Origin of the sequence: Streptosporangium lutulentum (assembly GCF_030811455.1) — a bacterium.
Lineage (GTDB): Bacteria > Actinomycetota > Actinomycetes > Streptosporangiales > Streptosporangiaceae > Streptosporangium > Streptosporangium lutulentum.
The window spans coordinates 4,868,807-4,925,764 of sequence record NZ_JAUSQU010000001.1; the positions used below are offsets into that span (position 1 = coordinate 4,868,807).

Here is a 56,958-nt window from a genome sequence, read left to right on the forward strand (position 1 = left end):
GTGCCGCCGCCGGCCCCAATGCGACCGCTCCGGCTGAGGCGGTCATTGTGAGGACGAACCCGCCGACAGAAAGGCGGAAAAGGCGCGACAAACGGGGGTTGTGCAGGGTGGTAGACAGGATTTCTCCTTGGGACTTCCACTGATGCCTACCGGGTTAGCTGACGGATTCGGGCTGGGAAGATGCCCTACGGCAAAAGATGCCGATTCACCCCTGGCCACACGTTAAGGGCCCACTGGGTCCCCGGTTCCATGCCTCCTGGCTGCATGGATTCGGCGGGCCACCGCGATGGGGTCGAACCCCGATGGGGAGAAGCGGTGACCGGTTGGATTTCTATGAGGGACACCGGCCCTGGGGCCGACATTCGCCGCGACGGCATGGCTTGCACGTCGCGAGGCCAGAAACTACCTCGAACCTTCAGTGTTCGGCAAAGCAATCCCCATGTTTGAAGATCGAAAAACGTTGATCGCCTTTCCGGAGTCCCTGCATAAGGGCTATTTATGCTATTGAGATATGACCCTGGTCACATACGATGAACAACAACGGCAAATGCGCAATTTATGTCAGATGCGTCACACTTGCGTTGATCGCCAATGTGACCTCCGTCGCCAGGTGTGATCCTCGGCGCCATTCATGATCATTCATTTACGCGCACGACCATTCACTCCCGCCCGCGATCTCCATCGGCCTTCATCGGCGCGGGCGCCGAGCCCGCCGGGCGTTCGGCGGCATATGTCGTAACATTTATCATTACAACAAGCGGCGACGGCAGGAAGACCGGGCGCGAACGGCAGGCCGGCGATCGCGGCGCACCTCCTGGCACGGACGGAACCCCACCGGCGGACGAGGCGGGCGGCCCCGTCCTCCGGCTCTCAGCCCTTGGAGCCGGGACGGGATCGCGACGCCGTGAAGACCAGCGCGGGCGGGACGTTGAGCCAGACCGGGCCCATGGTGCCGACGCCGGTGAAGGTGTGCTCCAGGAGCCCGCGGAATCGCCGGAACCTCCGCGAGGGCATCGCGGACAGGGTGATGACGGTGCTGAACCTCCCGCCCTGGACGAGCGTGGCCGACACCTCGTCCAGAATGCTCTTCTGCCGCTGCTCGTCGAACAGGGTCCAGGGAAGCGAGGAGATGACCGCGTCGGCCTGCGCCACCCCGGCCCGCCCCAGCACCTTGCCCAGGTCGGCCGCGTCCCCGGCGGCCACCTCCAGCCAGGGACGGCTGTGCCGCAGATGGCGGACCATGTCGTCGTTGAGTTCGACGGCGAGCTGCCGCCCGCCCGGCGGCAGGCGTTCGCGGATCGCGTCGCTGATCACACCGCCGCCGGCGCCGAGCTCGACGACCACGGCATCGTGCGTGTCCGGGACGATCGACGCGGCCAGGCGGGCCACGGCCTTCGAGCTGGGCGCGATCGCTCCCAGCTCGAAGGGATTACGCATGATCGCGCCAAGGAAGGTGCGGGTGTCCCCGCCGGCGGAACGAGTTTCGGAAGGCATTCGCAGCTCATTCCCCCAGGTGAGGGCGTTATGCCAGGTTGGCAGGCTTCGGCAGCCGATGTCCGTTGCCGCGGCGCGGCCGAAGGAGCCTCCTCCGGCCCCGGCGGGGGACGCGGCCGGGCTCACGACCCAGCGGCGGCCGTAGCCCGTGACCAGGAGATCGTTCCTAGAACCACGCGCGCACCGGGCGGCGCTCCTCGTCCTGATCGCGGAGGTATTCGCGCTGCGAGAAGCCGCCCATACCCGCCACGATATCGGCCGGGCTCATCTGGATCGCGTTGTTGTAGATGAGAACGGCGTCGTTGTAGTGCCGCCGGGAGCGGGTGATCCGGTCCTCGGCGGCGGCCAGCTTCTCTCTCAGCTCGGCGAGGGTCCGGCCGGCCTTGAGGTCCGGGTGGGCCCCTGTCGCCGCGAACAGGCTTCGCAGCGCCCCGGAGAGCAGGTCCTCGGCGGCCATCCGGTCGGCGGGAGCCTGAGCCCCCGCCGCCCGGGAACGCGCGGCGGCCACCGCCTCCAGGGCCTGCCGATCGCGGGCGCCGTGGCCCCTCACGACCTCCACCAGTTCGGCGACGAGATCGTGACGGTGTTTGAGCCGTACCTCGATCCAGACCCAGGCGTCGTCCACCTCACCACGCCGGTGAACCAGGTCGCTGTACGTCGAGACGGCGAGCAGGACGAGAAGCAGGACGAGGAAGAAGGCGAGAAAAACGAGAACGGCCGTAGTGATCAAGGAAGCCTCCCGGTCGAGTGGCAGCCGTGTGGCCGACGGGTCTGGCCCGCCACGCCGTGGCCATCTGACCTCAGGCTCCTTGCATTCCGCCTACAGGGGCGTCACGCGCCGGAAAGACGACGGGTGACCCGGTGGTCACGCGGCGCCGTCCGGCCGACGCCCGCCCTTCCCCGGGGGTGTGCGCGCCGGTGCCCCCCGGCGGATCCCGGCCCGCCTCCGTCGCCCGCGAAACGGCGCGGGACGACCGGCGATCGGAGATCTCCGTCGAGAACCCGTGGCCCGGCGGGATCAGGGGCGGACGGCTCCGACGAAGTTACGGCCGTAGGAGGACAGGGGGACGACCTTGACGACGTCTCCGGTCTGGGGAGCGTGAACCATCTGGCCGTTGCCCGCGTATATCCCGACGTGACCCAACCCCTCGCTGAAGAGGAGGTCGCCGGGCTGGAGATCGCTCATCGAGACCTTGCGGCTCGCGCCCCAGCTCCACTGCTCCCAGGTCGTACGGGGAAGGCTGACCCCGCCGCTGTTCCAGGCGGCCTGGACGAGACCGGAGCAGTCCCAGCCGTTGGGGCCGGTGCCGCCGAACTGGTACGGCTTGCCGATCTGGGCGTAGGCGAAGGCCAGCACGGCTCGCGCGTTGCCGGAGGCCGAACCTGTGTACTGGGCTCCGGAGCCGTTGGGGTTGCCCACCTGGTAGGCGCCGAGTTCGCGCAGGAGCTTCGTCTGGGCCTTGACCATCTTGTCGGCCTTGGCCTTCTCGTCCGACAGTTCGTCACGCGTCTCGTCGGCCTCGGCCAGGGCCTTCTTGGCGCCGTCCCGGTTGGCCCGCAGTGTCTTGGTCGCCTCGTCGAAGGCGTTCAGCGCCTGGGCGCGGGAGGCGGAGAGCTGGTCGACGGCGGCCATGCCGTTCAGCAGGTCGCCGGGGTCGGCCTGGTTGACCAGGCCTTCCCAGCCGCTCACCGTGCCGACCTGGTAGGTGCTGACGGCCATCGTGACGAGTTCCTTGCGCAGCCCGGCGACCTTCTCCCCCTGGCGGGTGAGCTCGCCGTTCAGCGTCTCGTACTTCTTCCTGGCCTTCTTCCACTTCTCTGAGGCCTGGTTGTACTTCTCGACGACCAGGTCGGCCTGCTCGTTGAGCTTCTCCAGCTTCGCCTTGGCCTGAGGGATCGTCGGCTTCGGGTCGGCGGACGCACCGCCTACGGGCAACATCAGCAGCGCGAGGACAAGCCCCACGGCCAACGGAATCCGAACCAGTCTCACCGGCATACCCGCCACGGCCACGACAACGCCTCCCGAGTGCCAAGCCCTGGTCGGAATAGTACAGAGGAAGTAAGGTACAACTCACCTTTTCAGGCGTTTTGTTCGTTACTCACAGGTGGCTATAAGGCAGATCTTCGAGGTCATCGCTCTGGCGTCACGCAGTTGGTCGGTCCAGTCACGCGTGGCGGGCTTGAAGTACTCCCCCGCCCGGACGTAGACGAGCACGGCGTCGCCCTTCCTCACCAGCACGCTCCGCTCGCCTCCGACGCCGACGGCCTTGCCGTAGTAGACCTGCCCGGAGACCCTCAGCGCCTCGTCCCCGAGACCGGTCACGGGCGCGGAGACGTAGCGGTAGCCGGAGCCGGAGCCCGTCGTGGACCTGCACGCCGACAGGGCCGCGCGAAGCTGGGCGACGGCCTTCCGCGCGGCCGCCGGCGAGTTGTACAGGATCACCTGCTCGACCTTCATGAAGTCCGGCACCCCGATGAACCTCACCGTCCGTGCGACCGTCCGGCCCGCCCCGCCCGGAGCGGTCTTGCGGCACGGATTCACCTCAAGCGGGGTTTTCGGCGAATTGCTGATCTTCCAGTTGGTTTCAGGATCTTTGTCCTTCTTCGCCGCGTCCTTCTCGTAGAGAAGGAAACCCTTGGGGACGGCGGGGGCCGTGGCGGCCGCCGTACCGGCAAAGAGAGCGACGCAAACCAGCGCTATGATCTTTTTCATCGAATCAACCTCCGGGGGGATTCGATGAACCATAGAGCTAAAAAGTTCAGGCCCGCCCGAGACGCCGTAAAAGTAATACAGACGGCACCGGCCGGGCTCCCATCCGGCGGACCGACTCGGCCACCTCACGGTCGGAGGAGACCACCGCGACCGCGCGTCCCGTGGGCTCGGCGCGGACCAGCTGACGGATCAGGTCGTCGGCGATCTGGCCGGGAGCGCTGAACAGCACCCGGACACCCCTGGGGGCCGACATCGGAACGGGGCCGTTCAGCTCCGCGCCGTCGAAGACACACGTCAGCTCGGTGCGGGTCTGCGCGTACAGCGCGCCGAGACCGGTGAGCAGGCGGCTGCGCTGGTCGGCGAGGGTGAACGTCCCGTAACCGGTCTTGGTCACGTTGTAGCCGTCCACGATCAGATGGATCTGCGGCAGCGCGAGCAACTGGTCGAGCAGGGCGGGATCGTCGTCGGCGAGTGCCCGCGCGGGCACCGCCTGGACGCCCTGCCTGCCGGGCGCGACCGAGGCCACCGAGTCGGCGGGCCTGTGGATGCTGGAGGGCAGCGCCAGCTCCCTGCGCAGCCCGGCCGCGGCGTCCTGGAGCGCGTCGAGCAGCATGCGGACCTTGGTGTCCTCCACGCTGCGGCCCTCACGGGCCGCCCGGCGCGTGGACTCCAGCTGCCGCTCGGCGTCGGCCAGGCGCTCGCGGAGGCGTCGCAGCTCGCTCTCCCCCGCGCTTCCCGCCGAGATCGCGACGGCCATGGCCTCCTGCGCGGTCTCCTGCACCTCGGCGGCCCGCTTCTCCGCCGCCTTCGCCCGCTCGCGGGCGTCGTGCAGCTTGCGGCGCAGGTCGGAGATCTCCGACCGGGCGGTCTTGAGCTGTTCGCGCAGCCGGTCGGACTCCTCCTTGGTCGTGGTCTTCTGGGCGGCGAGCTGCTCGCGCAGCCGGTTGAGCGCCTGCTCCTGCGCGGACCCCTCGGCCGCGGCCGCCGACTGCTCCAGGTCCGCGCGGGCGGACTCCACCATCTCCGCCCAGCCGGGTGGCCGGGTCAGGTAGGCGGCCGCGGCGACCAGGACGGGCTCGGCGGCCGGGGGCACGACGCCCTCGGCGAGGCTCGCGATCAGCTCGGGCCAGCCCGCGATCAGCGTCTCGGCGACCAGCTCGCGGAACTTCTTGTCGGTCTCGAGCTGGGCGGCGATCGGCGCGCTGCCCAGTTTGGCCCGCTTACGCGGATCGAATTTGGCGATTCCCTTGAGAGGAAGGGGCGCCGTGGCAGCGGGCATCGACCCGAGGACCTGGGATGCCAGCTCCACGACATGTAAGCGAACCTGCTCAGGTAGCGGACGAGACAGGCCCTCTCCGGCTGAACTCATCACGGCCCCTACTCGGATTGGTCTTCCCGTCAAGGGTACGGCTACCGCACCCTGACCCCGACCTGACCGGAAATCGGGAAAGATCCACCTTAATGGTGAATTCTTTATGGACAAGCGCTTGCTTCCAGGTATACGACTGTGGCCATCGAGTTGTGACGCACGCCACCCGGGAGACAACGCGATGCCAGAAGAGCCTCAGCAGACCGCCCAGATGCGCACCTCCGTCCGCGACCTCGACGAGTTACGCGAGCGGCTGAGGTCCTGGCTGACCGGCCGTTTGGGCTGTCCCGTCACGGTGTCGCGACTGTCCCACCCCGCCGGCAACGGCATGTCCAGCGAGACACTGATCTTCGACGCCTCCTGGGACGCCCCCGAGGGCAGGCAGGACCTCCGGTGCGTCGCCCGGATGGAGCCGGCGAGCGAGGCGGTGCCGGTCTTCCCCACCTACGATCTCGGCAAGCAGTTCGACGTCATGCGGACGGTCAGGGAACGCGCCGGGGTGCTCGCGCCGCGCCCCCTGTGGTTCGAGCCGGACCCCGGGCCGATGGGCGCCCCGTTCTTCGTGATGGAGCGGCTCGTCGGCGACGTGCCGCCGGACATGCCGCCCTACACCTTCCAGAGCTGGCTGCTGAAGGCCCCTCCCGAGAGCAGGGAGCGGCTGCAACGGCAGAGCGTCGAGATCCTGGCCAGGCTGCACGACACCGCCTTCACCTCCGAGGAGCTGCGCCCGCTGGAGACCTCCGGGCCCGGCGGGACGGCCCTGCGCAGGCACGTCGACGAGCAGCGGGCCTACTACGACTGGGCGCACGGCTCGATGCGGATCCCGCTGCTGGAGCGGGGGTTCGACTGGCTGGAGGAACACTGGCCGGCCGACCCGGGGCCCGACGTGCTGAGCTGGGGGGACGCGCGCATCGGAAACGTGATGTATCGCGACTTCACCCCGGTGGCGGTGCTGGACTGGGAGATGGCCACCGTCGCCCCCCGCGAGCTGGACCTCGCCTGGATGATCTTCCTGCACCAGTTCTTCCAGGAGGTCGCCGGGGCCTTCGAGCTGCCCGGCCTGCCGGACTTCATGCAGCGCGAGGACGTTTGCCGGACATATCAGGAAATGACCGGCCATCAGCCACGCGACATGGAGTTCTATGAGATGTACGCCGCGCTCCGGCACGGCGTCATCATGGCCCGGGTCTGGCAGCGCCGGATCCACTTCGGCGAGCAGCCCATGCCCGAGAACCCCGAGGAGCTGATCCTGCACCGGGCCGCCATCGAGCGGATGCTGGACGGAAGCTACTGGCGTCCGGGGTCGTGACCGGTGCGCCCCGGCGGGACCCCGGGGCGGCAAATGTCGGTAGGGGCTTCTATGGTCGTGAGCCGTGGAGGTCATGAACTGTGGAGAACTCCGTACAGGGAACGCTGGACGAGCTGGGCGTGCCGCTCAGCCAGATCACGTTCGTCGTGTTCGACCTGGAGACGACCGGTGTCTCGTCCGACGAGCACGCGATCACGGAGATCGGGGCGGTCAAGGTCCGGGGCGGTGAGGTGCTCGGCGAGTTCTCGACCCTGGTCGACCCCGGCTCGCCGATCCCGCCGTTCATCTCGGTGCTGACCGGCATCACCGACGGCATGGTCGTGGCGGCGCCGAGGATCGAGGCGGTGCTGCCCTCGTTCCTGGAGTTCGCCCGCGGCACCACCCTCGTGGCGCACAACGCCGGATTCGATCTGGGCTTCGTCAAGGCGGCCTGCGCCGCTCACGGCTATCCCCCGCCCCGCCACCCGGTGGTCGACACCGTCGTTCTGGCCCGCAAGCTGCTGACCCGCGACGAGGCCCCCAACTGCAAGCTGTCCACGCTCGCCAAGATCTTCAGCAAAACAGAGCCCTGCCACCGCGCGCTCGCCGACGCGCGGGCCACCGTGGACGTGCTCCACGCGCTGCTGGAGCGGGCGGGTTCGTTCGGCGTGCACACCCTGGAGGAGCTGAAGGGCTTCGTCCGCGCGCCCACCCCTGAGCAGCGCCGCAAGCGGCACCTGGCCGACGCCGTGCCCGGCGGCCCCGGCGTCTACGTGTTCGAGGACTCCGGCGGCGACCCCCTCTACGTCGGCAAGAGCACCAACCTCCGCAACCGCGTGCGCAGTTACTTCACCGCCGGTGAGACGCGGCCCCGCATCCGGGAGATGGTCGGCATCGCCGAGCGGGTCCGGACCATCGTCTGCGCGACCCCCCTGGAGGCCGAGGTCAGGGAGCTCAGGCTGATCGGCTCGTCCAAACCGCGATACAACCGCAGGTCGCGCTTCCCGGAGAAGATGTTCTGGCTCAAACTCACCGACGAGCCGTTCCCCCGCCTGTCGATCGTCCGCGAGATCAAGGACGACAAGGCCGGCTACCTGGGCCCGTTCACCAGCGTCCGCGCCGCCGAAGACGCCCGCACCGCGCTGCACGAGACGATCCCCCTGCGGCAGTGCACCGAGAGGATGACCCCGCGGACCAGGCACTCCGCCTGCGCGCTCGCCGAGCTCGGCAGGTGCGGGGCGCCGTGCGAGGGCCGTCAGAGCGCCGAGGAGTACGGCCTGCACGTCGCGAGTGCCCGCCAGGCGATGGAGCTGGACGCCTCTCCCGTCTTCTCGGCGATCGAGCTCCGGATGGAGCGCCTCTCCCTCGACCAGCGTTACGAGGAGGCCGCGGCCGACCGTGACCGGCTCGCCTCCTACGTCCGCACCTCGGCGCGCATGCAGAGGCTGCGGGCGCTGACCGTGATCCCCCAGATGGTCGCGGCCGCCCCCTCGGCGAGCGGCGGCTGGGACATCCACGTCATCCGGTACGGCCGGCTGGCCTCGGCCGGGGTGATGCCCAAGGGAGCCCATCCCGGCCCGTTCGTGGACGCGCTGGTGGCCACGGCCGAAACCGTCGCCCCGGGACCGGGGCCCGTCCCCGCGGCCGGCACGGAGGAGACCGAGTGCATCCTGCGCTGGCTGGAGAGCCCGGGCGTGCGATTGGTGCAGGTCGAGGGCTCCTGGAGCCTGCCCACCCTCGGCGCGGGCAGGCTCCAGGCCCGCATCGACCGCGCCTACCAGGCCGTCGAGCCACGCCGCCCGCGCGAGGGCCGTCCGCAGCGCTGATAACTTCGAAGGCGGCAAGCCCCGCACTCAACGAGGAGGAAACTCGTGGTCACCGCGATCGTTCACATCAACGCCGAGGTGGACCGGATTCCCGAGGTCGCCCAGACGATCGCCGAGATCGACGGGGTGAGCGAGGTGTACTCCATCACCGGGGAGTACGACCTGATGGCCATGGTCCGCGTCTCCGCCTACGAGGAGATCGCCGAGGTCATCCCCGGGCGGCTGAACAAGGTGGCCGGGGTGCTGCACACCGAGACCCACATCGCCTTCCGCACCTACTCCAGGCACGACCTGGACGCCGCCTTCTCGATCGGCCTCGGCGAGTCCGACTGACGCCCGCACGGACGGGGCGGGCGTCGCCGCCCGCCTCGCCCGCCGTGGGCGTCCACGCCTCTCCTCAGCCGTGCCCGCGCCCCGAAACGATCCTCGATCGGGGCATGGGTCCACGGCGGCCCCGGTGGATCAGACCGGCGTCAGCGACCGGCTGAACCCGATCCAGTGCTCAAGGATGTTCGAGGCGGCGCCGGAGTCGACGGCCCGCGTGGCCCGCTCGTATCCGGCGGCCATCGCCGCGTTCAGGTCGTCGTCCGCGCCGTCCAGGGCGACCAGCGCGGCCGCCGCGTTGAGCAGCACCGCGTCACGGACCGGCCCGGTCTTGCCGTCGAGCAGCTCGTGCACGGCCCGCGCGTTGAACTCCACGTCCCCGCCGCGCAGCGCGTCGGCCGCCGACCGGGGAATGTCCAGTACGGCCGGATCGAAGATCGTCTGCCTGGCGGTCCCCTCGCGCACCACCCAGACCGTGGAGGTCGTCGCGGTGGTGAGCTCGTCCAGCCCGTCGTCGCCCCGGAAGACCAGGGCGGACACCCCGCGCTCGGCGAAGACCCCCGCGACCACGGGGAGCATGCCCGGGTCGAAGATGCCGATCGCCTGGGCGCTGGGCCTGGCCGGATTGGTCAGCGGCCCCAGGAAGTTGAAGATCGTCGGGATGCCGAGCTCCTTGCGCGGCGGACCGGCGAAACGCAGCGCCGGGTGGTAGACCGGCGCGAAACAGAAGGCGATCCCCACCTCGGTCGCGACCTTCGCGGTGTCGGCCGGGGACAGGTCGAGCCTGATCCCCAGATGCTCCAGCACGTCGGCGGCGCCGCAGGAGGAGGAGGCGGCGCGGTTGCCGTGCTTGACCACCCGGGCGCCCGCGGCGGCGGCCACGATCGCGGCCATGGTCGAGACGTTGACGGTGTGGGCCCGGTCGCCGCCGGTGCCGACGACGTCGACGACGGGCCCCTTCACCGACAACGGGGTGGCCCGCTCCAGCATGGTGCGCGCCAGGCCCGTCACCTCGGCGACCGTCTCCCCCTTCGCCCGCAGCGCCACCGCGAAGCCCGCGATCTGCGCGGACGTGGCGGAGCCGGACATGATCTCGTTCATCGCCCAGGCGGCCTCGTCGGCCGTCAGATTCTCACCGGCGAGCAGGGCCGACAACAGCGCGGGCCAGGTGGTGCGCGCGTCCATGGGGTCTCCAGGGGGGTTCTACCGGGTGGTCAGGTGGGTGGAGAGGCGGTGGCGCATCAGGTCGGCGACGGTCTCGGCAAGCACCACGGGGTCGATCGGCTGTGCCACGACGGCCTCCGCGCGTGACCACTCCGCCAGCCATCGATCGTCACGGCGGGCGATCAGCAGGCAGATCGGCGGGCAGTCGTGAACCTCGTCCTTGGCCTGGCGGGCCACGCCCATGCCGCCGGCCGGCTGGGCCTCGGCATCGAGCACCGCGACGTCGATCTCACCCGAGTCGAAATGCTGGATCACCTTGGCGTGGGTAGCGCACTCCACGATCTCCACAAGGGGCACGTCGGCGGCGGGGCGACGGCCGATCGCCTGCCGCACCTTCTCCCGGGTGCTCGCGTCGTCGCTGTAGACGAGGACCCTCATCTTGTCGTCGGTGCTCACGGTCGCACTCACTATCCCTCGTCGATATCCCTCGTCGATGTATGGTCACCTGGGATGCTACCGGTCAGCCCGCCTGGAGACCCAGGCCGGAGGCATCGGTGAGCGAATTGCCCCATACGTCCGCATTGGGGTTACGTTTGACCCCCCTATCGGGGGGTCGTGCGGCGACCCGAGCAGGGGAACCGCAATAATGCTGCCCGTGGCGACAGCATCCGCAATTTCAACGACGACGGCAGCGCATTCGTCCCGCAGACCCGATCTGGTCAGCGTGGGGACGATCGTCTGGCTGTCCTCCGAGCTCATGTTCTTCGCGGCGCTGTTCGCGATGTACTTCACCATCCGGTCAGTGAGCCTTGGCCAGGGTCTGCCCTGGCCGGAGGCCCACCTGAACGTCCCGTTCGCACTGGCCAACACGATCATCCTGGTCCTGTCGAGTGTGACCTGCCAGATGGGCGTGTGGGCGGCCGAGAAGGGCCAGGTCGCCAAGCTCCGCTTCTGGTACGTCATCAGCTTCCTGATGGGCGCCACGTTCGTGGGCGGCCAGCTGTACGAGTACCGCGAGTTGGTCCATGAAGGGCACACCCTGTCGCACTCCGCGTACGACTCGGTGTTCTATCTGGCCACGGGCTTCCACGGCCTCCATGTGACCGGTGGACTGATCGCGTTCCTCTTCATGCTGGGACGCACGTACGCCGCGAAGCGCTTCACCCGTGAGCAGGCGACCAGCGCGATCGTCGTGTCCTACTACTGGCACTTCGTCGACGTGGTCTGGATCGGCCTTTTCGTGACCATCTACGGTATTCAATAAGGAATCGGGGATCTCTGTGAATAGGATCACCGCTAGGCGGCGGCATCCCCTCGCGAGATACGCCGTCCTGCTCTTGGCCCTGGTGACGATCGGGGGGTTCTACACCCTCGTGATCTCCCAAACGAGCGAGCGGGCCGATGCGGCCATCGCGTCCGGCAGGGCCGACGACGTCGCGGAGGGCAAGAAGCTCTTCGAGCTGAGCTGCTCCAGCTGCCACGGGCTCAACGGCGAGGGCACGAAGCAGGGCCCGACACTCGTCGGCGTCGGCGCGGCCGCCGTGGACTTCCAGGTCAGCAGCGGCCGTATGCCCATGGCCGGCCCCGGCCCCCAGGCGCCTCGCAAGCAGCCGGCTCCGTGGGTCAATGAGACGACCATCAGTCAGCTCGCGGCCTACGTGGAGTCCCTCGGTGGCGGCCCGACCGTCCCCACGGACGAGCAGGTCGACGCCGCGAAGGGCGACAAGGCGAGGGGCGGGGAGCTCTTCCGCGCTAACTGCATCCAGTGCCACAACTTCGTCGGCGCGGGCGGCGCCCTGACCCAGGGCAAGCACGCCCCGCCGCTGCACCAGGCCACCGAGAGGCAGATCTACGAGGCCATGATCACCGGCCCGCAGGCGATGCCGGTGTTCAACGACAGCATCATCACCCCCCAGCAGAAGCGGGACATGATCGCCTACATCGTGGGCGTGCGCGACGAGCCCAACCCGGGCGGTGCGGGTCTCGGCCGCATAGGCCCGGTCACCGAGGGTCTGGTGGCCTGGATCGTGGGCATCAGCCTGCTCAGTCTGGCCGCCATCTGGATCACCGCGAAGAGGCGACAGGCCAAATGACTGACAACAATCACGATATCGATCAGCCCGAAGAACGCGTGCCAAGGCGCGTGATCGGCACCCCCTCGCCCGCCGCGGACACCTCCCTGCTCGGGGCCGAGGAGCCGGAGACCGGGGACGTCGTCGCCCCCGGCGTGAACCTTCAGGACGAGAAGACGGCGAAGAAGGGCGAGAAGATCGCCGCCCTCCTCTTCGTCGTCGCCTTCCTGTCGGCTCTCGGCTTCATCGTCTCCTACGTGGTGTTCCAGGTCGGTGACGTCGAGAAGACGCAGGTCTCCAACCTCGCCCTGGGCGGCACGCTCACGCTGACCCTGCTGGCGATGGCCTCGGGCATCGTGGTCTGGGTGCGGATGATCATGCCGAAGTACAGCCTGGTCCAGGAGCGCCACCCGATGGTCTCCGGCCCCGAGGCCCGCCAGTACGTCGGCGAGACCTTCCTGCAGGGTGCCGAGGAGAGCGGCATCACCAAGCGGCCGCTGCTCCGCCGCACGCTGCTGATGGCCGCCGCTCCGCTGGGCTTGGTGCCGCTGGTCGTTATGCGGGACCTCGCGCCCGGAGCCAACTACCCCAGCAAGCTCCGGCACACCGTCTGGGGAGAGAAGACCAAGGACGGCAAGCCCCTCAAGCTCCTCGTCGAGGGAACCGGCGCGCCCATCCGCGCGGCGGACTTCAACTCCCCCGGCGGCATCCTGTCGGTGGTGCCGGAGGGCTACGAGCACGACCTGAACGCCCTGGCCAAGGCCACCCTGATCCTGATCAAGTTCCGGCCGGAAGAGATCAAGTCGGGAACGAACAAGAACTGGACGCACGACGGGATCGTCGCGTACTCGAAGATCTGCACGCACGTCGGCTGCCCCGCGGCCCTCTACGAGCAGACCACGCACCACATCCTGTGCCCGTGCCACCAGTCGACCTTCGACGCCGCCGACGGCGCCAAGGTCATCTTTGGACCCGCGGCCCGGCCTTTGCCCCAGCTACCCATCGCCGTAGACGACCAGGGATTCCTCGTCGCCACGGCAGACTTCGCCGTTCCCGTCGGTCCCAGCTTCTGGGAGCGCGGCGACGCCGAGGCCGAGGTCCGTGAAAACGGAGGCCACGCGTGAGCACCGGAACCGTCCCGAAGCCCATTGTGGGCCCGAGTAACTTCATCGACGAACGCATCGGCGCGGGAAACTTCCTCAAGCGCAACCTGCGGAAGGTCTTCCCTGACCACTGGTCGTTCCTGCTGGGCGAGATCGCGCTCTACTCGTTCATCATCCTGCTGCTGACCGGCACGTTCCTGACGTTCTTCTTCAAGCCCAGCATGGGCCACACTGTTTACGAGGGCTCGTACGACGCGCTCAAGGGCGTCACGATGTCCGAGGCGTACGCGTCGTCGCTGCACATCAGCTTCGACGTCCGTGGCGGCCTGCTGATGCGGCAGATGCACCACTGGGCCGCGCTGCTGTTCGTCGCGGGCATGATGGTGCACGCGCTGCGGGTGTTCTTCACCGGCGCCTACCGCAAGCCGCGCGAGCTGAACTGGCTGATCGGCGTCCTGCTGCTCACGCTGGCGCTGCTCGAAGGCCTGACCGGCTACTCCCTGCCCGACGACCTGCTCTCCGGCGCCGGTCTGCGGATCACCGAGGGCGTGGCGATCTCGCTGCCGCTGGTCGGCACGTGGATCACGTTCTTCCTCTTCGGCGGCGAGTATCCCGGCGAGGATGTGATCTCCCGGTTCTACTCGCTTCACATCCTGCTCATCCCGGGCATCCTGCTGGCGCTCATCACGGCTCACATGATCTTGATGTGGGTGCAGAAGCACACGCAGATGCCGGGCAAGGACCGCACGAACACCAACGTGGTGGGCGCCCCGTTCTACCCGGCCTTCATGGCCAAGGCCGGCGCCTACTTCATGTTCACCTTCGGCACGATCGCACTGCTGGGCACCTTCGCCCAGATCAACCCGATCTGGCTGTTCGGTCCCTACACGCCGTCGGACATCTCGGCGGGTTCGCAGCCCGACTTCTACATGGGCTTCCTCGAAGGCGCGCTCCGCCTGATGCCCGCCTGGGAGATAAACCTCTTCGGGACGGCGGGGGGCACGTTACCGCTGAACGTGCTGATCCCGGCGCTGGTCCCGATGGGCATCATCATGACGGGCCTGGCCCTGTATCCGTTCATCGAACAGTGGGTCACCGGGGACCGCCGCGAGCACCACGTCGTGGACCGCCCCCGCAACAACCCGCACCGCACCTCGATCGGCATGAGCGCGGTCACCTTCTACGGTGTGCTGTGGCTGCTGGGCGCCAACGACGAGATCGCCGCGTTCTTCTCGGTCTCGCTGAACTGGACGACCTACGTCGGCCGGGTCCTGGTCTTCGTGGGCCCGGCGGTGGTGTACGCCATCACCTACCGGGTCTGCCTGGGCCTGCAGCGCAGTGACGCGGCCATCATCGGCCACGGCGTGGAATCCGGTGTGATCAAGCGTCTGCCCAGCGGCGAGTACATCGAGGTGCACGTCCCGCCGAACCCGGGCATCGAGGCCCACATGCGGGGCAAGGAGTCGATCCCGATCATCGCCGGAGCCGACGGCGACAGCGACGGCGACGACATCCCCTCGAAGGAGATGCGCCACCCGCTCGGCAAGGTCCGCGCCAAGCTGAGCAAGGCCTACGGCGGCGAGAAGATCGCGCTCGTCGACGACCACGGCCATGGTCACGAGGAGCACGCGGCCGTGGGCCCGGGCGAAGACGAAAAGTCTCACCTGACCCACTGACCGATCACCGCTGACGCCACAGTCGAGGCCCGGACACCGCACGGTGTCCGGGCCTCGATGCTTTCCGGGGCCGGGCTCCTCCACCCGGTCTCGCCCCTGACGCCCTCCCGGGGCCGGGCGCCCCGCCCGGCCCACCCGACGCGGGTTCCGCCCGGTCCCGGCCCCGCGGGGCTTCCCGTCCGTCCGGCGGAGCGACACCGTGATCGACCCCGGCCCGACACCCCCCCGTTTGGCATGGCTACTCACCGTCATGGATAATTGGGACATACCGCGTAGTCACGGCAGACATACGGCGTTGCCAGGACAAACTTCGCCGCGATTGTCAGCCCCAGCCACTGGGAGCGTGGCGACACCGAGGCCGAGGTCCGCGAGAACGGAGGCCGCGCATGAGCGTCGGACCCGTCCCGAAGCCCGTTGCGGGCGTGAGCAACTTCGTCGACGAACGCATCGGCGCCGCGAACTTCTTCAAACGCAACCTGCGGAAGATCTTCCCTGACCACTGGTCGTTCCTGCTGGGCGAGATCGCGCTCTACTCGTTCATCATCCTGCTGCTGACCGGCACGTTCCTGACGTTCTTCTTCAAGCCCAGCATGGGTGAGGTCGTCTACAACGGCTCCTACCAGCCGCTCCAGGGCGTCACGATGTCCGAGGCGTACGCGTCGTCGCTGAACATCAGCTTCGACGTCCGCGGTGGCCTGCTGATGCGGCAGATGCACCACTGGGCCGCGCTGCTGTTCGTCGCCGGCCTCATGGTGCACGCGCTGCGGGTGTTCTTCACCGGCGCCTACCGCAAGCCGCGCGAGCTGAACTGGCTGATCGGCGTCGCCCTGTTCACGCTGGCCCTGTTCGAGGGCCTGACCGGCTACTCCCTGCCCGACGACCTGCTCTCCGGCGCCGGCCTGCGGATCACCGAGGGCGTGGCGATCTCGCTGCCGCTGGTCGGCACGTGGATCACGTTCTTCCTGTTCGGCGGCCAGTATCCCGGCGAGGACGTGGTCTCCCGGTTCTACTCGATCCACATCCTGCTCATCCCGGGCATCCTGCTGGCGCTCATCACGGCTCACCTCATCTTGATGTGGGTGCAGAAGCACACGCAGATGCCGGGCAAGGGCCGCACGAACACGAACGTGGTGGGCGCCCCGTTCTACCCGGCCTTCATGGCCAAGTCCGGGGCCTACTTCATGTTCACCTTCGGTGTGATCGCGTTGCTGGGCACCTTCGCCCAGATCAACCCGATCTGGCTGTTCGGTCCCTACACGCCGTCGGACATCTCGGCGGGTTCGCAGCCCGACTTCTACATGGGCTTCCTCGAGGGTTCGCTCCGCCTGATGCCCGCCTGGGAGATCAACTTCCTGGGCTTCACCCTGCCGATGAGTGTGCTGATCCCGGCACTCGTGCCGCTGGGCATCGTCATCACGGGCATGGTCATGTATCCGTTCGCCGAGCAGTGGATCACCGGGGACCGCCGCGAGCACCATGTCGCGGACCGCCCCCGCAACAACCCGCACCGCACCGCGATCGGCATGACCGCCGTCACGTTCTACGGCCTGCTGTGGCTGATGGGCGCCAACGACGAGATCGCCGCGTTCTTCGAGGTCTCGCTGAACCTGACGACCTACGTCGGCCGAGTCCTGATCTTCCTGGGCCCGGCGCTGGCGTACTTCATCACCTACCGGTTCTGCCTGGGTCTGCAGCGCAGAGACGCGGCCACCGTCGGCCACGGCGTGGAGACAGGTGTGATCAAGCGTCTGCCCAACGGCAAGTACATCGAGGTGCACGCCTCGCCGAACCCGGACATCGAGGCTCACATACGGGACAAGAAGCCGGTTCCGATCATCGCCGGAGCCGACGGCGAAACCGACGGCGACGGCATCCCCTCGAAGGAGATGCGCCGCCCGCTCGGCAAGCTTCACCACAAGATTCACCTCAAGCTGAGCAGGGCATACGGCGGCGAGAAGGTCGCGCTCGTCGAGAGCCACGGCGAGGACCGGGAGGAGCACGCGGCGGTCGGCCCCGGCGAGGACGACAAGCCCTCACCGGCCCGCTGACCGATCACCGCCGAATCCGACGGATCACCGCCGAATCGCGGCCGGGTCACCGGCACCACGGTCAGACCCGGCCGCTCGGAGAACACCCCGGCCGGACCCGACGACTCGGGGAAAACCCCGGCCGGACCCCGCCGCTCGGAGAACACCCCAGCCGGACCCGACGACTCAGGGAACACGGCCGGCCCCCGCCGCTCACAGAGCAATCCCGGCCGGACCCGACGACTCAGAGAACACCCCGGCCGGACCCGACGGCCCGGAGAGCACCGCGGCCGTCCGGCCGTCCGGAAGAACGCGCCACCCGGTCGCCGGGGAGCGCCACGCTCACACCTGGGCGCTCAGGCCTTCTCGGTGGTGAAGTGCTTGACGCTGCTCCACTTGAGCCACTCTTTCCAGTTCTCCTGCCAGTGGCCCCAGCCGTTGGTGGGCTCCAGCTCGCGAGGCGAGCCGGTGATGATGATCGGGTCCCCGATCAGAGTGTTGTCGATGAACCACTTGGCGTTGGAGGGGCTGACGTTGACGCAGCCGTGGCTGACGTTGGAGTAGCCCTGGGACCCGACCGACCACGGGGCGCTGTGGATGTACTCACCGCTGTTGGAGATGCGGACGGTGTTGTAGACGGTCATCTGGTAGTAGCCGGCCGAACCGGGCCCGATGCCGGGGGAGGTCATGATGGTGACCGGCTCGCGGGACATGGCCAGGTGCACGCCACTGGTCGTGTGGTACTTCCAGACGCCGCCCTGGCCCGCGCTCATGGGGATCCGGCGGATCGCCTTGCCGTTGCGCTTGACGGTGAGCTGGTGGGAGTTGGTGCTGCCCCGGGTGATCTGGGAGCGGCCGACCTTGAACTCGATGCTCTGGTTCTGCTTGCCGTACAGGCCCTTGCCGCCGCGCACCCCCGCGAGACGGGCCTCGACGCGGACCTTGGTGTGGGCCGGCCAGAAGTGCTTGGGGCGGAAGTGCACGGTCTTGTCGTCGAACCAGTGCCACGCCCCGAGGACCGGCTTGGAGGCGTTGATCAGCAGGTTCCGCTCGATGGAGACGCGGTCGGTGACGTCCTTGTCGAAAGTGATCATCACCGGCATGCCGACGCCGACGGTCGTACCGGTCGTGTCCTTGCTCGGCATGAGGCTCTCGATCGCGAAGGTCTCGCTTCCCTTGACTGTGGAGAAGGAGGTGGTCTTCTTCGTCACCGCGCCCGCCGGGTTCACCGCCGTCACGGTGACCTCGTAGGAGGCCCCTGGAGCCGCTGTGCCACGACTGCGCCACTGGGTACCGTCACCGCTCAGCACGCCCTTCAGCGAGCCCTGAGCGCCCTTGACGGCCCTCACGACGACATCCTTCAGGGTGCCGCCCTCCGCGGCGACCAGGACGGTCGTGTCCGTCGGCACGTCGCGCGCCTTGTCGAGGGGGGCGACGGCCACGGCGGCGCCGGCATGTTGCGGAACGGCCCCCGCGTCGTCGTTCTTTACGGCTGTGGTCGATGAACACGAGGTCGCCAGCACCAGGACCAGCAATCCCGTCCCCTGAATCGAACCACGGATCGCGTGCCCCACTTGAACTCCCCTGTCCAGAACTGATCTGCCTCATCCTGTTATTACCCGGAGTAAGCGATTGACCACATAAGACATCCAGCCAGAGGTGCTAATAAAAACCAAAAAGCGGACCATGGAACTTTTCCATGGTCCGCTCTTCGGTGAAGCGCGTGGGATCAGTGCGAGAAGTGACCCCTGTAGTACTCGAAGACGAATCCGATCATGGTCATGATGACCGCGAAAACGCCGATCAGGAACAGCCACCAGCCGATGACGAGGCCGACCGCGGTGAGCGAGACCGCCAGGCAGACGAAGAGCGGCCACCAGCTGTGCGGGCTGAAGAAGCCGAGCTCCCCGGCGCCCTCGCTGATCTCACCCTGCTTGTTGTCCTCCGGCTGATCGCCGATGCGGCGGGCCGTGTACATCAGGTAGTAGCCGATCATGAAGGCGAAGCCCACCGAGATGGCCATCGCCGTCGTGCCGACCGGCTCCTTCGACCAGTACCAGTAGACGACGTCCACGGCGGCGAAGAAAATGCCGCAGAGGATGAACAACCAGCCCTGGACCTTCATCGGGTCTCCTCCAGCTCACGTGTGGCCGAGACGTGGGGGTACTTCAGGTCGAACGCAGGACGCTCGGACCGGATCTGCGGAAGCGAGGTGAAGTTGTGCCTCGGCGGCGGGCAGGAGGTCGCCCACTCCAGCGAGTTGCCGAAGCCCCAGGGGTCGTCCACGGTCACCTGCGGAGCGGTCTTGTGGGTCTTCCAGACGTTGTACAGGAACGGCAGCGTGGAGGCGCCGAGCAGGAACGCGCCGACCGAGGAGATCATGTTCAGGTTGGTGAAGCCGTCGAGCGGGCTGTAGTTCGCGTACCGGCGCGGGAAGCCCTCGGCGCCCAGCCAGTGCTGGACCAGGAAGGTGGTGTGGAAGCCGACGAACAGCGTCCAGAAGTGCACCTTGCCCAGGCGGTCGTTCAGCATCTTGCCGGTGAACTTGGGCCACCAGAAGTAGAAGCCCGAGAACATCGCGAACACCACGGTGCCGAAGACCACGTAGTGGAAGTGGGCGACGACGAAGTAGGAGTCGGACACCTGGAAGTCCAGCGGCGGCGAGGCCAGGATGACGCCGGTCAGACCGCCGAACAGGAAGGTGATCAGGAATCCGATGGCGAACAGCATCGGCGTCTCGAAGGACAGATGCCCTCGCCACATGGTTCCGACCCAGTTGAAGAACTTCACGCCGGTCGGAACCGCGATCAAGAACGTCATGAAGGAGAAGAACGGCAGTAGCACCTGTCCGGTCGCGAACATGTGGTGCGCCCACACCGTGATCGACAGACCGGCGATGGTGATGGTCGCGCCGACCAGGCCGATGTAGCCGAACAGCGGCTTGCGGCTGAAGACCGGCAGGACCTCGGTGATGATCCCGAAGAACGGCAGCGCGATGATGTAGACCTCGGGATGGCCGAAGAACCAGAACAGGTGTTGCCAGAGCAGCGCACCGCCGGTATTCGAGTCGAAGATGTGCGTGCCCAGCTTGCGGTCGGACTCCAGGGCGAGCAGCGCGGCGGCGAGCACCGGGAAGGCCATCAGCACCAGGATCGCGGTGAGCAGGACGTTCCAGGTGAAGAGCGGCAGCCGGAACATGGTCATGCCGGGCGCGCGCATGCAGATGATCGTGGTGATGAAGTTGACCGCACCGAGGATCGTGCCCAGACCGCTGATGGTCAGGCCGACGAACCACAGGTCACCGCCGAGACCGGGCGAGGTGATCGCGTTCGACAGCGGGGTGTACGCCGTCCAGCCGAAGCTGGCCGCGCCGCCAGGGGTAAGGAAACCCGACAGGGCGATGAGGCTGCCGAAGGTGAAGAGCCAGTAACTGACCATGTTCAGACGCGGGAAGGCGACGTCCGGCGCGCCGATCTGCAGCGGCATGAGCTCGTTGGCGAACCCCGCGAACAGCGGCGTCGCGAACATGAGCAGCATGATCGTGCCGTGCATGGTGAACAGCTGGTTGAACTGCTCGTTGCTCGTGATCTGCAGGCCCGGCTGAGCCAGCTCCGCTCGCATGATCAGCGCCATGACGCCGCCGATCAGGAAGAAGATGAACGAGGTGATCAGATAGAGATGTCCGATGATCTTGTGATCGGTGGACGACGCCCACTTCGTGATGATGGAGCCCTTGCGGGTCACCACCGGCGCGAGGGCGACAGGTTCGTTAAGTGCGGTCATTGGGCACCCGCCTGGCTAGCGATGTACTGGTCATACTCTGCCGGTGTGACGAGCTTCACCGAGAAGAGCATCCGGCTGTGGTCCACACCGCAGAGCTCGGCGCAGCGGCCGGCGAAGACACCGGGCTTGTTCAGCGTGTCGATCTCGAACTTGTTGGTCACGCCCGGGATCACGTCGCGCTTGAAGAGGAAGGCCGGCACCCAGAAGGAGTGGATGACGTCCGGCGAGTTGAGGTCGAACTCGACCTTCTTACCCATCGGGAGCACCAGCTGCGGTCCCTGCTCGTAGTCGGCGGCGGGCTTGCCGACGACCTGGACCGCCTTGCCGTTGTACTCGCTCGTGAAGCGCCAGCTCCACTGGAAGCCCTCGACCTTGACCTTCACATCGGGCTTGCCGGACACGACGTTCACGTAGTCCTGGTCTCGCGCGGTGAAGTAGAAGAACACGCCGACCATGATGATCGGCACCACCGTGTAGAGGATCTCGATCGGAAGGTTGTACCGCACCTGGGGCGGCAGTTCCTCCTTCGAGTGCTTCTTCTTGCGGTGGAAGGCAACGGACCAGAGGATCAGGCCCCACACGACCACACCGGTGGCGAGAGCGGCGATCCAGGATCCGTTCCACAAACTCTGGACGGTCTCGGCCTGCTTGGTGACGCCGACGGGCATACCGCCACGGGACCACTCATCGAGAGTATCGGCACTGCACGCCGTTGCGGACACCAACAGCAGCGCCAGAGCGGCAGCGCGTGGCACCCGGCGGCGGGCCAACGGACGCCGTGCAGAACGGCGGGTCGGACTCACGGATCGCCTACCCCACAGAGGAAGCCCAGGAGTCACTCCTGGGCGGTCGTTTATTCATGTTCACGGCTTGTAGTTCACAGCTTTACGCTGGGGGACACATTAGCGCGGACTAGGCCCGCCCCCCCGCGCAGCCCCCGCTTGCACCACGTGTGGTGCGACGATTGGAAGGTGGCGTACTTCGACGCGGCCTCCACGGAGCCGCTGCACCCTCAGGCGCGCGAGGCTCTGATCGCGGCGCTCGACGTCGGCTGGGCCGACCCCGCACGGCTGTACGGTCCCGCCCGCCGGGCAAGAATGTTACTCGAACAGGCCAGGGCGGAGGTCGCCGAAGCGCTCGGAGTCCGCCCCGACGAGGTGTCGTTCACCTCCTCCGGCACGCAGGCGGTCCATCTGGGCGTGCTCGGCACCCTGCAGGGACGGCGCAGGGCCGGCCGCCGCCTGGTGACCTCGGCGGTGGAGCACTCCAGCGTGCTGCACGCCGCCGGGATCCACGAACGCGACGGCGGCTCGGTGGAGACGGTCGGCGTCGGCCTCACGGGCGCGGTGGACCTGCCCGCCTTCCGGAAGGCGGTCCTCACCGAGGGAACGGCCCTGGCCTGCCTTCAGAGCGCCAACCACGAGGTCGGGACGGTCCAGCCGATCGCCGAGGCGGCGGCGGTGTGCGCCGAGGCGGGTGTGCCCCTGCTGGTGGACGCCGCGCAGACGGCGGGCCGGATGCCGTTGCCCGGCGCCTGGTCGGTGCTGACCGCGAGCGCGCACAAGTGGGGCGGCCCCGCCGGGGTCGGCGTGCTGGTGATCCGCAAGGGCACCAGGTGGCGCGCCCCGCTCCCCGAGGACGACCGCGAGCACCGCCGCGTCCCCGGCTTCGAGAACGTGCCGGCGATCGTCGCGGCGGCCGCCGCGCTGCGCGCCATGGTGGCCGAGTCGGCCGTGGAGTCGGCCAGGCTCTCGGAGCTCGTGGACCGGATCAGGACCGAGGTGCCCCGGCTGGTTCCCGACGTCGAGGTCATCGGCGATCCCGTCGTGCGCGCGCCTCATATCGTCACCTTTTCGTGTCTTTACGTAGAGGGTGAGGCGTTGCTGACCGAACTCGACAAATCCGGGTTCGCCGTATCGTCCGGTAGTTCGTGCACGGCGAGTACGCTTCGTCCGTCGCATGTTTTGGAGGCCATGGGCGTGCTCACGCACGGGAACGTGCGGGTGTCGCTGCCCCGGGGCACCTCCACGGCGGATGTCGACCGCTTCCTCGCCGTCCTGCCGGAGACGGTGAGAAGGATTCGCGAGGACGCGGGGGTAAAATCATGATCGATACTCGGGGAGTGAAGACTTCATGACGTCCGGCCAGGCCACCCCGGAGGGATCCGCTCAGCCCCCGGCGCTGACCATCGACGCGCTGGGCAAGAAGTGCCCGATCCCCATCATCATGCTCGCCGCTCAGATCAACGACGTCCCGCGCAACGCGATCGTCGCGGTCCTCGCCGACGACCCCGCGGCGTTCAGCGACATCCCGGCCTGGTGCCGGTTGAAGTCGCACCACCACGTGGGCAGCTATGAGCTCCCCCAGCGCGGCTGGGCCATCCACGTGCGACGTAACTACTGATTTGCCCTGAAAACGGGTAGAACCCTCCCAAATCCACCGCACGTTTTCGGGGAGGGAAGCATGAGCGAAGAGACCGCCAAGGACCTCATGAGCCCGGGGGCCGAGTGCATCCCGGCGCACGAGACGCTCGACCGGGCCGCACAGCTGATGCGCAATCTGAACGTCGGCGCGTTGCCCGTGTGCGGGAGCGACGATCGTCTCAAGGGGATCATCACCGACCGCGACATCGTGGTGAAGTGCGTGGCCATGGGCAAGGATCCGTCGACGATGACCGCCGCGGAAATGGCGGGCGAGCTGGTCTGGGTGTCCGCCGACGCCACCGTCGAGGAGACGCTGCACAAGATGGAGGAGCACCGGATCCGGCGGCTGCCGGTGATCGAGAACGGCCGCATCGCCGGCATGATCAGCGAAGCGGACCTGGCCAGGCACCTGCCCGACGACAAACTCGCCGAGTTCGTCCACAGCGTCTACGCGGGCAACTGACCGTCACCGGGCGCCCCGCCACCGCGTAGCCGACCCGGCGTCGCGGCGAGCGGCGCGGTCCGGGCGAGGGGCGTGCCGTACGGCGGGCCGGGTGGGCGGCGGTTCGCCTCCACCCGGCTTGCCGTACGCGCCGTGAGAGGACCTCAGGCGTGGTAGCACTTCACGAACCGGGCCACCTCGTCGGCGGCGGCGGCGCCGTAGGCGTCGGCGAAGCGGGCCAGGAAGACCTTCTGGCCGAGCTCGTACTCCTGGCCGCCGACGTGCTCCAGCACGTGGGTGGCGGTGAGGTTGCCGACCTGGCCGCAGCGCTCCAGGGGCAGGCCCCAGCCCAGGGCCGCCAGGAAGCCGGCGCGGAAGGCGTCACCCACGCCCGTGGGGTCGGCCTTGCCGAGCTCGGGGGCCGGGGGGACGTGCAGGGACGGCTCGCCCTTACGGTCGATCGTGACGCCCTTGGGGCCGAGCGTGGTGACGCGGACGCCGACCCTGTCGAGGACCTCCTCGTCGGACCAGCCGGTCTTCTGCTCGATCATCCCCTTTTCGTAATCATTGCTGAAAAGGTAGGCGGCGCCGTCGACCAGCAGGCGGATGTGCTCACCGGGCATCCGCGCGAGCTGCTGCGAGGGATCGGCGGCGAAGGGGATGCCGCGCTGGCGGGCCTCCTCGGTGTGCCGGAGCATCGCGTCGGGGTCGTTGGGGCTGATGAGCACCAGGTCGAGACCGCCGAGCCGCTGGGCGATCGGGCCGAGCTCGATCTGCCGGGCCTCGGCCATCGCACCGGTGTAGAACGACGCGATCTGGTTGTGGTCCTCGTCGGTGGTGCACAGGAACCGGGCGGTGTGATGCAGCTCGGAGACGTATACCGAGTCACAGTCGACACCGTGCCGCTCCAGCCAGGACCGGTAGTCGGCGAAGTCCGTGCCGACCGCTCCGATCAGGATGGGCGTCAGTCCCAGGCAGCCCATGCCGAAGGCGATGTTGGCCGCGCAGCCGCCACGGCGGATCTGCAGTTCGTCCACGAGGAACGAGAGGGACACCCGGTCGAGCTGCTCGGCGATGAGCTGGTCGCCGAAGCGGCCGGGGAAGGTCATCAGATGATCGGTCGCGATTGAGCCGGTGACGGCGATGCGCACGGGGTTCTTCTCCTCGTTGTCTGCATCTCAAGGAAAGGTGGGTGTGAAACCACGCAAGAATACGTGACCGGACAGACGCGCGAAGGCCCCGCGGAGTGACTGATGTCACTCCGCGGGGCCTCCGCGGTGTCGCCTAGTTGAACGAGTCGCCGCAGGCGCACGAACCGCCGGCGTTCGGGTTGTCGATCGTGAAGCCCTGCTTCTCGATCGTGTCGACGAAGTCGACCGTGGCACCCGCGAGGTACGGCGCGCTCATCCGGTCGGTGACGACACTCACGCCGTCGAAGTCCGAGACGACGTCGCCGTCCATCGAACGGTCGTCAAAGAAGAGCTGGTAGCGCAGGCCGGAACAGCCACCGGGCTGCACGGCCACGCGCAGCTGAAGGCCCTCCTCGCCCTGCTGCTCCAGCAGGCTCTTGACCTTGGCCGCGGCCGCCGAGCTAAGGATCAGGCCCTGCGCCGTGCTGGTCTCGCTGCTCTCAACCGACATGTGGTGACTCCCGCGTCTGCGTCAACCGCCCGGCTGGAGCGGCTGTCTGTTAATGACGTCCTACTTAGAAGCTACCAACACCGGTCATCGACTACACATTCCAGAGACCTCTCTCACATCCCCACCCCCCTGCTCCCCCGGGAATAAAGGCCCCCGGGGCGTGTGTCATCATTAGTCGTCAGTTCGACGATAAGGGGGTGTGGTCATGACGACCACCGATACCGGACTTCCGCTCTTCGTCCTCGGCCGGGAGACCGACCCGCACAGCGAGCGAGGTGTCGACTGCCCGGGCGAGTTGCCGTCCGCCTCCGACCCGGCGCTCGTCGAGCGCGCACGGCGGGCCAAGGCGGCGCTGGGAGACAGGGTCTTCGTGCTGGGGCACCACTACCAGCGTGACGAGGTCATCCAGTTCGCCGACGTGACCGGCGACTCGTTCAAACTCGCCAGGGAGGCCGCGGCCCGGCCGGACGCCGAGTACATCGTCTTCTGCGGCGTGCACTTCATGGCCGAGTCCGCCGACATCCTCACCGGCGACTCCCAGAAGGTCGTGCTGCCCGACCTCGCGGCCGGGTGCTCGATGGCCGACATGGCCACGTTCGACCAGGTCGAGGAGTGCTGGGAGGCACTGGAGGACGCCGGGATCGCCGAGATCACGGTTCCGGTCACCTACATGAACTCCAGCGCCGACATCAAGGCGTTCTGCGGGCGCAACGGCGGCGTCGTGTGCACCTCCTCCAACGCCAGGCGCGCCCTGGAGTGGGCCTTCTCCCGCGGGGAGAAGGTGCTGTTCCTGCCCGACCAGCATCTGGGCCGCAACACCGCGGTCCTGGAGATGGGCCTCTCCCTGGACGACTGCGTCGTCTACAACCCGCACCGGCCGAACGGCGGGCTGACCGCCGGGCAGCTTGAGAACGCCAAGGTGATCCTGTGGAAGGGACACTGCTCGGTGCACGGCCGCTTCAGCGCCGAGTGCGTGGACGACGTCCGCGAGCGGATTCCCGGCGTCAACGTGCTGGTCCACCCCGAGTGCAGGCACGAGGTCGTCACCAAGGCCGACCACGTCGGCTCGACCGAGTACATCATCAAGAAGCTCGAAGAGGCCCCGGCCGGGTCCTCCTGGGCGGTGGGCACCGAGCTGAACCTGGTCAAGCGACTGGGAACCATGTTCCCCGACAAGAATGTGACGTTCCTCGACCGGACCGTCTGCTACTGCTCGACGATGAACCGGATCGACCTCCCGCACCTGGTGTGGTCGCTGGAGTCCCTCGCGGCGGGCCAGGTCGTCAACCAGATCACCGTGGACGAGGACACCTCCCACTGGGCCAAGGTCGCCCTGGAGCGGATGCTCGCGCTTCCCTGACACCCGCCGTCTCCCGCGCGCGTGGCGGGCCCCGGCGGGCCGGGGCCCGCCACGCGCGCGAAGCGGTTCACCCCCGCGTACGGGGGATCAGTTGAGCTGGTAGACCACCTGCACGTTGACCGTGATCGTCTGCCGGCCGGGGCTGATCGAGCCACCGTCCTCGAACTTGGCGGCGGCCATGAGCACCACCGGCCGGGAGACGTCCTCCTCGGTGATCGTCACGACGCGGCCCAGCTCGCGGCCGGCCAGCCCGGCGTACTGCTCGGCGCGGGCCCGGGCGTCCACGAAGGCGGCGTCACGCGCCGCCCTGAGCGCCGCGCCGTCGTCGGACACCTCGAAGGAGATGCCGTTCAGCCGGACGTCCTCACTCATCGAACCCACCGCGTCGACCACCCGGTCGGCGGACCCGATGTCGCGCACCAGGGCCTCGACCCCCTGCGTCGCGCGGTACCCGACGACCTTGGGGTAGTTCTCGTACTCGGGGCCGAGGGACAACGCGTTGGTCCGCAGGTCCTTGGCCTCGATCCCCGCCTTCACCAGCACCTGGGTCAGTGCGGCGGCCACCTTGCGCGCCTCGGCGAAGGCCGCCCCGGCGGTGGGGCGGCGTACCTCGACACCGACGTTCAGTCTCATGACGTCGGGAGCCGAGGAGTGGCTTCCCTCTCCCCGGACCGTGATCCGCGACTTCCTGTCTTCCACGATCGTCTTCGTGGTCCCGGAATCGGCGAGCGCGGTCCCGCCGAACAGCCCCAGAGAGCCCATGGAGACAAGAACAGCCGCGGCCACGGTGTGAGATATCTTGATCATGGGTTCATGGCATCACGAAGCACCGGCGGCGCCGACGAGTCAGCGGCGTGCCCTGTCATGTCTTGAACATCGGATCCGGGCCGGAACCTCAGATTCCCGTGTGTTCCCGCCACCAGCCGAGGAGACCGGCGTCCCCTTCGACGGCGTAGTCGTCGGCGCTGCGCCGTCCCCACAGCACCAGCAGCAGGTCGGCCGAGGTGGTGGTGCGGACGGTCACCGTTCCCGGCTGGAGGGATCTCTGATGGTGGAAACGGTCGGGGTCCAGGGTGACCACCCACCCGGCGCCGGTGTCGGCCTGCAGGGAGATCGTCTCACCCGCGCCCCTGAGCTCGGCCACGCCGGGGTTCCAGCGCACGTACGGCAGGACCTCGAGAAACTCCTCGACCCCGTCGGCCGCCACGTCCTCGTCGATCGAGACCGGGAGACCCAGCGCGAGCTCGGCGTCCACCCGGTGCACCACGGCTTCGTGGAGCTGCCGCCGCGACCAGAACCCCACCCGCCTCTCACCGCCCCACGACCACATGGGCGCCTGCGGGTCCTGCGACAGCAGCGCCTCGGACAGCGGGCCCGCCCCCTCCCCCAACCAGGCGGGGTAGCCGCCCGGGTCGGCGGGCAGACCCGGATCCGTCCCGTTTCGGTCGTAGGGCCGCTCGGCCAGGTCGCGCACCATGGCCGCCACCCAGCGGTGCAGGCCGCCGAGATGGGTGGTGAGCTCGGCCAGGTTCCAGCCGGGACAGGTCCGCACCGGGGTGGACATGTCGGCGTCCCGCAGGACGTCCGCCATTCGGCCGATCTCCACCCCGGTGGCCCGGACGTGCTCGGCGTGGCTCCAGTCCCTCATCTCAGCTCCCTCGTGTAGCGCGTGAACTGCCTGTCGTACTCCGCCGGATCGGCACTGGTGGCCAGCACCCGCTTGACCTGCCCCCTGAAGTCGATCACCACGGCCTCGTAGCCGGTGCCCGACCGCCGCCAGCCCGCGATGTGCCGGTCGTCGTACCAGCCGACGAGCCGCTCGGTCTTGAACGGGATCCGGGCCTTGGCCTCCCCGTCGGCGGAGGTGGACCAGATACAGATCTCCTGGTTCGTTCCCTTGCAGTACGTCATGAGCATCGAGCCCGACGGAGAGACGTCGTCGCCCTCCACGGTGATCGGAGCGCCGACGTCGAGCAAAGTCTGCAGCACGGTGCCCCCCAGGTCATAGAAACGGATGCGCTGGGTCTCCCCGGTGAGCGCCCAGGTGCCGACCGCCCGGCCGTCCCCCCGCCAGAAATAGCTCCACGTGCCCGCGTCCTTCTCCTTCACGCGGACGACCCTGGCCTTTTTCGTGGCGACGTCGATGACCGCGTAGCCGTACGCCCTGCTCTCCCTGCGGGCCTTGCCGACGATCTCGTAGAGCGTCACCAGGCCCTTTCCGCCGTCCGGGGACCACTGCGGCAGCGTCGGGTAGACCGGATCCTCGGCGACCCTGATCCGGCTCACCGTGCCGGACCGCCGGTCGACGACCGCGACGACGGCGTGGCCGCTCCTGTCGTAGGTCCGCTCGGTGCCCAGCGCGTGGCTGCCCGAGGGGTTCACCGTGTACTGGAAATACCTGTCGTCCTTGGTGAACCGGCTGGTCCCGGGCTCGCGGACGTAGAGGTGCGCGTCCCCGTCCAGGCTGTAGGAGCTCAGCCGGATCGGGTCGTCGTCACTCTCGTGGATCGTGATCGAACTCCCGGGCAGCCTGATCGTCCTGCTCGCCGGGGGCGGGCCGGAGACGGCCGGGGCCGGCGTGACCGCGGAGCCGGAGGGCGGCGGGGCGGTCACGTCCCGCGGGCCGCTCGCCCGGCCGGGCCCGATCACCTCGGGCGCCGGGCCCCTCAGCGCCAGGGTGAGTCCCCCCACCGCCACGAGCGTGACCACGAGCCCTCCGCCGATCGCGGCCCGGAGCCCGCCCCGGTCCTTGGCGGAGGTCCCTGCCGGCGCCGGATACGCCGGGGGCTCCCGGACCGCGTGCGACGAGGCGGCGGCCGAGCCCTCGGCGAGGATGCCGCGGGGCGCGGCGGGCGTCACCGCACCGGGTGCGCCGCCCGCGTGGCCGAGCAGCCGCAGCAGCGCCTCCCCCGCCGTGGGGCGCCGGGCCGCGTCCTTGGCCAGGCACTGCCCGATCAGGTCGCGCAGCGCCGGATCGGCGATCCCCCGCAGGTCGGGCTCCAGGTTCACGATCCGATTGAAGATCGCGGGCAGGCTGTCGGCGCCGAACGGCGGCCGGCCGGTGGCCGCGAAGACCATCGCGGCGCCCCAGGCGAACATGTCCGCGGGTGCCCCGGCGTCCTCCCCCGCCAGTTGCTCGGGGGTCATGTAGGACGGGGTGCCGATCGTCGTCGCGGTCAGCGTGGAGGTCCGGTCGAGCGCCTTGGCGATGCCGAAGTCGATCACTCTGGGGCCGTCCGGGGCGAGCAGCACGTTGGACGGCTTGAAGTCGCGGTGCGCGATCCCCGCCTGGTGGATCGCGACCAGCGCGGTGACGGTGCCGATCGCCAGGCGGTGCAGGGCCGGCCCCCCGCGCGGCCCCTCGGAGGCCACGACGGCCTCCAGCGTCGGGCCCTCGATGTATTCGCTGACGATGTACGGCCGCCGCCGGTCGATGCCGGTGCCGATCACCGCGGCGGTGCAGAAGGGGGCGACCCGCCGGGCCGTACTGACCTCGCGGACGAAACGCTCCCTCGCCTCGGAGTCCCGGGCGAGGTCGGGACGGAGCAGTTTGACCGCGACGCGGGTGCCCGTGGGCGACACACCCAGGTAGACCGTTCCCTGACCGCCCTCGCCCAGCCGGCCGGTGAGCCGGTACTCCCGCACTCGCCGGGGATCCCCGGGCCGCAGGGGCGCGAGGTCCGGCATGGACGCACCTTCCCTCGGGGGACCTTTCGCATTTCATTGTGAAGGCAAAGGATCACGATCCATGCACCGAACCGCTCACGCGTCAGCCGCGTGGCCGCGTCGGGGAGAAGGCGTCGTCCGCCGGATTCACCGGCCCGCGGTACGCGCCCGGGACCTCTCTAAAGGCCCGGGGCGCCCCAGAGCGGGAACCAGCGGCCGAGGTCGGGCTCGATCGGGAGCTCGTCGGCCAGCACGGCCCGCATCTCCAGCTCCAGCGCGTTGTCCCTGCGCCGGTCCGGCAGCGGCGCGAACGGGTAGAAGGTGCCCTGCTTGTAGAGGTAGACCAGGCCGAGCTTGCGGCCGTTCGGATCGGCGAAGGAGAGCAGCGAGCAGAGCAGGGAGGGACCGAAGGCCGCCGCCTCAAGGGAGGAGTTGACGGCGTGCAGGTCGGTGACCAGATCGCTGAACTGCTCGGGCGCGCGGCGCGCCAGCAACCACGTGTACCCGTAGGTGTCCTGGGAGATCTCCACCGGCGGGCCGCCACCCGCGTCCAGCAGCGCGGCGATGTCGCGTTCCAGCGCGGCGAAGGCCCCGCCCTCGGCCGAGCGGAAGCAGACCGACCCCAGCCCGGTGGGCGCGAAACCGGTCGCGGCCTGCAAGGTCACCGCCGCCGACGGGAGCGCGAACAGCGCGTCCAGGTCGGCCTTCGCCGGTTCGGTACGGCCCAGCAGCACATCCCACCAGCTCACAGCTCACACTCCCCGTCCGAGTTGGGCGGAGATCTTGGCGAGCTGGTCCAGACGCCGTTCCAGCGGAGGGTGGGTCGCCAGGATCGCGGCCAGGCTGGCCTTGCCGGACAGCGCGGGGACGAAGAAGAAGGCGTTGAACGGCTCGGCCTCGCGCAGATCCCTGGTCGGTATGCGGGCCATCTCTCCGCTGATCTTGACCAGCGCGCTGGCCAGGGCCGAGGGCCGCTGGGTGAGCAGGGCTCCCGCACGGTCGGCGGCCAGCTCGCGATAGCGCGACAGCGCCCGGGTGAGCAGGAAGCTGACCGCGTACACCAGGACCGAGACCAGCAGGATGATCAAGCCGATCGGGAGGCCGCCGCTCCTGTCGTCACGGCTGCGCCCGCCCAGGCCGCTGTAGAGCGCGATCCTGGTCATGAGCCCGGCGACCATGCCGAGGAAGGACGCGATCGTCATCACCGCGACGTCCCGGTGGGCCACATGGGACATCTCGTGGGCGAGCACGCCCTCAAGCTCGGTCCCGTCAAGGCGGCGCAGCAGGCCGGTGGTCACGCAGACCACCGAGTTCTTCTGGTTGCGGCCGGTGGCGAACGCGTTCGGAACGTCCGAGTCGGCGATCGCCACCCGCGGCTTCGGCATGTCGGCGATGGCGCTGAGCCGGTCGATCATGCCGTGCAACTCGGGGGCCTCCTGCGGTGAGACCACACGTCCGTGCATCGCGAACAGTGCGATGCGGTCGGACAGGAAGTACTGGACCAGCAGGATGCCGCCGGCTATGAGCAGCACCATGACCGTCCGCAATCCCAGCGCGACCAGCACCCCCACGAAGACCACATAGAGCAGTCCGAGCAGGAACATGGTCAGGACCATACGGCTGGTCAGGCCCCGGTCCGGGGCAAACCGGGTTTGTGCCATATGTCCAAGCTAGCCGGGAATCAGACCTTCATCGCCGAGCATTGCCCGCACTTCGTCCATGGAAGCGTCAGCCGGAGGCAAAATCAGCTCGGAGGATTCGAGGCTGTCGTCCGGAAGCGCCTTGCCGACGTGGCGGACCTTGTCCAGCAGGTCGTGCAGCCGGACCCGGAACGTCTCCTCGTCCCCGGTCTCGATGGCCGCCTCCAGATCGGTGTCCAGGGCGTTGAGGACCTCAAGATCGTTGGGGCCGATCTCGATCTGTCCTTCCCCCATGATGCGAACGATCACAGTCCCTCCCCCGGCTGGCGCAGCTGCTGAGTCTGGTTCGACTGCGGCTGCTGGTTCGGCTGTGGCTGCTGCTGGGCCGGCCCCTGCTCGATCGCGCTCTTGGGCGTGCTGCCCTGGCCGAGCTCGGCCTTCATCCGCGCGATCTCCAGCTCCACGTCGTGCCCGCCGCCCATGCGGTCGAGCTCGGCCTGGATGTCGTCGCCGCGCTGCCCGCTGTAGTCGTCGAGCGCACCGCTGGCCAGCAGTTCGTCGATGGCACCCGCGCGGGCCTGCATGGAGGCCGTCTTGTCCTCGGCCCGCTGGATCGCCAGACCGACGTCGCCCATCTCCTCGGAGATGCCGGAGAACGCCTCGTTGATCCGCGTCTGCGCCTCGGCCGCGGTGTAGGTCGCCTTGATCGTCTCCTTCCTGGTGCGGAAGGAGTCAACCTTGGCCTGCAGCCGCTGCGAGGCGGTGGTGAGCTTCTCCTCCTCGGCCTGCAGGTTGTCGTGCTGCACGCGAAGGTCGGCGATCTGGGTCTGCAGGCCTCCCCTGCGGGTCAGGGCCTCGCGGGCGAGATCCTCACGACCGACGCCAAGCGCCTTGCGCCCCTGTTCCTCAAGCTTGCGCGACTGGGCCTCGATCTGGTTGATCTGCAACTCCACCCGCTTACGCGAGGTGGCGACGTCGGCCACGCCCCGGCGCACCTTCTGCAACAACTCCAACTGGCGCTGATAGGAGTAGTCCAGGGTTTCGCGCGGATCCTCCATCTTGTCCAAAGCGTTGTTCGCCTTGGACTTGAAGATCAACGAAAGTCTCTTCATCACGCTCATGCGCGTCGGCCGTCCCCTTCTTCAAGTGCGCTTCGGGTCACCCCGGTGATTCCAGCCCCCCGCTAAAAACGCCGGAACCGCCATAGGGTTCACCCTACGCATAACGCGCGGGGGCGTCACTAAGTTGCAGTCCCGGTAGGCTGACGATGTGTTCCGACGTACCCAGACCACCGCGGACGACTCCCCCGCCTCCGATAACGATCCTAAGCCTGCGGGCAAGGGACGTCCCACACCCAAGCGCCGGGACGCCGAAGGCCGTCGCCGTCAGCCGGTGAACGCCCCCCAGAACCGCAAAGAGGCCTACAAACAGCTCCGCGAGCGCCAGGCCAACGATCGCGTCAAGGCGCGCGAGGGCATGATGCGCGGCGACGAGAAGTACTTCCCCGCCCGCGACCGAGGGCCCGCCCGCAAGTTCGCCCGCGACTGGGTCGACTCCCGCCGGGTCATCAGCCAGTACTTCCTGCCGTTCTCACTCCTCATCCTCCTGCTCACCTGGGTCCCCTTCCCGGCCGACGTCCGCGGGGTCGTCTACGTCGCGGTGATCACGATCGGCTGGCCTCTGATGATGGTCGGCGTGCTGTTCACCTCGATCTGGGTGTCCTGGAAGGTCAAGAAACTCGTCGCCGAGAAGTACCCCGACGAGAGCGTCAAGGGTGTCGGTTTCTACGCCGCCATGCGCGCACTGCAGATTCGCAAGCTGCGCTTCCCTCCGCCGGTCTTCCTGCCCGGAGGCAAGCCCGCCCCGCCGAAGAGGTAGGCCGCGAGCAGATCTTCCCGAACCCCTCGTCTCTCCGTGGAGAGGCGAGGGGTTCGCTGTGCGGGGACCGTCCGCACGAGATTCCCGATGCGGTTTCTGGCAATTTGCTGCGAATTTTCTACCAATTAGCTGTGTGAAGAATCTGCCCATATGAGAGTTTTATGGAGCATTTCACTATCTTTATCCCAATCGTTTGGGTGCCGGACACGCCATCGATCATGACTTGTCGGGGATGTTCCACTCCAGCTCGCCGTCGACCGCTTCGGGCTTCCAGTAACCGACGGACCCGCCGGTCTCCAGAGCGTTCGCGGTCGCCTTCAGCAGCGCGTAGTACGAGCCGATCCGGATCTCTCCCGGCGTGAAGCCCAGCTGACCTTCGTGGTCGGTTTCCCCGACGTCGCGCACCGCGGAGTCGATCACCAGATGATCGCCGCTCCCGTCGGCGCCGAACGGGATCATCCGCCCGTCCCACCACTCCGATCGCGGATCGCCCTCCTCGCCCCCGTCGATCTCGCACAGCCCTCGCCAGTGGTCACGGATGGCGCGGACGTCTTGATTCTCGTGGCCGAGGAAGCCGAACGCCCGGGTGTCCCTCGCGAAGACGGCTCCGTTGTGGCGGAGCAGGGAGGCCCGGAGGTCGTCGGGGAACCGCAGGCCCATCTGCGCCTCCGCGACCGCGATCGTCCGGGCCTTGGCGGGTTCGCCGAGCGTGAGACGGGTCTTGGGGGCGTTGGTCTTCAGCCACGTCTCGATCCGCCGCCACTGCCGGTTCACCGCCCGGGTCACCGTCGGGCTGACGGCTCGCGCCCTCGGCTCCCGGACCTCCGGCCGGCAGTCCGCGTCCGTAACCGGCTCACGGACCGGAACCGGCTCCTCCTCGGCCCGATCACCGTCCGCCGCCCCCGCACCGTTCAGGATCTCCAGGGAGACGTCCCCGGAGGCCTCGCCGTCCGACCCGGTCCAGGGGAAGACGTCATTGAACACGCATCCGACGGCCGTCGTCGCGACGCCGACCTCCCCTCCGGGCGTCACGCCGTACGCCTCTTCGGGACACGAATCGCTCTCGCGCCCGTCCGGCTCCCCTCCGGCGGTTCCCACGAAGGCCGTCGTCTCCTCGACGGTTTCCAGATCTTTCGAGAAGACCGCGTTCTCGAGGACCTGCGTGCCGAGGACCAGGAGGCACAGCCCGAGCCCGACGACGCCCCACCGGATCAGGCGCCCCCGGGCGACCTCCTCCAGCGGCGCCCTCGGCGCCCTGGACGGGAGGTCCCCGAAGAACCTCTCCAGGGCGGAGGGCCCGGTGGCATAGCGCACCAGGTCGTCGTCGGTGGGGACGCCCAGGATCGGAACCGGAGGCCACGACGGCTCGGGGGCGTTCCCGGCCTCCCCGGTCTCGCCCCCGGAGGCCGTCTCGGAAGTCGCCGGATTCTGCCCCGCCGGACTCCGGCGCAGGCGAAGGACCGCCACGACGATCGCCGCCACCGCGGCGACCGCGAGCACGAGCCGTACCCACCGGGAAGTGATCAACTTCGACATCTGGGGCAGAGTATCCCGAAATGAGTTTTCCTTATGAAGCCCGCTAGGGTCGAACACTATGGAATTCCGTCACCTTGGCCGCAGCGGTCTCATGATCAGCGAGATCAGCTACGGCAACTGGATCACCCACGGTTCCCAGGTCGAGGAGGACGCCGCCAAGCAGTGCGTGCAGGCCGCCCTCGACGAGGGAATCACCACCTTCGACACCGCCGATGTCTACGCGGGTACCAAAGCGGAGGAAGTGCTCGGCCGGGCCCTGAAGGGCGTCCGCCGCGAGTCCCTGGAGATCCTCACCAAGGTCTACTGGCCCACCGGCAAGGGCCCCAACGACCGTGGACTGTCCCGCAAGCACATCACCGAGTCCATCCACGGCTCGCTGCGGCGCCTGCAGACCGACTACGTCGACCTGTACCAGGCTCACCGTTTCGACTACGAGACGCCGATGGAGGAGACCCTCAAGACCTTCGACGACCTCGTACGGCAGGGCAAGGTCCTCTATGTCGGTGTCAGCGAGTGGAACGCCGACCAGATCTCCCGGGCTTTGAAGATCGCTGACGAGATGGGCTTCGACCGCCTGGTCTCCAACCAGCCGCAGTACTCGATGTTGTGGCGGGTCATCGAGGAGGAGATCGTGCCGCTGAGCGAGAAGGAGGGTCTCAGCCAGATCGTCTTCTCCCCGATCGCCCAGGGCGTGCTCACCGGCAAGTATCTGCCGGGCCAGCCGGCGCCCTCCGGTTCCCGGGCCACCGACCCGTCCGGTGGCAACATGATCGCCAAGTTGCTGAACGACGAGTTGCTCGCCCGCGTCCAGGAATTGAAGCCGATCGCCGCCGACCTCGGCCTGAGCATGGCCCAGCTTGCCGTGGCCTGGGTGTTGCAGAACCCGAACGTGGCCTCCGCCATCGTTGGGGCGACCAGGCCGGAGCAGGTCCGTGACAACGTCAAGGCGAGCGGTGTGAAGCTGGACGCCGACGTGTTGAAGAAGATCGACGATGTTCTTGGCTCGCTCGTCGAGCGGGACCCCGCCAAGACCGTCAGCCCCCCGAAGCGCGCCTGATCACTAAATGAACAAACCCCTCGGGTTTCCTCGCTGACGGGAAACCCGAGGGGCTTTCTCGTTCATTCGGAGCGCAGCGACATCTTCTCGTATTCGACCCGGTCACCATCAAGCAGGGTGACCTTCTCGACACCGGATTCCAGCAGCTCACGCCAGCTCTCGCCAAGCCAGGACTCGGCGTCGGCCTGACTCGGGAACATGTCGGACGGCAGAACTCCCTCGGTCACCTCGCCGCCGTTCGCGTTTTCATAACGCCAGTGCCAGGTCATGCATACGCTCCTTTTACGGGTCTTGCCGGTGCCCCCTCGACGGCTCAACGAACCCTACCTCCCCGAAGCGTTCCGAGCGTGGAGCCGAAAAATCACGCCGGCCGAAACGATCGGTTCGGGCACCCGTACGCTGAGGCCGTCAACGACCGCGGTCTGAGGGCCGGGCATCCTTGGGAGAACTCGGTGAAGGTCCTGATCTCCGGTACGGCGGGCGCGGGCGGCTGGCCGCTCCCGGACTGCGGGTGCGCCTCCTGCGCCCGGCTGGTCCACGGCTGTCGCCGCCCCACCGCGGTCGTCCTCTCCGACTCCGTACGGCTTCCTCCCACCGGCCCGCTCCCTTCCGGCTACCGGACCACGACCGGCGCCGACGGCCTCACCGTCACCACGCCCGACGGTGACCGGATCCTCTACGCGGCCCCGCTCCCCGTCCCTCCCCCGGACCCGTACGGCGAGCAGACCGATCCACGAAGCCCCGCACCCACGGGCAACCGGCAGGGGGCGTTGGATCAGGGGGCGCTGGATCTGGTGCTGGTGGACGTGCTGGACCGGCCGGAGCGCCTGGGAGATCTGCGCCGCAGAGGGCTGGTCGGCGAGCGGACGCATGTCGTGGCCGTGAACATCGATCACCGGGTGCCGACGGAGACCGAGCTGGCCCGGCGGGCCGCGCTGTGGGGGGTGCGTGCCGTACCGGACGGAACCGTCATCGACACCCGCGAGCCCGCGCCTCCCCTGCCCCCGCTCCCCCGCAGGACCCTGCTGCTGGGCGGGTCACGGTCGGGGAAGTCCGCGGAGGCCGAACTCCGGCTGGCGGCCGAGCCGGAGGTCCTCTACGTGGCCACCGGACCGTCAGGCGGCGACGACCCCGAGTGGCTTCGCCGGATCGACGCGCACCGGGACCGCAGGCCCGGCCACTGGGACACGGTCGAGACCACCGACCTGGCCGGCCTGCTGCGGACCGCCACCACCCCGATGCTGATCGACGGGCTCGGCACGTGGGTCGCCGCGGTCTTCGACGAGTGCGACGCCTGGGCGGACGGGGGCAGCACGAACGGGGAGAGCGGAGGGAGCGGGGAGAACACCGGGAGCGGCGGGGGCGGCAGGGACGGCAGAGACGCGGTCACGGCGCGATGCGACGAGCTGGTCGCGGCCTGGCGGCAGGCCCGTGCCCGGATCGTGGCGGTCTCCGACGAGGTCGGCCTCGGCGTGGTGCCCGTCACCTCCAGCGGCCGGATGTTCCGCGACACCCTCGGACGCCTGAACCAGCGTCTCGCCCTCGAATCCGAAGACGTCGCCCTGGTCGTGTCCGGTCGCCTCCTCCCCCTCCCCCTCTGACCCTCTTCGCCTCTTGACCCTCCCCCTGCCCCTCCCCCTCTTCGCCTCTTGACCTGCTTCCCTCTTCGGCCTGCTTCTTCCTTTGACCTGCTTTCCCTGGCCTGCCCTGTCCTTCGACCCGCTTGCCCCTCTGGCCTGCTTCCTCCTCTGACCCGCCTCGTCCTTTGACCTGCTTCTTCCTCTGGCCTGCTTCCTCCTCTGACCCGCTTCCTCCTCTGACCTGCCTCGTCCTTTGACCCGCTTCCTCCTCTGACCTGCCTCGTCCTTTGACCCGCTTCCTCCTCTGACCTGCCTCGTCCTTTGACCCGCTTCCTCCCCTGACCTGCCCCGTCCCTCGACCTGCTCTGTCCTTTCACCTGGTCGACGGCGCGTGCGGGGCCGCTACGCTCACCGATCGTGTCTGAAACGCCGCCTTCCGAGAGTTCGTCCACGTTCGCCGACGGGATCCGCCTCGCCATCGGCACGCTGAGCGTCTTCCCGGTCCGTCCGGGAGTGGTCGACCGCAGGGCGGGCGGGATCGCGATGACGGTCGCACCTCTCGTGGGGGTGCTGCTCGGGGCCGTCGCCGGAGTGGTGCTCACGCTGGCGCTGTGGCTGGGGATCACCCCGCTTCCGGCGTCGGTTCTGGCCGTGGGGACTCTGGCGTTGCTCACCCGGGGACTGCACCTGGACGGGCTGGCCGACCTCGCCGACGGGCTGGGCAGCGGCAAGCCCGCCGAACAGGCACTGGACATCATGAAACGGTCGGACATCGGCCCGTTCGGCGTCGTGACGCTGGTCTTCACCCTGCTGATCCAGATCATGATGCTGTCGGAGGCCACCGCCGCGGGGATGGGCCCGATCGCGCTGGTCACGGCCTGCGCGGCAGGAAGGCTCGCCCTCACCTGGGCCTGTCTCGCGGGCATCCCCTCGGCCCGGCCGGGCGGACTGGGCTCGATGGTCGCGGGCACCGTACGGCGAGGTGTCGCGCTGATCATGACCATCCTGGTGCTCGCCGGAACAACGGCCCTGGCCTTCTCCGCCTACGTCGGCGCCTTCACCTCATGGCTGCCGATCTCCTCCTTCACGACGTTCGGCCCGGTCCCCGCCGGAGACGGGATCCTCCTTGGGCACGGCCTGGTGGGTGGCTTCGAGGGCGGCGGGATACTCTCCACGAGCCCGGTACTCGGGGGAAGCGGGATACCGGTGTCATGGGGCTTCCCCGTGGCCGTCCTCGTGGGCTTGCTGGCGGCCTGGGCCCTGCGGCGAAGAGCCGTGCGACGACTCGGCGGGGTCACGGGAGACGTGCTCGGCGCTCTCGTCGAGACCGCCACGGCCGCGGCGCTGATGGCCTGCGCCATAACCTCCTGACCTGGCATCGCCGCCGCACGTGCCGCGAGGAACCTCGAAGGGATCTCAGAGCACGCCCGGACGGGACCCGGTGACCGGGAGACCCCGGACCGGAGAACAGGACGGGCTCAGACCGCGACAGGGACGGACTGCCGGACCGGCCGGCGCTTGAACAGCACGGCCGCGACGACGGCCAGCAGCGCGGAGCCGACCAGCCCGGTGATCCCGGCGACGGCGAGGTCAGGCGGATCGGCAGCGTCGCCGACGAGCACGACGAGAGCCCCCGACGCGTTCAGGGCACCGTGGCCGACCACCGCGGGCCAGAAGCTGCCGGAGTAGAGGCGGAGCCAGCCGAGCACGGCCCCGAAGACCACGCAGAAGATGACGAACATGGGCGCGGCCCACGCTCCGAGCTCGGGATAGTTGTAACCACGCAGGGTGAGCGGGGCGTGCCAGGCTCCCCAGATCACCCCGGACACCAGCAGTGCCCGCCAGGTGCCGAGCGGCATCAGGCGCGGCAGGAGCCAGCCTCGCCAGCCCCACTCCTCCCCGAGGGCCGCGATCGAGTTGATCAGTGGAGCGACCAGGATCGCCGATGCGATCTGCACCGCGGCCAGCACCTCGGGCTCCACTGGGAGCGACAGGCCCGGGGTGGCGGACTCCAGACCCTGACGGAACAGGCTGAGCCCGTCCAGGTCCACGGCGAGCAGCCCGAGGGCCGCGCTGAGCGCGATCGCCACGACGACCAGCAGCGGGGTGCCGAACCAGGCCAGCGCGATGAGCGCGAACGTGCGCCCCCTGCGCTCGCCCAGGGACAGGCCCGTTCGCGCCGCCCATTCGCGCCAGGTGGTCCCGGGCTGTCCGCGCCGCCTGCCGTACAGCCAGACGGCGAGCACACCGAGCGTCGGGGTGAACATCATCACGACACCGACCACCGTGATCATCGGCGAGCCGAGGGGGGCGCCCGTCAGCCAGACGGGAAGGGCGAACAACCAGGACAGGCCGAATGCGAAGAGCAGAAACAGCCAGAGATCCGCCGAACGACGAGGCATGAGGTCACCTTCCAAGGGGGGCTTTCAAGGGGGTCGCGAAGGATGCACGGGGCCTCTGACAGAGCCTCGGACCGCCTTGGACAAGGGCGGCCCAAGGCCAGGCGGTCGGAGGCGAGGTGGTCAGGAGCGGGGTGGTCAGAGGCGGGGTGATCAAGGGCGGGGTGGTCAGAGGTGAGCGGCGATCCGAAGGGACAGCGATCAGAGCGGGTCGGTCAGAGCGGGTCGATGCGGGATTCAGCTCGAACCGGCGCCGGCGCCGGCGGGTGCCTTGCCGGCGAGGGTGTTCAGGAGGGCGGCGCCACGTTCGGCGTCGTCGACCGAGATGGCGAGCCGCCCGCCGGAGACGTATTCCACGACCAGGCAATCCCCGCCCCGGATCATGATCGTCGCGGCGCCGGGCAGACCCCGGATGCCCCAGCCCCCGACCGTGCTGGGAAATCGCTCCTCCGACCAGGCTCGCCGCACCCGCGTGATCGGGATGTGCCTGCGGGGCTGACGCAACGGACCGTAGGAGATCCGCAGGCCGTCCTCGGTGACCCGCGCGCGCACCGAGCCGAAGGTCAGGGTCAGGACACCGGCCAGGGCCATGATCACCGTGGGAGACCACAGCATGTCCTTCCCACCGAGCAGGATGACCACCAAGAAACCCGCTCCCACGGTGAGCAGGGAGACACCGATTCCGGTGAGCCAGACGTTGCGCGCCGTAGAGAGCCAGACCGCGCGCTGGCCGGGACGGAGCCGGATGGTCTCCGTCGCGGTGTCGCCCGATCGCGGGCGCTCGTCGGGGCCGGGACGAGCGGCGAGCGCGCCCAGCCAGCCGCCCAGCAGCATCGCGGCGACCGCCGACAGCACGCCCCACGACAGGTGGCCGGCCTGCGGCCAGGCGGGGACGTCGAGGTTGGCGGTCAGCGTGACCAGTTGCAGGACCACGAGGAACAGACCGAGGCCGCACAGCAGGGCGCCGAGGCCCATCCGGCGCGGGCGCTGCCGGAGCACCCCGGGGACCCGAAGGGCGACCACGCAGGCCCCGCCGCCGATCAGCACCCACATGGACACCTGCAAGGTGAGCAGGGTGACGAAGGACATCGACCCGTCCGGAGCGCCCGACGCACCCCAGTGGGAGGCCATGGGTTCGGGCAGCCGGTCGCGCAGCGCCAGGGGAACGGCGACCAGAACGGCGGTCAGCAGCGCGAACCAGCCGATCGCCACGGAAAGGAATCGGCCTCGCAGGCCCATGGCGGTTTCTCCTTCGAAAGACCGGAGGCCGGCCCCCGGTCATGAGATTTCCCTGATGAGTTCGATGACGTCGTCGTGGCGGTAGCCGTACTGGCCGGCCTCGGCGAGCAGGGAACGCAGTTTCTCCTCGATCACGCTGCGCGGGTCGGGACGGCTGAGCACGCTCACCCCGCGTCCGCGGCGGAACTCCAGCACGCCCTCGTCGCGCAGGTCGCGCAGGGCGCGCAGCACCGTGTTGGCGTTGATGCCCAGCGCCTCGGCCAGATCCCGGGCGGGCGGAAGCCGGTCTCCGAGTGCGTACGACCCCTCGGCGATGGCTCGCCGGATCGCCTCGGCGACCTGCTCGTGCAGCGGCCGGAGATCGTTCAGATCCAGGGTAAGCAACATAATGCTAGCGACATTAGCATCATTTCTCTGAATGGTGCTACCCATGATGGCACCATCGAGGGGGACGATTCGTAGGACGAACCCTCGTTAACGTGCATTCGTCAAGCGCGACTAGCATCGGCCTACGTGACCACTGTGCGGCTGAACCCAATTGACAACGCTGTCTCGTTCGATACCGACGCCCTGGTCGTCGGCATCCATACCGGACCGGACGGCCCCCACCCCGCTCCCGGGACCGAAGGCCTCGACGAGGCGTTGGGCGGCAGGCTGGCCGCGACGCTCGGCAGCGTGGGCATGAAGGGCAAGCCCGGCGAGATCTCCAAGGTGCCGACCTTCGGCGCGCTGACCTCCCCCCTGCTCGTCCTCGTCGGCCTCGGAGACGCACCCGAGGGCGACTACGACGCCGAGGTCCTGCGCCGCGCCGCCGGCATCGCGATCCGCGCCCTGGCCGGCACCGGCCGCGTCGCGCTCGCCCTGCCCGCCGTGAGCGCGGAGCAGGCGGGAGCCGTCGCCATGGGCGGTCTGCTCGGCGCCTACTCCTTCGTCAAATACCGGACCACCGGTGAGCGAGTCGCCCCGGTGACCGAGCTGACCGTGCTGAGCGACGCCGAGGGCGCCCAGGCCGCGGTCGAGCGCGCCGCCACCCTGGCGGGCTCGGTCTCGCTGGTCCGTGACCTGGTCAACACCCCGCCGTCGGACCTGTGGCCGGCCCGCTTCGCGGAGATCGCCGAGCAGATGGGGTCGGAGGCCGGTCTGTCGGTGGAGGTCCTCGACGAGAAGGAGCTCGAGGAGGGCGGTTACGGCGGCATCGTCGCCGTCGGCCAGGGCTCGGCCCGCCCGCCGCGCCTCGTCCGTCTCGCCTACAGCCACCCCGAGGCGTCCAAGACGATCGCGCTCGTCGGCAAGGGCATCACCTTCGACTCGGGCGGCCTGTCGCTCAAGCCGTCGGCCGCGATGGACTGGATGAAGTCGGACATGGGAGGTGCGGGCTCGATCCTCGGCGCGCTCCTCGCGATCGCCAAGCTGGAGCTCAAGGTCAACGTGATCGGCTACCTCTGCCTGGCGGAGAACATGCCGAGCGGCACGGCCCAGCGTCCCTCCGACGTGTTCACCAGCTTCTCGGGCAAGACGGTCGAGGTGCTCGACACCGACGCGGAGGGCCGCCTGGTCCTGATCGACGGCATCGCCCGCGCCGGCCAGGACAACCCCGACCTGATCGTGGACATCGCGACGCTCACCGGCGCCCAGATCGTCGCCCTGGGCTGGCGGACGGCGGGCGTCATGGCCAACGACGACGACCTCCGCGAGGAGATCGTCGAAATCGCGGGCGAGCAGGGCGAGGCCGCGTGGGCCATGCCGCTGCCCGACGAGCTCCGCAAGGGTCTCGACTCCCCGGTCGCCGACATCGCCAACCTGCACCCCGAGCGCTTCGGCGGGATGCTGACGGCGGGCGTCTTCCTGCGGGAATTCGTGCCGGACGGCGTCCGTTGGGCACACATCGACATGGCAGGCCCCGCCTTCAACAAGGGCGAGGCCCACGGCTACACGCCGAGGGGCGGCACCGGGGCGATCACCCGGACCCTCGTGGGTCTCGCCGAGCGTTACGCGGGCTAGTCATCGCCGCGCAAGCGGGTCACAAGCAACGCAGACAAATGAAAAGATGCGGTTGTCGGGGTCAAGCCAAGGGCAGGGCACCGGCACGGCGTCGAGCCGGGCCCGAGGGCGGCGGCGTGGATCCGAGTCGGGATCCACGACGCCGGCGAGGGCCCGGATCGGGCGCGACCGTTGACACGGTATTCCGATCCGACAAGGAGCTTTCCTGTGGCTGATGGCAGCGGCCCCTACGACATCGTCGTCCTGGGTGGCGGTAGCGGAGGGTATGCCTGCGCTCTGCGGGCGGCCGAGCTGGGCAAGACGGTCGCGCTGATCGAGAAGGACAAGATCGGCGGCACGTGCCTGCACCGGGGATGCATCCCCACCAAGGCCCTTCTGCACTCCGCGGAAGTGGCCGACGAGACGCGGGAGAGCGCCACCTACGGCGTCCGGGCCCGTTTCGAGGGCATCGACGTGCCCGCGGTCCACGCGTTCAAGGACAAGATCGTGACTCGCGCCTGGAAGGGCGTGCAGGGACTGCTCAAGAGCAAGAACGTCACGATCATCGAGGGCGAGGGCCGTCTCGTGGGCTCCAACGGGATCGCCGTGGGCGACACCGTTTACGAGGGCCGCAACATCGTGCTGGCGACGGGCTCCGCGCCCCGGTCCCTGCCCGGTCTGGAGATCGACGGCGAGCGGGTCATCACCAGCGAGCACGCGCTCAAGCTGGACCGGGTGCCCACCTCGGTGGTCGTCCTGGGCGGCGGCGTCATCGGGGTCGAGTTCGCCAGCGTCTGGCGTTCGTTCGGCGCCGAGGTGACGATCGTCGAGGCCCTGCCGCACCTGCTCCCGCTGGAGGAGGAGTCGAGCTCCAAGCTTCTGGAGCGTGCCTTCCGCCGCCGCGGCATCAAGCAGGAGCTGGGCGTGTTCTTCGAGGGTGTCAAGATCACTGACACCGGCGTGGTCGTCACACTCGCCAACGGCAAGACCCTCGACGCCGAGCTGCTGCTCGTCGCCGTCGGCCGCGGCGCCGTCTCCACCGGCATGGGCCTCGAGGAGGCGGGCGTCACGATCGAGCGGGGCACCGTCACCGTGAACGAGTTCTGCCAGACCAGCGTGCCGGGCGTCTACGCGGTCGGCGACCTGATCCCGACCCTGCAGCTCGCCCACGCGGGCTTCGCCGAGGGCATCCTGGTGGCCGAGCACATCGCCGGGCTCAACCCGGTCCCGATCGACTACGACGGCGTGCCGCGGATCACCTACTCCGACCCCGAGGTCGCCTCGGTGGGCATCACCTCCGCCCAGGCCAGGGAGCGGGGCCACGAGGTCGTCGAGTTCACCTACGACCTCGCGGGCAACCCCAAGAGCCAGATCCTGCAGACTCAGGGCGCGGTCAAGGTCGTCGCGTCGAAGGACGGCCCGGTGCTCGGCGTGCACATGGTCGGCCGTCGCATGGGCGAGCTCGTGACCGAAGGGCAGCTGCTCTACAACTGGGAGGCCCTCCCCGCCGAGGTCGCCCAGCTGATCCACGCGCACCCGACCCAGTCGGAGGCCATCGGCGAGGCGATGCTGGCCATGGCAGGCAAGCCCCTGCACGTTCACAACTAACTAAGCCCTCACTTGGAACGCGAGAGAAGACACCAATGCCGAAGTCCGTACAGATGCCCCAGCTCGGTGAGAGCGTCACGGAGGGCACAGTCACCCGTTGGCTGAAGAAGGAGGGCGAGCGCGTCGAGGCGGACGAGCCGCTCCTCGAAGTCTCCACCGACAAGGTCGACACCGAGATCCCGTCTCCGGCGGCGGGCATCCTCACCAAGATCGTCGTGGCCGAGGACGAGACCGTCGAGGTCGGCGCCGAGCTCGCCATCATCGACGAGAACGGCTCCGCCGCCGCTGCCGCCCCGGCCCAGGAGAAGGCTCCCGAGCCCGAACCCGAGCCGGAGCCCGCCCCCGCTCCCCAGCAGGCGCAGCAGCCGATCTCCTCGATCCCCCAGCCCGCTCCCGCGGCCGCCCCTCCGGCCCCCGAGCCCGCCCCCGCCCCGGTCCCGGCTCCCGCCCCTCAGGCGGCCGCCCCGGCTCCGGCTCCGCAGGCCACCCAGCCGCCGCCGTCCCCGATCGCGACGCCGGCCACCGCGCCCGCCTCGCAGCCGTCCTCCGGCGACAGCCCGTACGTCACCCCGCTGGTCCGCAAGCTCGCCGGCGAGCACAACGTCGACCTGGACTCGCTGAACGGCACCGGCGTCGGCGGCCGGATCCGCAAGCAGGACGTCCTCGAGGCCGCCCGCAACCAGCGTGAGCAGGCCGCCGCCTCGGCTCCCGCCCCGCAGGCGTCCGCCCAGGCTCCGGCCCAGGCCGCCGCGCAGGCTCCCGAGCCGGTCGTGGTGGACACCACGCTGCGCGGCCGTACCGAGAAGATGTCACGCCTGCGTCAGACCATCGCCAAGCGCATGGTCGAGTCGCTGCAGACCGCGGCACAGCTGACCACCGTGGTCGAGGTCGACGTCACCAAGATCGCCCAGCTGCGCGACCGGGCGAAGGCGGAGTTCCAGCGGCGCGAGGGCGTCAAGCTCTCGTTCCTGCCGTTCTTCTCGCTCGCGACCGTCGAGGCGCTCAAGCAGCACCCGAAGCTGAACGCCACGATCAACGACGAGACCAACGAGGTCACGTACTTCGACGCCGAGCACCTGGGCATGGCCGTGGACACCGAGCGCGGCCTGCTCGTCGCGGTGATCAAGGACGCCGGTGACCTCAACATCGCCGGTCTCGCCCGCAAGACCGCCGACCTGGCCGAGCGCACCCGCACCAACAAGGTGAGCCCGGACGAGATCACCGGCGGCACGTTCACCCTGACCAACACCGGCAGCCGTGGCGCGCTGTTCGACACGCCGATCCTCAACAGGCCGCAGGTCGGCATGCTGGGCACCGGCATCGTCGTCAAGCGCCCGGTCGTCATGAACACCGCCGAGGGCGAGGTCATCGCGATCCGCTCGATGGTCTACCTCGCACTCAGCTACGACCACCGCCTGGTCGACGGCGCGGACGCCGCCCGCTTCCTGACGACGATCAAGCGTCGTCTCGAGGAGGGCCGCTTCGAGGACCAGCTGGGTCTCAACGGGTAATCCGTTCAGCCCTCTTCTCTCGCCGGGCCGGTCCGCGTTTCGCGGGCCGGCCCGCTCCGTTCTCCCGCGAAACCCCATCAGATCCCCGCCCTTCTCGGGATCTCGTGGGGTTTCACGAGGTTCCGCGACGGATTCCGGCGCGCGGTGAGTCCAGGAGACGCTCTCCTTCCGAAGATCTGGGCGGAGGTCGATTAGATTGGACGCTATGACGATCATCGTGACCGGGTCCTCGGGCCTGCTGGGATCGGCTCTGGTCAAGGCTCTGCGCGCCGACGGCACCCGGGTGGTCTGTCTGGTACGGCGAGTCCCGCAAGGCGCGGACGAGTCCTTCTGGAACCCGCGGAAGGGCATTGTCGATCCGGCGGTTCTGGAAGGCGCGGAGGCGGTGGTCCACCTCGCCGGGGCGGGCCTCGGCGACCGGCGCTGGAGCGACGACTACAAGCGCGAGGTGGTCCGCAGCCGGGTCGAGGGAACGAGCACGCTGGCGGAGGCGCTGGCCGGCCTGTCGGCCAGGCCCCCGGTGCTGCTGTCCGGCTCGGCGATCGGCTTCTACGGGGACACCGGTGACCGCGCGGTGGACGAGACGGCCCCGCCGGGCACCGGATTCCTCGCGGAGGAGGTGGTGGTGCCGTGGGAGGCGGCGACGGCGCCCGCCGAGGAGGCGGGCATCCGGGTGGTGCTGCTCCGCACCGGCCTGGTGCTGAGCGGTGACGGCGGCATGCTGTCCAGGATCCTGCCGATCTTCAAGCTGGGGCTGGGCGCTCCGCTGGGATCCGGGCGGCAGTACTGGTCGTGGATCTCCATCGAGGACTGGGTGCTCGCCGTCCAGGATCTCCTGAAAAATCCGGAAATATCAGGCCCGGTGAACCTGACCGCCCCCGAACCGGTCACCAACGCGGAGTTCACCAAGGTCCTCGGGCAGGCCGTTCACCGGCCCACGATGCCGCTGGCGGTGCCCGGAATCGTGCTCCGCACGGCCCTGGGCGGGTTCGCCGAGGAGGGTGTGCTGACGGGCCAGCGGGTGCTTCCGCGACGGCTGCTCGACAGCGGCCACGCGTTCCGGCATACATGTCTCAATGAGGCACTCTCCGCCGTACTCTAGGGTCCCTGTCGCCGCTGGAGTCATTGGGGAGATACATATGGGCAGGTCCGGGCAGTCTCACATTCTTGCCATCGGAGGCGGCTCGTTCCGCCCCTCCGCACGCCACGGATTCATCGAGGCGAGCCCGCTGCTCAGATACGCCCTTGATCTGAGCGGCCAGGACCGGCCCAGGCTGGGCCTGCTCGCCACCGCCACCGGGGACGACGCGGAATGGCTGCTGCGCATGTACGGCGCGTTCGGCGCATGGGACGTCGAGGTCAGCCACCTGACCGTGTTCCCGATGCCCAACGTCGCCGATCCGCGCGAGTGGATCCTGAGCCAGGACGTCATCTACGTCAGCGGGGGCAGCGTCGCCAACCTGGCGGCCCTGTGGCGGCTGCACGGCCTGGACGAGGCGTTCAGGGAGGCCTGGGAGGCCGGCGTGGTGCTGTCCGGGCAGAGCGCCGGGGCGCTCTGCTGGCACGTGGGCGGCAACACCGACTCCTTCGGGCCGACGCTGCGGACGTGGGCCGACGGCCTCGGGCTCCTGCCCTATTCGTGTGGCGTTCATTACAACTCCGACCCTCAGCGCCGCGAGCTGCTGCACCGGTCGGTGGGCTCCGGCGAGTTGCCCGACGGCTACGCCGCCGACGAGGGCGTCGCGTTGCACTACGTCGGCACCGAATTCATCCAGGCCGTTACCGTGCATCCAGGTTCCTACGCGTACAAAGTGGAGCACGATGGGGCTGGTGGGGCCAAGGAGTTCCGCATCGAGCCTCGGCTTCTCACGTCTTGAGCACCGGCGGGTCAACTACTCTTGATGCGTGAGTGAGCTGGCGATCGTCCGTCTTGGCGTTGACTTCCCCTACGAGCAGGCCTGGGATCTTCAGCGGCGGATTCACGCCCGCCGGGCCGCCGATGAGATCCCCGACACCTGCCTGATGCTCGAACACGCGCCGGTCTACACGGCGGGCAAACGCACCGCCCCGCACGAGCGGCCCTCCGACGGCACCCCCGTCATCGACGTCGACCGGGGTGGCCGGATCACCTGGCACGGTCCAGGCCAGCTGGTCGGCTATCCGATCATCAGGCTCGGAGGGCGGCTCGACGTGACCTCCTACGTCCGGATCCTGGAGGAGACGCTCATCCACGTCTGCGCCGACTTCGGGGTGCAGGTGGACCGGGTGGAGGGCCGCGGCGGCGTCTGGGTGGCCGGCGACCCCTCGCACGGCCTCCCCGACAGGAAGCTCGGCGCGGTCGGCATCAGGATCGCGGGAGGCGTCACGATGCACGGGTTCGCGCTCAACTGCTCCAACGACCCGAGCTGGTACAACCGGATCGTCCCGTGCGGGATCAGCGACGCCGGGGTCTCCTCGCTGTCGGCCGAGACCGGCCGCCGGATCGTGGTCGACGAGGTCATGCCGTACGCGGAGAAGCACCTGGCGGAGGCGCTTGAGGCACAGGCCTTCGAGCTCCCGGAGGAAGACCTCTTCCGGCGCTGAGACCCGGGTCCGCCTCACGTTCTTCCGGGACATAAGCTGAGACGGTGAGCGAGCGTGACAAGCGAGCGGACGTATCCAGCACTCCGGTCCCCCGACCGGCGAAGGAGATCTCATGACCGTTGCCCCTGAAGGCCGGAAGCTCCTCCGGCTGGAGGTCCGCAACGCGGAGACCCCCATCGAGAAGAAGCCCGAGTGGATCAAGACCAAGTACCGGACCGGTCCCAATCACACCGAGCTGAGGGCGCTGGTCAAACGCGAGGGCCTGCATACCGTCTGCCAGGAAGCCGGATGTCCCAACATCTCCGAGTGCTGGGAGGACCGCGAGGCCACCTTCCTCATCGGCGGTGACCAGTGCACCCGGCGGTGTGACTTCTGCCAGATCGACACGGGCAAGCCCAAGGAGTACGACACCGACGAGCCGCGCCGCGTGGCCGACTCGGTGCGGCAGATGGGTCTCAACTACGCGACCGTGACCGGGGTCGCCCGTGACGACCTGCCCGACGGCGGCGCCTGGCTGTACGCCGAGACCGCGCGTCAGATCCACGCGCTGCTTCCCGGCTGCGGCGTCGAGCTGCTGGTGCCCGACTTCAACGGCGACCAGGACCAGCTTGAGGAGGTCTTCTCCGCCAAGCCCGAGGTGTTCGCGCACAACATCGAGACCGTGCCGCGGATCTTCAAGCGCATCCGGCCCGCGTTCCGTTACGAGCGGTCCCTGGAAGTGATCACCAAGGCCCGTCAGGCGGGCCTGGTGACCAAGTCGAACCTGATCCTCGGCATGGGCGAGGAGCGCGAGGAGATCGTCCAGGCCATGCGCGACCTCCACGAGGCCGGATGCGACCTGCTGACCGTGACCCAGTACCTGCGCCCCACCCCGCGCCACCATCCCGTGGAGCGCTGGGTGAAGCCCGAGGAGTTCGTGGAACTTCAGAAGGAGGCCGAGGCCATCGGTTTCGCCGGAGTCCTGTCCGGCCCGCTGGTCCGTTCCTCCTACCGGGCAGGCCGCCTCTACAAGCAGGCCATCGAGGCTCGTCAGCACGCCTGACCTCGGCTTCCGGGCCTCTGGGCCCCGGCTGTTCCCGGGGCCGTCACCGGCGATCTCAGGGCCCCTCGCCTCGTGCGGGGGGCCCTTCGCCGTCGTGGCCCGCCGCCTTCGCACGGGGGGTGGCGGCAGGTCACGTTTTCACATCTTGACCCCTGGATTTGTATTCTCGGAGCATGGCCAAAAAGCCCGCAGATTCAGAGCGCCCGGGGCGCATCAAGCAGCTCGGCATGATCGCGAAGATCATCAAGGAAGCCAACCCCAAGGGGATGCCGATCGTCTACGCATCGGCGCTCGGCACGCTTGTGGTGTGCGTCGTCATCGGCCTGGTCACGGGCTTGATCTGGTACTTGCTCTTCCTGGGGGTCATGCTGGCCCTCACCGTCGGGCTGGTGGTGTTCGGCCAGCTCGCCCAGAAGGCCCAGTACTCCATGTTGCACGGCCAGGTGGGCGCCGCCGCGGCGATTTTGCAGGGCATGCGCGGCAACTGGGAGGTCACCCCGGCCGTCGCGGTCACCCGCGACCAGGACATCGTGCACCGCGTGGTCGGCTTCCCCGGCATCATCCTCGTCTCCGAGGGACCGGGCAGCCGCGTGCAGAAGATGCTGGTCGCCGAGAAGAAGCGCGTCCAGCGAGTCGCCCTCGACGTCCCCGTCTACGACATCCAGTGCGGTGACGGCGACGGGCAGATCCCCCTGGGCAAGCTGCAGCGGCACATCATGAAGCTGCCCCGCAACCTCAAGAAGCCCGCCGTCTACGAGATCAACAACCGGCTCAAGGCCCTTCCGCAGACCCTGCCGATGCCCAAGGGCCCGCTGCCGCGCGGCGCCAGGATGCCCCGGCCGAAGATGCGCTGATGAGTCTCGCAGGGATCGGCCGTCACCGAGTGGACGCCGCGGCCACCTCGCGGGCCAACCGCGGCTGGTGGGACGGCGCCGCGGACGAATACCAGGCGGAGCACGGGGAGTTCCTGCGTGACTCCGGTTTCGTCTGGTGCCCCGAAGGCCTCGACGAGGCCGACGCCCACCTGCTGGGCGACGTCACCGGCAAGGACATCCTGGAGATCGGCTGCGGCGCGGGACAGTGCGGTCGATGGCTGGCCGGCAGGGGGGCCAGGGTGGCCGCCTTCGACCTGTCCTTCCGCCAGCTCCAGCACTCCCGCCGGATCGACGCCGACGCCGGCTCCGCGCTCCCGGTGGTCCAGGCGGACGCGGAGGCCCTGCCCTTCGCCGACGCGTCGTTCGACCTGGCCTGCTCGGCGTTCGGCGCGCTGCCGTTCGTCGCCGACGCGCGGGCCGTTCTCGCCGAGACCCGCCGGGTGCTGCGCCCGGAGGGCCGCCTGGTCTTCTCGGTGAGCCATCCGGTCCGCTGGGCCTTTCCCGACGACCCGGGTCCCGGCGGGCTGACCGCCGACCGCTCCTACTTCGACCGCTCGCCGTACGTGGAGACGGGCGACGACGGACAGCCCGTCTACGTGGAGCACCACCGCACGATGGCGGACTGGATCGGGCACATCACCGCGTCGGGGCTGACCCTCACGGCGCTGACCGAGCCGGAGTGGCCGAAGGACCACGACCGCGAATGGGGCGGCTGGAGCCCGCTGCGCGGCCGCTACCTGCCCGGCACCGCGATCTTCACCTGCGTGAGGTAGCCGCAGGACGTCTCCTGGCCGGGGCCCGCAGGGGACCCCGGTTTTTCGCGACCCCGCCGACCGGTTCGCCGCAGCCGGCCGACCCGGATACGCGGCGGGCCGGAGTGGGACGCAAGGTACGGGTGGGACTGATGTTGCGCCTGTCGTGTGACATAAACACCCCTTTCCTGTTGTAGGGGCGAAACACATCCGAAACCGTACATCGTATACAGTCTCCTGACTTACCCCTGAGTTGTCTCAGGAAAGAAGGAGCCCCTATGCGATCCCCCATAAGCTTCCGCGGGCTGGTTGTGGCCCTCGCCGTGTCACCCTTAGTGCTCACCGCCTGCGGTGGAGGCGGGAGCGGTGGCGGGGGCGGTGCGCCCGCGCCCTCCGTTTCCGGCGCCGGGGCCGACGACCGTCAGGTCAAGAGCGGCGGAACCCTCACCGTCGCGCTCAACGCGGACCCGGACGCCTTGGACCCGAGCTTGTCGACGACCCTCGTGGGCCGCGAGGTGTTTGTGAACATGTGCGAGAAGCTCTATGACATCGACGCCACCTCCGCGCTTGTTCCCCAGTTGGCATCCGCGCTGCCGGACGTTTCGGAGGACGGCAAGACCATCACGATCAAGCTGCGGAGCGGCGTCAAGTTCAACGACGGCACGACGTTGGACGCCGCCGCGGTCAAGAAGTCGCTGGACCGCCACCGCACATGGGAGAAGTCGTCCCGCCAGGCCGACCTGGCCGCGGTGGAGGAGGTGACCGTCGTGGACCCGGAGACCGTGAGTCTCTCCCTGTCGCGCGCCTTCACCCCGCTGACCGCGCAGCTCGCCGACCGCGCGGGCATGATCATGTCGCCGAAGGCCCTGGACAGCGAGGGCGACAACTTCGGGGCCAGTCCCGTCTGCGTCGGACCGTTCAAGTTCGCCGGACGCACCTCCGGCAGCGAGATCCGTCTGGAGCGCGCGCCGGACTACTACGACGCCGCGAAGGTCAAGCTCGACAAGCTCACCTACAAGGTCATCGTCGACCCGAACGTGCGGGCCGCCAACCTCAAGTCCGGTGACGTCCAGGTGGCCGACCAGCTGGCCACCACCACCGTGGCCGGCATTCAGAGCGACCCCAACCTGGGGGTGGTCTCCGGCGGCGGACTGGGCTTCTACGGCTTCACGATCAACGTGGGCAACGCCAACGGCGCCACGGAGAAGCCGGGCAAGGTCGACACGGCACTGGCCGGCGACCCCCTGCTCCGCGAGGCCTTCGAGCTGTCCCTCGACCGGGACGTGATCAACAAGACGGTCTACAACGGCCTGCACGAGCCGGACTGCTTCCCCCTCCCGCTGAAGAGCCCCTACCGCTCCCCCGACCTCAAGTGCCCCGCGCACGACCCGGCCAAGGCCAAGCAGCTGGTCGCGCAGAGCGGGGTGAAGACCCCGATCCCGGTGACCCTGCTCTCGCCGAACGACGCGACCAACCAGCGTCTGGCCCAGGTGATCCAGCAGATGGTCAAGGACGCGGGATTCGCCGTCACCGTGCAGACGGCCGAGTTCGTCACCACCCTGGAGCAGGGCAGGGAGGGCAAGTTCGACGTCTTCCTCAACGGGTGGTCCGGCCGGGTCGACCCCGACGGCAACGTCACCAACCTGATCACCAGCGGCGGCACGAACAACTTCGGCGGCATGTCCGACCCGGGGATCGACGACCCCATCAAGGAGGCCGCGGCGACCGGCGACGTCGACCAGCGCCGTGACCTGTACACCAAGGCGGTCCAGAAGGCGGCCGAGATCCGCAGCGTCGTCTACCTGTACCACAACAAGTACTACCTGGGCATGAACAAGAACGTCGCCGGCGTGAAGTACTACGAGGACGGGCTCCCGCGGTTCACCACCGCCGGGCTCGTCCAGTAGGACCGACCAGATGATCTGGTTCGTCCTTCGCCGAGGCGGGGCGGCGCTGATCGTGCTGTTCCTGGCCAGCGTCCTGATCTTTCTGGGGATCAGGGCGCTGCCCGGCGACCCCGCACTGGTGATGGCCGGTGAGGACGCGACGCCCCAGGCGGTCGCGGCCATCCGCCACGCCTACGGTCTCGACAAGCCCCTGCCCACGCAGTACGTCGACTATGTCGGCCAGGTGCTGAGCGGCAATCTCGGCCGCTCCACCCAGGACCAGCTGCCCGTGGGGCAGATCCTCCTGGAGCGCCTGCCCGTGACGCTGGAGTTGTCCGCTCTGGCCCTGCTGGTGGCGATCACGATCGGCGTGCTGTCCGGCATCGTCGCCGCCGTACGGCGCGGCCGGGTCGCCGACTACGTCGCCACCGGGTTCGGCCTGATCGGGCTGTCCGTCCCGCACTTCTGGCTCGGGCTGCTCGGCATCCTGCTGTTCTCGGTCACCCTGCGCTGGCTGCCCGCTTCCGGGTTCGTCCCCTTCACGCAGGACCCGGTGGGCAACCTGCAGCGCATGGTGCTGCCGGCCCTGGTGCTCGGCACCGGGTTCGCCGCCGTGCTGATGCGGCAGACCCGGTCGGCGATGCTCGGAGCGCTGTCGGCCGACTACGTCAGGACCGCCCGGTCCAAGGGCCTGACGGAGACCAAGGTCGTCGGCGCGCACGCCCTGCGCAACAGCCTGACCACCGTGATCACCGTGCTCGGCCTGCAACTCGGGGCCCTGATCAGCGGCGCGGTGGTCGTCGAGCAGATATTCGTGCTTCCCGGATTCGGGAAGCTGACCATCGACGCGGTCCTCACCCGCAACTATCCGGTGATCCAGGCCGTCGTCCTGGTCACGGTCACCGGTTACGTGCTGGTCAACCTCCTCGTCGACATCACCTACGCGCTACTCAATCCGCGGGTCCGGCTGTCGGGAGGCTCTCGTGACTGAAGGGACACTTTCCCCCAAGCCGATCGCGAAGTGGAACTCGGGCCGGGCGGATCGCCGCCGCAGGCTCTGGCGCCGGTTCCGGCGCCGCCCGATGCCCATGATCGGCCTGACGCTCGTCCTGACGTTCCTGGCACTGGCCGTCTTCGGACCCCTGATCAGCGGCGACCCCGCGGCTCAGGACTACCTGGCGACCCTGATGCCGCCCTCGCTCGACCACCTGCTGGGCACCGACGATCTCGGCCGCGACGCGTTCGCCCGGGTCGCGTCGGGAGCCCAGACCTCGCTCCAGGCAGGAGTGCTGTCCACGCTGCTGGCGATGGTCGTCGGCATCCCGATCGGGCTGGCGGCCGGCTTCTACCGGCGGTGGCTCGACTCGATCGTGATGCGGCTGGTCGACACGACGCTGGCCTTCCCGTTCCTGGTGTTCGCCGTGGGACTGGCCGCGATCCTGGGCCCCTCGCTGCGCGGCGTCGTCTTCGCGCTCTCGTTCGCCCAGCTTCCCGCGGTCATCCGGATCACCCGCGGCGAGGTGCTCGCGATCCGGGAGATGGACTACGTGGCGGCGGCGATCGCCGACGGCGCGAACGACGCTCATCTCCTGTTCCGCTACATCCTGCCCAACTCCGCCAGCCCGCTCATCGTCCAGGCCACCGTGGCGATCCCCACCGCGATCATCGGTGAGGCCACGCTGTCGTTCCTCGGGCTGGGCGTGCAACCACCGACGCCGTCATGGGGCGTGATGCTCAGCGACGCGCAGCAGTACCTCGACCAGGCTCCGTGGCTGGCGATCTGGCCCGGTCTCCTGATCGCGCTGGCCACGCTCGGCTTCAACCTGCTCGGAGACGGGCTGCGCGACATCCTCGACCCCAGGAGCGGCCCATGAACGCCACAGGCCCCAAGGAGCGGTCCATGAACTCCGGCGATCACAGGAGCGGCCGATGAGTCTCCTTGAGATCACCGATCTCACGGTCGGCTTCGACACCGAGGACGGCACGGTACACGCCGTCAAGGGTGTGTCGTTCAGCGTGGAACGGGGCGAGATCCTCGCGCTGTGCGGCGAGTCCGGTTGCGGCAAGTCGGTCACCGCGATGGCGGTGCCCCGGCTGCTGCCGCCCGCCACGACCCGCCTGTCAGGGTCGATCAAGCTCGACGGGCAGGAGCTCACGGTCCTGCCCGAGCCGGAGATGCGGCGGATACGCGGCAAGGAGGTCGCGGTCGTCTTCCAGGAGCCGATGACCTCCCTGAACCCGTCGTTCACGGTCGGCTACCAGATCACCGAGGTGCTGCGCCGGCACGAACGCCTGTCCGCGCGGGCCGCCCGCGCCCGCGCCGTCGAACTGCTGGAACTGGTGGGAATCCCCGCCCCCGTCCGGAGGGTCAAGGAGTATCCGCACCAGCTGTCGGGCGGGATGCGCCAGCGGGTGATGATCGCCATCGCGGTGGCCTGCTCACCCCAGCTGCTGATCGCCGACGAACCGACCACGGCGCTGGACGTGACGATCCAGGCGGGCGTGCTCGACGTCTTCCGCGACCTGCGGGACCGGCTCGGCACCGCGATCATCCTGATCACCCACGATCTGGGGGTGGTCGCCGACATCGCCGACCGGGCCGTGGTCATGTACGCGGGCCGGGCCGTCGAGCAGGCGCCGGTCGAGGAACTGTTCGCCCGGCCCCGCCACCCCTACTCGCTGGGGCTGATGCGGGCCCTCCCCACGGCCGCGGTCGTCGGGGCGGACGGGCGCAGGCGGCTCACCGAGATCCCCGGCCTGGTGCCCTCACCGCTCAAAGACCCGCAGGAGTGCGCGTTCCACCCGCGATGCCCGTCGGCCCAGGCCGACTGCGCGGCCTCCCGTCCCCCGCTGGAGCGGTACGGGAACGCGCATCTGGCCGCCTGCTTCCACCCCGGAGGTCACCCGTGACGTCACCCGCGGCAGAGCCGATCCTGCAGGTCGGCGAGCTGGTCAAGCACTACGGCGCCGGACGGGGGAACGTGGTCCACGCCGTGGACGGCGTGTCGCTGTCCATCGGAC

The 56,958-nt window shown here is 68.8% G+C and carries 56 protein-coding genes and 1 riboswitch (2 of these 57 only partly in view); of the genes, 30 read left to right on the top strand and 26 right to left on the bottom strand.

The features are described 5' to 3' along the window. The 6 genes from J2853_RS21725 to J2853_RS21750 all read right to left on the bottom strand — a co-directional run. Positions 1-46, bottom strand: partial view of a C40 family peptidase gene (locus J2853_RS21725; RefSeq protein ID WP_307560731.1) — the beginning only. It extends 470 nt beyond the left edge of the window; 46 of the gene's 516 nt are visible here — the first part of the coding sequence; its start codon is at positions 44-46; its stop codon lies off the left edge, out of view. Between the two features lie 82 nt (positions 47-128). Continuing rightward, a riboswitch (cyclic di-AMP (ydaO/yuaA leader) is annotated at positions 129-286 on the bottom strand. A gap of 584 nt (positions 287-870) precedes the next feature. Beyond that, positions 871-1,494 (bottom strand): class I SAM-dependent methyltransferase, encoded by a 624-nt coding sequence (locus J2853_RS21730; RefSeq protein ID WP_307560733.1) that lies wholly within the window; start codon positions 1,492-1,494, stop codon positions 871-873. A gap of 166 nt (positions 1,495-1,660) precedes the next feature. Further along, complete coding sequence (locus tag J2853_RS21735; protein WP_307560735.1) at positions 1,661-2,224, bottom strand: LemA family protein; 564 nt, start codon at positions 2,222-2,224, stop codon at positions 1,661-1,663. A 288-nt stretch (positions 2,225-2,512) separates the two neighbouring features. Next, on the bottom strand, positions 2,513-3,457 hold the full coding sequence (locus J2853_RS21740) for a C40 family peptidase (protein ID WP_307560737.1): 945 nt from the start codon (positions 3,455-3,457) through the stop codon (positions 2,513-2,515). A gap of 132 nt (positions 3,458-3,589) precedes the next feature. Next, positions 3,590-4,207, bottom strand: coding sequence for a hypothetical protein (locus J2853_RS21745; RefSeq protein ID WP_307560739.1), 618 nt, complete (start codon positions 4,205-4,207; stop codon positions 3,590-3,592). A 46-nt stretch (positions 4,208-4,253) separates the two neighbouring features. Continuing rightward, positions 4,254-5,516, bottom strand: coding sequence for an NYN domain-containing protein (locus J2853_RS21750; RefSeq protein WP_307560741.1), 1,263 nt, complete (start codon positions 5,514-5,516; stop codon positions 4,254-4,256). Positions 5,517-5,757: 241 nt separating this feature from the next. Here J2853_RS21750 and J2853_RS21755 point away from each other — a divergent pair, with 241 nt between their 5' ends. From J2853_RS21755 to J2853_RS21765, 3 genes are all read left to right on the top strand, one after another. After that, positions 5,758-6,885, top strand: coding sequence for a phosphotransferase family protein (locus J2853_RS21755; protein WP_307560743.1), 1,128 nt, complete (start codon positions 5,758-5,760; stop codon positions 6,883-6,885). 80 nt (positions 6,886-6,965) lie between these two features. Next, positions 6,966-8,690, top strand: a complete 1,725-nt coding sequence (locus J2853_RS21760; protein WP_307560745.1) for a DEDD exonuclease domain-containing protein — start codon at positions 6,966-6,968, stop codon at positions 8,688-8,690. A gap of 45 nt (positions 8,691-8,735) precedes the next feature. Beyond that, positions 8,736-9,023: an Lrp/AsnC family transcriptional regulator gene (locus J2853_RS21765; protein ID WP_089205062.1), complete on the top strand. Its 288-nt coding sequence runs from the start codon at positions 8,736-8,738 to the stop codon at positions 9,021-9,023. A 129-nt stretch (positions 9,024-9,152) separates the two neighbouring features. Here J2853_RS21765 and trpD read toward each other — a convergent pair whose 3' ends face one another. Together trpD and J2853_RS21775 are read right to left on the bottom strand one after the other, a co-directional pair. Next, on the bottom strand, positions 9,153-10,199 hold the full coding sequence (gene trpD / locus J2853_RS21770) for an anthranilate phosphoribosyltransferase (RefSeq protein WP_307560748.1): 1,047 nt from the start codon (positions 10,197-10,199) through the stop codon (positions 9,153-9,155). 18 nt (positions 10,200-10,217) lie between these two features. Then, positions 10,218-10,616 carry a DNA-binding transcriptional response regulator gene (locus J2853_RS21775; protein WP_307568765.1) on the bottom strand — a complete coding sequence of 133 codons (399 nt, stop codon included), beginning with the start codon at positions 10,614-10,616 and terminating at the stop codon, positions 10,218-10,220. A 208-nt stretch (positions 10,617-10,824) separates the two neighbouring features. On the opposite strand from J2853_RS21775, the gene ctaE reads away from it, so the two are divergent. From ctaE to qcrB (J2853_RS21800), 5 genes are all read left to right on the top strand, one after another. Then, positions 10,825-11,442: an aa3-type cytochrome oxidase subunit III gene (ctaE, locus tag J2853_RS21780; protein ID WP_307560750.1), complete on the top strand. Its 618-nt coding sequence runs from the start codon at positions 10,825-10,827 to the stop codon at positions 11,440-11,442. Positions 11,443-11,458: 16 nt separating this feature from the next. Then, positions 11,459-12,271, top strand: coding sequence for a cytochrome bc1 complex diheme cytochrome c subunit (gene qcrC / locus J2853_RS21785; protein ID WP_307560752.1), 813 nt, complete (start codon positions 11,459-11,461; stop codon positions 12,269-12,271). Further along, positions 12,268-13,374, top strand: a complete 1,107-nt coding sequence (gene qcrA, locus J2853_RS21790; RefSeq protein WP_307560754.1) for a cytochrome bc1 complex Rieske iron-sulfur subunit — start codon at positions 12,268-12,270, stop codon at positions 13,372-13,374. The genes qcrC and qcrA overlap by 4 nt, the downstream gene beginning before the upstream one ends. Further along, positions 13,371-15,029 carry a cytochrome bc1 complex cytochrome b subunit gene (gene qcrB, locus J2853_RS21795; protein WP_307560756.1) on the top strand — a complete coding sequence of 553 codons (1,659 nt, stop codon included), beginning with the start codon at positions 13,371-13,373 and terminating at the stop codon, positions 15,027-15,029. Before qcrA ends, qcrB (J2853_RS21795) begins: the two co-directional genes overlap by 4 nt. 386 nt (positions 15,030-15,415) lie before the next feature. Further along, complete coding sequence (gene qcrB / locus J2853_RS21800; protein WP_307560758.1) at positions 15,416-17,077, top strand: cytochrome bc1 complex cytochrome b subunit; 1,662 nt, start codon at positions 15,416-15,418, stop codon at positions 17,075-17,077. A 335-nt stretch (positions 17,078-17,412) separates the two neighbouring features. On the opposite strand, the gene J2853_RS21805 is transcribed toward qcrB (J2853_RS21800), so the two are convergent. The 4 genes from J2853_RS21805 to ctaC all read right to left on the bottom strand — a co-directional run bounded on the left by J2853_RS21805 (position 17,413) and on the right by ctaC (position 21,678). Beyond that, positions 17,413-18,630: a L,D-transpeptidase gene (locus tag J2853_RS21805; protein ID WP_307560759.1), complete on the bottom strand. Its 1,218-nt coding sequence runs from the start codon at positions 18,628-18,630 to the stop codon at positions 17,413-17,415. A gap of 155 nt (positions 18,631-18,785) precedes the next feature. Next, entirely contained in the window at positions 18,786-19,181 is a 396-nt protein-coding gene (locus tag J2853_RS21810) for a cytochrome c oxidase subunit 4 (protein WP_307560761.1), read from the bottom strand. Then, positions 19,178-20,839, bottom strand: coding sequence for an aa3-type cytochrome oxidase subunit I (gene ctaD, locus J2853_RS21815; protein ID WP_307560763.1), 1,662 nt, complete (start codon positions 20,837-20,839; stop codon positions 19,178-19,180). Before ctaD ends, J2853_RS21810 begins: the two co-directional genes overlap by 4 nt. Then, positions 20,836-21,678, bottom strand: a complete 843-nt coding sequence (gene ctaC, locus J2853_RS21820; protein ID WP_442480517.1) for an aa3-type cytochrome oxidase subunit II — start codon at positions 21,676-21,678, stop codon at positions 20,836-20,838. Before ctaC ends, ctaD begins: the two co-directional genes overlap by 4 nt. Before the next feature lie 132 nt (positions 21,679-21,810). Between ctaC and J2853_RS21825 the strand changes: the two genes are divergently transcribed. The 3 genes from J2853_RS21825 to J2853_RS21835 are packed head-to-tail and all read left to right on the top strand — an operon-like array spanning position 21,811 to position 23,725. Continuing rightward, positions 21,811-22,947, top strand: coding sequence for a cysteine desulfurase family protein (locus J2853_RS21825; RefSeq protein ID WP_307560767.1), 1,137 nt, complete (start codon positions 21,811-21,813; stop codon positions 22,945-22,947). 25 nt (positions 22,948-22,972) lie between these two features. Then, entirely contained in the window at positions 22,973-23,242 is a 270-nt protein-coding gene (locus tag J2853_RS21830) for a sulfurtransferase TusA family protein (protein WP_307560769.1), read from the top strand. A gap of 60 nt (positions 23,243-23,302) precedes the next feature. Further along, a complete protein-coding gene (locus J2853_RS21835; RefSeq protein ID WP_307560771.1) occupies positions 23,303-23,725 on the top strand; it encodes a CBS domain-containing protein in 423 nt (140 codons plus the stop codon). Between the two features lie 143 nt (positions 23,726-23,868). Here J2853_RS21835 and J2853_RS21840 read toward each other — a convergent pair whose 3' ends face one another. Both J2853_RS21840 and J2853_RS21845 read right to left on the bottom strand, forming a co-directional pair. Further along, positions 23,869-24,855, bottom strand: a complete 987-nt coding sequence (locus J2853_RS21840; RefSeq protein ID WP_307560773.1) for a carbohydrate kinase family protein — start codon at positions 24,853-24,855, stop codon at positions 23,869-23,871. A 133-nt stretch (positions 24,856-24,988) separates the two neighbouring features. Further along, positions 24,989-25,345 carry a HesB/IscA family protein gene (locus J2853_RS21845; protein WP_307560775.1) on the bottom strand — a complete coding sequence of 119 codons (357 nt, stop codon included), beginning with the start codon at positions 25,343-25,345 and terminating at the stop codon, positions 24,989-24,991. A 205-nt stretch (positions 25,346-25,550) separates the two neighbouring features. Between J2853_RS21845 and nadA the strand changes: the two genes are divergently transcribed. Beyond that, positions 25,551-26,705 (top strand): quinolinate synthase NadA, encoded by a 1,155-nt coding sequence (gene nadA / locus J2853_RS21850; protein ID WP_307560777.1) that lies wholly within the window; start codon positions 25,551-25,553, stop codon positions 26,703-26,705. Between the two features lie 87 nt (positions 26,706-26,792). On the opposite strand, the gene J2853_RS21855 is transcribed toward nadA, so the two are convergent. The 7 genes from J2853_RS21855 to J2853_RS21885 all read right to left on the bottom strand — a co-directional run bounded on the left by J2853_RS21855 (position 26,793) and on the right by J2853_RS21885 (position 33,132). After that, positions 26,793-27,512, bottom strand: coding sequence for an SIMPL domain-containing protein (locus J2853_RS21855; RefSeq protein ID WP_307560779.1), 720 nt, complete (start codon positions 27,510-27,512; stop codon positions 26,793-26,795). An 88-nt stretch (positions 27,513-27,600) separates the two neighbouring features. After that, positions 27,601-28,353 (bottom strand): maleylpyruvate isomerase family mycothiol-dependent enzyme, encoded by a 753-nt coding sequence (locus J2853_RS21860; protein ID WP_307560781.1) that lies wholly within the window; start codon positions 28,351-28,353, stop codon positions 27,601-27,603. Then, positions 28,350-30,392, bottom strand: coding sequence for a serine/threonine-protein kinase (locus J2853_RS21865; RefSeq protein ID WP_307560783.1), 2,043 nt, complete (start codon positions 30,390-30,392; stop codon positions 28,350-28,352). The genes J2853_RS21860 and J2853_RS21865 overlap by 4 nt, the downstream gene beginning before the upstream one ends. A 158-nt stretch (positions 30,393-30,550) precedes the next feature. Then, entirely contained in the window at positions 30,551-31,120 is a 570-nt protein-coding gene (gene pspAB / locus J2853_RS21870) for a PspA-associated protein PspAB (RefSeq protein WP_307560785.1), read from the bottom strand. Positions 31,121-31,123: 3 nt separating this feature from the next. Then, the gene (htpX, locus tag J2853_RS21875; RefSeq protein ID WP_307560787.1) at positions 31,124-32,032 is read right to left on the bottom strand and encodes a zinc metalloprotease HtpX; all 909 of its coding nucleotides are present in this window, start codon (positions 32,030-32,032) and stop codon (positions 31,124-31,126) included. Positions 32,033-32,041: 9 nt separating this feature from the next. After that, positions 32,042-32,320, bottom strand: a complete 279-nt coding sequence (gene pspAA, locus J2853_RS21880; RefSeq protein ID WP_307560789.1) for a PspA-associated protein PspAA — start codon at positions 32,318-32,320, stop codon at positions 32,042-32,044. Continuing rightward, a complete protein-coding gene (locus J2853_RS21885; protein WP_307560791.1) occupies positions 32,317-33,132 on the bottom strand; it encodes a PspA/IM30 family protein in 816 nt (271 codons plus the stop codon). Before J2853_RS21885 ends, pspAA begins: the two co-directional genes overlap by 4 nt. Positions 33,133-33,280: 148 nt before the next feature. On the opposite strand from J2853_RS21885, the gene J2853_RS21890 reads away from it, so the two are divergent. Next, positions 33,281-33,889, top strand: a complete 609-nt coding sequence (locus J2853_RS21890; protein WP_307560792.1) for a DUF3043 domain-containing protein — start codon at positions 33,281-33,283, stop codon at positions 33,887-33,889. A 216-nt stretch (positions 33,890-34,105) separates the two neighbouring features. On the opposite strand, the gene J2853_RS21895 is transcribed toward J2853_RS21890, so the two are convergent. Further along, entirely contained in the window at positions 34,106-35,425 is a 1,320-nt protein-coding gene (locus tag J2853_RS21895; protein ID WP_307560794.1) for an SMI1/KNR4 family protein, read from the bottom strand. 58 nt (positions 35,426-35,483) lie between these two features. Here J2853_RS21895 and J2853_RS21900 point away from each other — a divergent pair, with 58 nt between their 5' ends. Then, on the top strand, positions 35,484-36,482 hold the full coding sequence (locus J2853_RS21900; protein ID WP_307560796.1) for an aldo/keto reductase family protein: 999 nt from the start codon (positions 35,484-35,486) through the stop codon (positions 36,480-36,482). Between the two features lie 62 nt (positions 36,483-36,544). Here the strand turns inward: J2853_RS21900 and J2853_RS21905 are convergent, their stop codons facing one another. Then, positions 36,545-36,751 (bottom strand): hypothetical protein, encoded by a 207-nt coding sequence (locus J2853_RS21905; protein WP_307560798.1) that lies wholly within the window; start codon positions 36,749-36,751, stop codon positions 36,545-36,547. A gap of 183 nt (positions 36,752-36,934) precedes the next feature. Here J2853_RS21905 and J2853_RS21910 point away from each other — a divergent pair, with 183 nt between their 5' ends. Together J2853_RS21910 and J2853_RS21915 are read left to right on the top strand one after the other, a co-directional pair. Beyond that, entirely contained in the window at positions 36,935-38,083 is a 1,149-nt protein-coding gene (locus J2853_RS21910; RefSeq protein ID WP_307560800.1) for a bifunctional adenosylcobinamide kinase/adenosylcobinamide-phosphate guanylyltransferase, read from the top strand. A 396-nt stretch (positions 38,084-38,479) separates the two neighbouring features. After that, positions 38,480-39,433, top strand: a complete 954-nt coding sequence (locus tag J2853_RS21915) for an adenosylcobinamide-GDP ribazoletransferase (RefSeq protein WP_307560802.1) — start codon at positions 38,480-38,482, stop codon at positions 39,431-39,433. Positions 39,434-39,540: 107 nt separating this feature from the next. Here the strand turns inward: J2853_RS21915 and J2853_RS21920 are convergent, their stop codons facing one another. The 3 genes from J2853_RS21920 to J2853_RS21930 all read right to left on the bottom strand — a co-directional run bounded on the left by J2853_RS21920 (position 39,541) and on the right by J2853_RS21930 (position 42,087). Further along, a complete protein-coding gene (locus tag J2853_RS21920) occupies positions 39,541-40,464 on the bottom strand; it encodes a CPBP family intramembrane glutamic endopeptidase (RefSeq protein ID WP_307560804.1) in 924 nt (307 codons plus the stop codon). A gap of 234 nt (positions 40,465-40,698) precedes the next feature. Then, complete coding sequence (locus J2853_RS21925; protein WP_307560806.1) at positions 40,699-41,700, bottom strand: DUF1648 domain-containing protein; 1,002 nt, start codon at positions 41,698-41,700, stop codon at positions 40,699-40,701. 39 nt (positions 41,701-41,739) lie between these two features. Beyond that, on the bottom strand, positions 41,740-42,087 hold the full coding sequence (locus tag J2853_RS21930) for a GntR family transcriptional regulator (RefSeq protein ID WP_307560808.1): 348 nt from the start codon (positions 42,085-42,087) through the stop codon (positions 41,740-41,742). A gap of 126 nt (positions 42,088-42,213) precedes the next feature. On the opposite strand from J2853_RS21930, the gene J2853_RS21935 reads away from it, so the two are divergent. The 14 genes from J2853_RS21935 to J2853_RS22000 form a co-directional block, all read left to right on the top strand. Then, positions 42,214-43,701: a leucyl aminopeptidase gene (locus tag J2853_RS21935; RefSeq protein ID WP_307560810.1), complete on the top strand. Its 1,488-nt coding sequence runs from the start codon at positions 42,214-42,216 to the stop codon at positions 43,699-43,701. Between the two features lie 207 nt (positions 43,702-43,908). Next, complete coding sequence (gene lpdA, locus J2853_RS21940) at positions 43,909-45,288, top strand: dihydrolipoyl dehydrogenase (protein ID WP_307560812.1); 1,380 nt, start codon at positions 43,909-43,911, stop codon at positions 45,286-45,288. A gap of 35 nt (positions 45,289-45,323) precedes the next feature. After that, positions 45,324-46,799 (top strand): 2-oxoglutarate dehydrogenase, E2 component, dihydrolipoamide succinyltransferase, encoded by a 1,476-nt coding sequence (sucB, locus tag J2853_RS21945; RefSeq protein ID WP_307560814.1) that lies wholly within the window; start codon positions 45,324-45,326, stop codon positions 46,797-46,799. 205 nt (positions 46,800-47,004) lie between these two features. Further along, positions 47,005-47,901: a TIGR01777 family oxidoreductase gene (locus J2853_RS21950; protein ID WP_307560816.1), complete on the top strand. Its 897-nt coding sequence runs from the start codon at positions 47,005-47,007 to the stop codon at positions 47,899-47,901. A 37-nt stretch (positions 47,902-47,938) separates the two neighbouring features. Further along, entirely contained in the window at positions 47,939-48,676 is a 738-nt protein-coding gene (locus J2853_RS21955; protein ID WP_307560818.1) for a Type 1 glutamine amidotransferase-like domain-containing protein, read from the top strand. Between the two features lie 28 nt (positions 48,677-48,704). Continuing rightward, positions 48,705-49,382 (top strand): lipoyl(octanoyl) transferase LipB, encoded by a 678-nt coding sequence (lipB, locus tag J2853_RS21960; RefSeq protein WP_307560820.1) that lies wholly within the window; start codon positions 48,705-48,707, stop codon positions 49,380-49,382. Between the two features lie 112 nt (positions 49,383-49,494). Next, positions 49,495-50,424 carry a lipoyl synthase gene (gene lipA, locus J2853_RS21965; protein WP_307560822.1) on the top strand — a complete coding sequence of 310 codons (930 nt, stop codon included), beginning with the start codon at positions 49,495-49,497 and terminating at the stop codon, positions 50,422-50,424. 173 nt (positions 50,425-50,597) lie between these two features. Continuing rightward, positions 50,598-51,278: a DUF4191 domain-containing protein gene (locus J2853_RS21970; RefSeq protein WP_307560824.1), complete on the top strand. Its 681-nt coding sequence runs from the start codon at positions 50,598-50,600 to the stop codon at positions 51,276-51,278. Beyond that, positions 51,278-52,072: a class I SAM-dependent methyltransferase gene (locus J2853_RS21975; protein WP_307560826.1), complete on the top strand. Its 795-nt coding sequence runs from the start codon at positions 51,278-51,280 to the stop codon at positions 52,070-52,072. The genes J2853_RS21970 and J2853_RS21975 overlap by 1 nt, the downstream gene beginning before the upstream one ends. 257 nt (positions 52,073-52,329) lie before the next feature. Beyond that, a complete protein-coding gene (locus J2853_RS21980) occupies positions 52,330-53,958 on the top strand; it encodes an ABC transporter substrate-binding protein (protein WP_307560827.1) in 1,629 nt (542 codons plus the stop codon). Positions 53,959-53,968: 10 nt separating this feature from the next. Then, a complete protein-coding gene (locus J2853_RS21985) occupies positions 53,969-54,928 on the top strand; it encodes an ABC transporter permease (RefSeq protein WP_307560829.1) in 960 nt (319 codons plus the stop codon). Beyond that, complete coding sequence (locus tag J2853_RS21990) at positions 54,921-55,811, top strand: ABC transporter permease (RefSeq protein ID WP_307560831.1); 891 nt, start codon at positions 54,921-54,923, stop codon at positions 55,809-55,811. Before J2853_RS21985 ends, J2853_RS21990 begins: the two co-directional genes overlap by 8 nt. A gap of 55 nt (positions 55,812-55,866) precedes the next feature. Next, a complete protein-coding gene (locus J2853_RS21995; protein WP_307560833.1) occupies positions 55,867-56,847 on the top strand; it encodes an ABC transporter ATP-binding protein in 981 nt (326 codons plus the stop codon). Beyond that, a protein-coding gene (locus J2853_RS22000) for an ABC transporter ATP-binding protein (protein ID WP_307560835.1) crosses the window boundary here: on the top strand, positions 56,844-56,958 show its 5' portion. Its footprint extends 893 nt past the window's final position; the window shows 115 of its 1,008 coding nt (coding positions 1-115); the start codon lies at positions 56,844-56,846; its stop codon lies beyond the right edge, outside the window. The genes J2853_RS21995 and J2853_RS22000 overlap by 4 nt, the downstream gene beginning before the upstream one ends.

Bases quoted from the DNA above. Each gene is read 5' to 3' on its own strand.
- J2853_RS21730 (WP_307560733.1), bottom strand. From the start codon at position 1,494: ATGCCTTCCGAAACTCGTTCCGCCGGCGGGGACACCCGCACCTTCCTT.
- J2853_RS21745 (WP_307560739.1), bottom strand. From the start codon at position 4,207: ATGAAAAAGATCATAGCGCTGGTTTGCGTCGCTCTCTTTGCCGGTACG.
- J2853_RS21755 (WP_307560743.1), top strand. From the start codon at position 5,758: ATGCCAGAAGAGCCTCAGCAGACCGCCCAGATGCGCACCTCCGTCCGC.
- trpD (WP_307560748.1), bottom strand. From the start codon at position 10,199: ATGGACGCGCGCACCACCTGGCCCGCGCTGTTGTCGGCCCTGCTCGCC.
- J2853_RS21775 (WP_307568765.1), bottom strand. From the start codon at position 10,616: ATGAGGGTCCTCGTCTACAGCGACGACGCGAGCACCCGGGAGAAGGTG.
- ctaE (WP_307560750.1), top strand. From the start codon at position 10,825: ATGCTGCCCGTGGCGACAGCATCCGCAATTTCAACGACGACGGCAGCG.
- qcrA (WP_307560754.1), top strand. From the start codon at position 12,268: ATGACTGACAACAATCACGATATCGATCAGCCCGAAGAACGCGTGCCA.
- qcrB (WP_307560758.1), top strand. From the start codon at position 15,416: ATGAGCGTCGGACCCGTCCCGAAGCCCGTTGCGGGCGTGAGCAACTTC.
- J2853_RS21810 (WP_307560761.1), bottom strand. From the start codon at position 19,181: ATGAAGGTCCAGGGCTGGTTGTTCATCCTCTGCGGCATTTTCTTCGCC.
- ctaD (WP_307560763.1), bottom strand. From the start codon at position 20,839: ATGACCGCACTTAACGAACCTGTCGCCCTCGCGCCGGTGGTGACCCGC.
- J2853_RS21830 (WP_307560769.1), top strand. From the start codon at position 22,973: ATGACGTCCGGCCAGGCCACCCCGGAGGGATCCGCTCAGCCCCCGGCG.
- J2853_RS21835 (WP_307560771.1), top strand. From the start codon at position 23,303: ATGAGCGAAGAGACCGCCAAGGACCTCATGAGCCCGGGGGCCGAGTGC.
- J2853_RS21845 (WP_307560775.1), bottom strand. From the start codon at position 25,345: ATGTCGGTTGAGAGCAGCGAGACCAGCACGGCGCAGGGCCTGATCCTT.
- nadA (WP_307560777.1), top strand. From the start codon at position 25,551: ATGACGACCACCGATACCGGACTTCCGCTCTTCGTCCTCGGCCGGGAG.
- J2853_RS21855 (WP_307560779.1), bottom strand. From the start codon at position 27,512: ATGATCAAGATATCTCACACCGTGGCCGCGGCTGTTCTTGTCTCCATG.
- J2853_RS21860 (WP_307560781.1), bottom strand. From the start codon at position 28,353: ATGAGGGACTGGAGCCACGCCGAGCACGTCCGGGCCACCGGGGTGGAG.
- J2853_RS21865 (WP_307560783.1), bottom strand. From the start codon at position 30,392: ATGCCGGACCTCGCGCCCCTGCGGCCCGGGGATCCCCGGCGAGTGCGG.
- htpX (WP_307560787.1), bottom strand. From the start codon at position 32,032: ATGGCACAAACCCGGTTTGCCCCGGACCGGGGCCTGACCAGCCGTATG.
- J2853_RS21885 (WP_307560791.1), bottom strand. From the start codon at position 33,132: ATGAGCGTGATGAAGAGACTTTCGTTGATCTTCAAGTCCAAGGCGAAC.
- J2853_RS21895 (WP_307560794.1), bottom strand. From the start codon at position 35,425: ATGTCGAAGTTGATCACTTCCCGGTGGGTACGGCTCGTGCTCGCGGTC.
- J2853_RS21900 (WP_307560796.1), top strand. From the start codon at position 35,484: ATGGAATTCCGTCACCTTGGCCGCAGCGGTCTCATGATCAGCGAGATC.
- J2853_RS21905 (WP_307560798.1), bottom strand. From the start codon at position 36,751: ATGACCTGGCACTGGCGTTATGAAAACGCGAACGGCGGCGAGGTGACC.
- J2853_RS21920 (WP_307560804.1), bottom strand. From the start codon at position 40,464: ATGCCTCGTCGTTCGGCGGATCTCTGGCTGTTTCTGCTCTTCGCATTC.
- J2853_RS21925 (WP_307560806.1), bottom strand. From the start codon at position 41,700: ATGGGCCTGCGAGGCCGATTCCTTTCCGTGGCGATCGGCTGGTTCGCG.
- J2853_RS21930 (WP_307560808.1), bottom strand. From the start codon at position 42,087: ATGTTGCTTACCCTGGATCTGAACGATCTCCGGCCGCTGCACGAGCAG.
- sucB (WP_307560814.1), top strand. From the start codon at position 45,324: ATGCCGAAGTCCGTACAGATGCCCCAGCTCGGTGAGAGCGTCACGGAG.
- J2853_RS21950 (WP_307560816.1), top strand. From the start codon at position 47,005: ATGACGATCATCGTGACCGGGTCCTCGGGCCTGCTGGGATCGGCTCTG.
- J2853_RS21955 (WP_307560818.1), top strand. From the start codon at position 47,939: ATGGGCAGGTCCGGGCAGTCTCACATTCTTGCCATCGGAGGCGGCTCG.
- lipA (WP_307560822.1), top strand. From the start codon at position 49,495: ATGACCGTTGCCCCTGAAGGCCGGAAGCTCCTCCGGCTGGAGGTCCGC.
- J2853_RS21970 (WP_307560824.1), top strand. From the start codon at position 50,598: ATGGCCAAAAAGCCCGCAGATTCAGAGCGCCCGGGGCGCATCAAGCAG.
- J2853_RS21975 (WP_307560826.1), top strand. From the start codon at position 51,278: ATGAGTCTCGCAGGGATCGGCCGTCACCGAGTGGACGCCGCGGCCACC.
- J2853_RS21980 (WP_307560827.1), top strand. From the start codon at position 52,330: ATGCGATCCCCCATAAGCTTCCGCGGGCTGGTTGTGGCCCTCGCCGTG.
- J2853_RS21985 (WP_307560829.1), top strand. From the start codon at position 53,969: ATGATCTGGTTCGTCCTTCGCCGAGGCGGGGCGGCGCTGATCGTGCTG.
- J2853_RS21995 (WP_307560833.1), top strand. From the start codon at position 55,867: ATGAGTCTCCTTGAGATCACCGATCTCACGGTCGGCTTCGACACCGAG.